Here is a 55,540-nt window from a genome sequence, read left to right on the forward strand (position 1 = left end):
GCACAGCGTCCACGGCGGCCCGACCGAGCAGGTCCCGGCCCACATCCCGGTCTACACCTGGAACCTGGCGGGCTACCGCGCGGGCCACGGCCCGTCGGGCACGGGCAACCGGCACACCTTCGGCGGCCTGACGGACTCGGCCTTCCGGATGGTGCCGCTGCTGGAGGCCGCCCGCGACGCCCGGTGGCCGTGGGAGGCGTGAACCGCCTCCGGCGCCGAACGTGGCCCGCGCCCGTACGGGGTGCGGGCCACACCCTTGTCCGCCCGCCTCCTGATATCTAACATTTCAGTTCGTGGACGCTCTACGACCCGTTCCCCGCACCCTCCTGCGCGACCGCGCCTACACGGCGATCAGGGACGCCATCGTGGCCGGAGAGATCGAGCCCGGCGCGGCGGTGCGCGACGCCGACCTCGCGCAGCGGCTGGGGCTGTCCCGGGCGCCCGTGCGCGAGGCGTTCGCGCGGCTCGTGGACGAGGGGCTGCTGGAGAGCAAGCCGCAGAGCTACACCCGGGTCACCCCGCTCGTCGCCGCCGACGTACGGGACGCGGCCGCCGTGGTCGGCGCCATGCACGAGCTGGCCACCCGGGTCGCCGTGCCCCGGCTGCGGGACGCGGACCTCGCCGCCATGCGCGCGGCCAACGAGCGGTTCGCCGCCGCCGTCCGCGCGGGGGACGTGGACGAGGCCCTGCGCGCGGACGACGCCCTGCACGACGTGCTGGTCCGGGCGGCCGGCAACCGCGCGGCCGCCGCCACCGCCGCCCGCTACACCCCGCTCATCCGCCGCCTGGAGCGGCAGCGCTTCGGCGAGGGCGGCTCCTGCCGCTCGGCCGGGCTGCACGAGCGGCTGATCGAGGCCTGCGCGGCCGGTGACGTGGCCGGCGCGGCCGACGTCACGGCGGAGATCTGGCGCACGCTCACGGCCCTGGCCGACCCCGACTGACCCTGGAGGCCCCGTGTCCCTGTCGTCGTACGACCGCTACCCGCTCCTGTTCGGCCCCTCCCCGGTGCACCCGCTGGAACGCCTGACCGCCCACCTCGGCGGTGCCGCCCTCTGGGCCAAGCGGGAGGACTGCAACTCGGGGATCGCCTACGGCGGGAACAAGACCCGCAAACTGGAGTACCTGGTGGCCGACGCGCTGGCCAAGGGCTGCGACACGCTGGTGTCGATCGGCGGGGTGCAGTCCAACCACACCCGCCAGGTCGCCGCCGTCGCCGCCCGTGCCGGACTGGGCTGCGTGCTGGTGCAGGAGAGCTGGGTGGACTGGCCGGACTCCGTGTACGACAAGGTCGGCAACATCCTGGTCAGCAGGCTGGCCGGGGCCGAGGTGCGGCTGGTGCGCGCCGGGTTCGGGATCGGGGTCAAGGAGAGCTGGGAGCAGGCGCTGCGGGACGTCGAGGCGGCGGGCGGGAAGCCGTACGCCATCCCGGCCGGTGCCTCCGACCATCCGCTCGGCGGGCTCGGTTTCGCCCGCTGGGCCCACGAAGTCGCCGCGCAGGAGGAGGAGTCGGGCGTCTTCTTCGACACGGTCGTCGTGTGCTCGGTGACCGGGTCCACGCAGGCGGGCATGGTCGCCGGGTTCCGGGCGCTGGAGGAAGCGGGCGGGCGGCCGCGCCGGGTCCTCGGCATCGACGCCTCCGCCGAACCGGCCCGCACCCGTGAGCAGATCACCCGCATCGCCCGTGCCACCGGGGAACTCGTCGGAGTGAAGGGCGAGTTGACGGTGGAGCTGGACGAGCGGTACCACGCGGGGACGTACGGCATCCCCGACGGGGCCACTCTGGAGGCGATGCGGCTGGCCGCGCGGACCGAGGGCATGGTCACCGACCCCGTGTACGAGGGCAAGTCGATGGCCGGGCTGGTGGACCTGGTCCGGCGCGGGGAGATCGGCGGGGACTCCACCGTGCTCTACGCCCACCTCGGCGGCCAGCCCGCGCTCAACGCCTACAGCGCCCTCTTCTAGCCGGGGCGGCGCCGAGGGCACGCACCGGGGGCGGGGCGACGAGGGGCGGGGCCATGATGGAGGTGTGCCCCGTCCTCCGACGCACGGACCGGCCGCCGTTTCCGGCCGCCTCGGCTCGGCCCCCACGCCCCGGACCGCCGTGGCGTGGCTGCCGCCGGCCGAGCTGTGGCCGGCCGTCCAGGCGATCCGCGTCGAGCACGACCCGCAGATCCGCCGCTGGCCGCCCCATGTGAACCTGGTCTTCGGCTTCGTGCCGGAGGAGGACTTCTCCCTGGCGCTCCCACTGCTGGCCGCGGCGGTCGCGGGACGCGAGCCCTTCGACGTCCGGCTCGGCGGGGTGCACGCCTTCCGCCACAGGGCCTACGCCACCGTGTGGCTGGATCCGGCGGCGGCCGGCGACGCGCCCTGGACGGAGCTTCGGCGCGTGCTGGCGGAGCCCTTCCCGAACTGCACCGACCGCTTCCCGCGGTTCACCCCGCATCTCTCGCTCGGGCGCACCCGGGCCCCGCGCGTCCTCGCGGCCGAGTGCGCCGCCCGCCTCGGCGTCCTCCACGCGCGCGTGTCCGAGGTCACCGTGCTCTCCCGCCGCGGCGACGGCCCCATGCACACCCGCGCCACGATCGCCCTGGGCACGGGGGCGATGAGCCACCACCTCGACCCGGAACCGGCGACGGGCGGCTACGAGCCACCGGCACGGGACTGACCGGGTGACCGGCGGCCGCCGGGTGCGGGTGGCCGGGGTGGGCGCTGAGCGGGGGGCCTGGGCGTCGGTAGGATTCGGAGGGGATCCCCGGTTCGCTGTCCCCGGTTCGCGAGGAGGGGCTGGATGCCGCAGGTCAGGCACATGCGCGCGGACGCCCGGCGCAACTACGAGCGATTGCTGCAGGTCGCGGCCGAGGCCTTCGCCGAGCACGGGGAGAACGCGTCGCTCGACGACATCGCCAAGCGCGCCGGTGTCGGCTCCGGCACCCTCTACCGGCACTTCCCGACCCGGCAGGATCTGCTGGAGGCCGCCTACGTGGACCGGATCAAGGCGATGGCGGCCCGGGCCGACGAGTTCGCCGCGGCGCTGCCGCCGGGCGAGGCGCTGGTGGAGTGGCTCAACGAGGTGTGCGTCGGGACGATCCAGGTGCGCGGCATGAAGGCCCTGCTGGGCTCGGCCGTCACCGACGGCAGCTCGGTCGCGGGCACGGCCTGCGGCACCTTCGTGCAGGACGCGGCGCGGCGGCTGGTCGAGGCCGCGCAACGGGCGGGCAGCCTGCGCGCGGACGTCGAGCCGATCGAGGTCCTGCGTCTCGCGCACGGCGTGGCGTCGGCGTCGGAGCTGGCGAACGGGCAGGGGACGCAGATCCGCCGCTATCTCTCCCTGCTGACGGAGGGGCTGCGGCCGGGAGCCGGGGCCTGAGGACCGGCGGCGGTCCCCGGATGAGGGGGCGCCGCCGGTCCGCCGTACGACCGCTTACAGGGCCCGGCCGCCGGGCTCGACCATGTTTCTGACCGTGCGAGCCTTCACGAACTCGCCCAGGGCCGTCATGTCCCACTCGCCGGAGAACTGGCGGACGAGCTTGGCCATCATCACGCCCGTCTGGGCTTCGGCGTGGGTGAGGTCGAAGCGGACCAGTTCCTCGCCGGTCGTGGCGTCGAGCAGGCGGCAGTAGGCCTTGGCGACCTCGGTGAACTTCTGCCCGGAGAAGGAGTTGACCGTGAAGACCAGGCCCGAGACCTCCTGGGGGAGGCGGCCCAGGTCGACGGTGATCGCCTCGTCGTCACCCGCGCCCTCGCCGGTGAGGTTGTCACCGGAGTGCTTGACCGAGCCGTTCAGGATCGTCAGCTTGCCGAAGTAGCAGCTGTCGATGTGGTTGCGCTGCGGGCCGTAGGCGATGACCGAGGCGTCCAGGTCGATGTCCTTGCCGCGGAAGGCGGGCTCCCAGCCGAGGCCCATCCGCACCAGGGAGAGCAGCGGGCGGCCGCCCTTCATCAGGGACACCGTCTGGTTCTTCTGCAGGCTGACCCGGCCCTTGTCCAGGTTGACCTTCCCGGCGCCCGGCGCGGGCGGCGCCGGGGGAGCGGGCACGGGCGGGGCCGGCGGGGTGACCGGCGGCTGCATCGCGGGCGGCGGCGGGGCGACCGGCTGCCGCGGGGGCGCGGGGGCCGCGGCCGGCTGCGGGGGCGCCGCGGGCGCGGCCGAGGGTTCCTCCACCGTCACGCCGAAGTCCGTCGCGATGCCGGCCAGCCCGTCGGCGTACCCCTGGCCGACGGCGCGGGCCTTCCACTGGCCGCCGCGCCGGTAGATCTCGACGACCACCAGCGCGGTCTCCGTGCCCAGCTGCGGGGGTGTGAACGTGGCGAGCACCGCGCCGCCGTCCGCGTCGCGGACGGTGGCGGTCGGCTCGATGCCCTGGAAGGTCTGGCCGGCCGCGTCCGGGCTGGCCGTGACCACGATCTTCTCGATGTCCGGCGGCACGGCGGCGGTGTCGACCGTGATCGCGTCGGGCGCGGCCCCGCCGCCGGACCGGTAGGTCACACCCGGTCCGGACGGCTGGTTGTAGAAGATGAAATCGGCGTCGGAACGCACCTTGCCGTCGGTGGTGAGCAGCAGGCTCGACACGTCGAGCCGCACGGGAGCGGCGACGTCCACCGTGACGCGCGCGGTGGAGAGAGGGATGTTCGAGCCAGGGGTCATAGCTGTCATGCCGGGTGAACGAACGAAGCTGCTTTACCGTTCCCTTACCCGCCGAACGGCCTACGGCACGACGACGATCTTCCGGCCGACCCCGGCGGCGAACTGCTCCAGTGCCTGCGGGTACCGCTCCAGCGGGATCCGGTCGCTGATGAACACCCGCGGATCCAGCACCCCGTTCGCGAACAGCTCCGCCGCCCGTTCGAAGCTGTGCAGCACCGCCATGGAGCCGGTGATGGTGATCTCCTGGTTGTAGACGCGGTACGGGTCGATCGTCACCCGGGTCGCGTAGTCGGCGACCCCGAACTGCAGGAACGTCCCCGCTTTCGCCACCCGGTCCAGGCCGTCCTGGATGGCGGCCGCGTTGCCGGTCGCGTCGACGACCACGTCCCAGCCCTGGGGACGGTCGAGTTCGTCGGCGCCTGCCGCCGCGGCCGAGACGCCGAGCAGCCGTGCCGTCTCCAGGCGGGCGGGGTTGACGTCGACCATGTCCACGCTCGCCGCGCCCGTGCGCTTGGCCAGCTCCAGCATCATCAGGCCCATGGTGCCGGAGCCGTAGATCAGCACGTGGGAGCCCAGCCGGGAGCGCAGGACGTCGTAGCCGCGCACCGCGCAGGACAGGGGCTCCACCAGGGCCGCGTCCTCGGTGCGCACGTGCTCGGGCAGCCTGACGCAGTTCGCGACGGGGGCGACCGCGTACTGGGCCGCGCCGCCCGCGGTCGTCACACCGATCGCGGCCCACCGCTCGCACAGGTTGTTGTGGCCGGTCCGGCAGTACCGGCACTCGTAGCAGTACAGGGAGGGGTCGACGGCCACCCGGTCGCCGACCGCGACCTCGGTGACCTGGGTGCCGACCCCGACCACCTCGCCCGCGAACTCGTGCCCGGGGACGATCGGCAGCTTGGGCGCGAACTCGCCCTGGAGGATGTGGAGGTCGGTGCCGCACAGGCCGCAGGCGGCCACCTGGACGACGACCTCGCGGGGCCCTGGCGTCGGGTCGGGGACCTCGGTGACGACGGCGCGGCCCACGGACTCGATGACGGCGGCCTTCATTTCACGGCTCCCAACGACAGGCCCTGGACCAGCTTGTCCTGGGCGGCGAACCCCGCGGCGAGCACCGGCAGGGAGATGACGAGCGACGCGGCGCACACCTTCGCCAGGAACAGGCCCTGGCTGGTGATGAAGCCGGTCAGGAAGACGGGGGCGGTCTCGGCGACCACACCCGTCAGCACCCGGGCGAACAACAGTTCGTTCCAGCTGAAGATGAAGCAGATCAACGCCGTCGCGGCGATCCCGGGCAGGGCGATCGGGGCGACGACGCGCGCGAGGACCGTCGGCAGCCGGGCGCCGTCCACCCGTGCCGCCTCGATGACCGCCACCGGGACCTCGGCGAGGAAGGACTGCATCATCCACACCGCGATCGGCAGGTTCATGGCGGTGTAGAGGATGACCAGCAGCCAGATGTCGTCCAGCATCCCGGCGTTCTTGGCGAACAGGTAGATCGGCAGCAGGCCCGCCACGGCCGGCAGCATCTTGGTGGACAGGAAGAAGAACAGCACGTCCGTCCACTTGCGCACCGGACGGATCGACAGCGCGTACGCCGCCGGGAGGGCGAGCAGCAGCACGCAGAGCGTCGAGACGACGGACGCCACCGTGGAGTTGATCAGGGCGGGCCAGGGGCTCGCCCCGCCGCCGGTGCCGAAGAACTCCCGGTAGCCGTCGAGGGTGAGGGAGGCGGTGAAGGACGGCGGGTTGGTCGCCGCGTCCTGCTCCGAGTGGAAGGACGTCAGCGCCATCCAGGCGATGGGCAGGAAGAAGACGATGCCGGCCAGCCAGGCCACGAGGCCCAGCCCGTTACGGCGTACCGCGTTCATGCGCGGGACACCTCCTCGCGGAACAGGGACGAGACCACGCGCAGGGCGAAGGTCGCGATGACGATGGAGCCGATGACGACCAGGACGCCCGCGGCCGAGGCCAGGCCGTTCTCGTGGGCCTGGTAGAAGCTCTGGTAGACGGTGTAGGGCAGGTTCGCCGTGCCCAGGCCGCCGGAGGTGATGGTGAAGACCGCGTCGAAGTTCTGCACGATGTAGATCGAACCCAGCAGGGCGCCCAGCTCCAGATAGCGGCGCAGGTGGGGCAGGGTCAGATGGCGGAAGATCTGCCAGTCGCCCGCGCCGTCGACCCGGGCGGCCTCGATCTGCTGCTGGTCCCGGCTCTGCAGTCCGGCGAGCAGGATCAGCATCATGAACGGCGTCCACTGCCACACCAGGGAGGCCTCGACCGCGAGCAGCGGGGTGTGCGAGATCCAGTCCGGCTGCGGGCCGCCCACATCGTGCAACAACCCGTTGAGCAGGCCGTATTCGGGGTTGTAGAGCACATGCTTCCAGAGCAGGGCCGCCGCCACCGGCACCACGAGGAAGGGCGCGATGAGCAGGGTGCGGACGATGCCCCGGCCGCGGAACCTGCGGTCGAGCAGCAGCGCCAGTGCCAGGCCGAGGACCAGGCTGGCCAGCACCACGGCCACCGTGAGCAGCACCGTCGTCCACACCGAGTGGCGCAGGTCCGGGTCGGTGAGCACCTGGCGGTAGTTGTCGAGGCCGGTGAAGCGGCGGGCCTTGGGATAGAGGGCGTTCCAGTCGAAGAAGGAGATCACCAGCGTGGCCACGAACGGCAGCTGGGTCACCGCGATCATGAACACGAGGGCCGGGAGGAGCGGGGCCCGGGTGGCCCAGGCGCGCAGCCGGGCCGGGGGCCGCTTCACCGCCCGTGCGGGGGTGGCCGCGTAGGAGGCCGTCGTCGTGGCTGTCATCGTCCCTCGTACTCCTTGGAGATCTTCTCGGCGAGCTGCTGGGACTTCCTCAGGGCCGCCTCCACGGACTGGCGTCCGGCGATGGCCGCGCTGATCTCCTGGGAGACCTTGGTGCCGAGGTCGGTGAACTCGGGGATGCCGACGAACTGGATGCCGGGCGCGGGCCGCGGCTGCACCCCGGGGTCGTCCGGCCGGGCGCTCTCGATGGCCTGCCGGGTCGTCTCCTGGAAGGCGGCGGCCGACCTGCGGTAGTCGGCGTTCGTGTACGTCGAGGCCCGCTTGCCCGCCGGGACGTCGGGCCAGCCGCTCGTCTCGCCGACCAGCCGCTCGTACTCCTTGCCCGACGCCCAGGAGACGAACTTCCAGGCCTTGTCGGGGTTGCGGGAGGCGTGCTGGATGCCCCAGGCCCAGGTGTAGAGCCAGCCCGACGACCTGGTCAGCTCGACGGGGGCGGGGGCGTAGCCGAGCCTGCCCTCGACCGGGGAGCCCTTGGCCTCCAGGGAGCCGGCCGCGGAGGTGGCGTCGTACCACATGGCGACCTTGCCCTGGGTCATGTCGTTGAGGCACTCGGCGAACCCGGACTGCGCGGCGCCGGACTCGCCGTGCGCACGGACGAGGTCGACATAGAACTTTGTCGCCTTCTCGAACTCGGGGGAGTCGAGGTGCGCCTCCCACCTCTTGTCGAACCAGGTGCCGCCGAAGGTGTTCACGACCGTCGTCAGCGGCGCCATCAGCTCACCCCAGCCGGGCAGTCCGCGCAGGCAGATGCCCCGCATCCCGGGCCTCGCGCCGTCCACCTTCGCGGCGAGGTCGGCCACCTGGCGCCAGGTGGGGTGCGCGGGCATCGTCAGGCCCTTCGCCGCGAACACGTCCTTGCGGTACATGAGGAAGGACGACTCGCCGTAGAAGGGCTGCCCGTAGAGCTTGCCGTCGTCGCCGGTGAGGGACTGGCGCATGGGCCGCAGCACGTCCTTCTCGTCGTACGAGGGGTCCTTGGCGACGTACGGGTCCATCGGCTGGAGCCAGCCGTTGCGGGCGTAGATCGGTATCTCGTAGTTGGAGAGGGTGGCGACGTCGTACTGGCCGGCCTGGTTGGCGAAGTCCTGGCTGATCTTGTCGCGGACGTCGTTCTCCGGCAGGACGGTGAAGTTCACCCTGATGCCGGTCTCCTTGGTGAAGTGCGTGGCGGTGAGCTTCTGCAGCTCCACCATCTGCGGGTTGTTGACCATCAGCACGTTGATCGAGTCGCCGCCGGATCCGGTCCCGCCCGCCCCGACCCAGCAGCCGGTCAGCAGCGGGGCGAGCAGCGTCCCTGCGGCGGCCGTGGCGAGCGTGGCTCGCGGCCTCCGTCGGCTCGGGGTGCGCATGGATCACTCCTGGGGATGATGAGGGCATTCAGGGCATTCAGGGCATTCACGGGCGTGAAATGCCCCTGGGGACAGGTGGGTTGCTGGGTCAGACCCGGATGACTTGAGGGCCCAGCAGGGCGTAGCGGTGGGCCTCGGCGGCCGGGAGCAGGGTGCTGGTCACGATCGCCTCCAGCGCGCCGATCTCCGCGAACCGGCAGAAGCCGACCGCGCCGAACTTCGTGTGGACGCCGGCGAACACGGTCCGCCGGGCGGCCCGGATCGCCTGTGCCTTGACCTCGGCGACCGCCGGGTCGGGCGTGGTCAGGCCGTGCTCGCGGGAGATGCCGTTGGCGCCGATGTAGGCGAGGTCGAGCACGAAGCCGGCCAGCATCTTCGTCGTCCAGTGGTCGACGGTGGCCAGGGTGCCGGCGCGGACCCGGCCGCCGAGGAGCAGGACCTGGACGTGACCGGCCTCGGCGAGGGCGCCGGCGACCGGGAGGGACGCGGTGACCACGGTCAGCGGCCGGTCCTCGGGGAGTGCCTCGGCGATGAGCTGGGGGGTGAAGCCCTCGTCGACGAAGACCGTCTCCGCGTCCCCGATCAGGTCGGCCGCGGCCGTGGCGATCCGGCGCTTCTCGGGCACCTGGCTGGTGGACCGGAAGGCCAGCGTGGTCTCGAAGGCGGCGCTCTCCACGGGGTAGGCCCCGCCGTGGGTGCGGCGGACGAGTCCGTGGTCCTCCAGGGCCCGCAGGTCGCGCCGGATGGTCTCCCTGGCCACGCCCAGTTCCACGGCGAGCGCGGCGACGTCGACCGAACCGGTGGCGCGGGCGGATCGCACGATCTCGCGGCGGCGTTCCTCCGCCGTCCTGGTGGCCATGTCGTCACCCGCTTCCCTGTGGAAGTGCCCGTTCGGGCCCATGGGGGAAGTTCTACCGCCGGTCCGCGACCCTGACCAGGCCTGTTGCGCATCCGATGCTGCCCGCTTGGGCCCGTTTGCCGAAGGTCGTGCCCGCCGCGGACCTGCGCGGCTGCCGGGCGCGGAGTGGAAACGGGCGGCTCCGGTGCCCGGATGCGGCGGCGGGCGGGCCCGTTCGGTGCCCGCCCGCGCGTGTGAGCGATCGTTTCCCGCCGCCCGCCGCCCGCCGCCCGCCGCCCGCCGCCCGCCGCCCGCCGCCCGGCGCCCGGCGTCCCCGGAGGGTCAGTACGGCCAGATCGGCGGGTCGTTCAAGAAGGGCCCGCCCAGGTGGCTGTGGGCCGGGTTCGCCGGGTCCAGCTCGCCCTGCTCGGCGATCAGCTTCGCGGCGAAGCGCTCGGAGTCGTCCTGCGGGTCGTACCCCAGCGCCCGCGCGCTGCCCAGGTCCCACCACAGCCGTGTGTTCGCGGAGGAGCCGTAGACGACCGTGTGGCCGACGTCCCGGGCGCTCAGGGCCGCGTGGAAGAGGCGGGCGCCGTCGGCCGGGCTCATCCACACCGAGAGCATGCGCACGCTGGTGGGCTCCGGGAAGCAGGCGCCGATGCGCACCGAGACGGTCTCCAGGCCGTGCTTGTCCCAGTAGAGCTGGGCCAGGTCCTCGCCGAAGGACTTCGACAGGCCGTAGAAGGTGTCCGGGCGGCGCGGGGTGTCCACGGGGATCGGCGCCTCGCCCGGGCGCGGGGCCGGGGTGAAGCCGACCGCGTGGTTGGAGGAGGCGAAGACGATCCGGGGCACGCCTTCCGCGCGCGCGGCCTCGTAGAGGTTGTAGGTGCCCTCGATGTTCGACCTGAGGATCTTCTTGAAGGGCGCCTCCAGGGAGATGCCCGCGAGGTGGAGGACCGCGTCGACGCCCCGCACGGCCTCGCGCAGCGCGTCCGTGTCGCCGAGGTCCGCGGTGATCGCGTCCGGCGCGTCCTCGACCGGGCGCACGTCGAACAGGCGCAGCGTGTGGCCGTACTCCGGCAGCAGGGAGCGCATCAGGGTGCCGAGCCCGCCGGCGGCGCCGGTGAGCAGCACGGTGCGGGGAGCGGGCATCCTTCGGTCTCCTCGATGTCAACGGTCGCATGTGTGGACAGAGTTCATATGCATGGACACGCTAGGGAGCGGTGATCCGCCTCGTCAAGTGTGCCGCGACAAGGGGCATTCCGCCGGGTGGATGCCCGTGCGGGCGCTTGACCGGCCCCCTTGCTGGCACTTAGCTTGAGATCGTTCAGGAATGTAGACGCTGATCAGAGACATGCACCAACGGGGAGAACCAGTGACGCCTGCCCCTCTCGCCGCCCGGCTCCGCGCGCCGGGCGGGCCGCTCTTCTTCCCCGTCACCGCCTACGGCCCCGACGGCTCGCTCGACCTCGACGTCTACCGCACCCATGTGAGCCGGGGCGTCGCGGCCGGGGCCGCCGCCGTGTTCGCCTGCTGCGGCACCGGGGAGTTCCACGCGCTGCTGCCGGAGGAGTTCGAGGCCTGCGTCCGGGTGGCCGTCGAGGCGGCCGAGGGCCGCGTCCCGGTCGTCGCGGGCACCGGCTACGGCACCGCACTGGCCGTCCGCCACGCCCGCCTCGCCGAGCGGGCGGGCGCCGACGGCCTCCTCGCCATGCCGCCCTACCTCGTGCTCGCCGGCCAGCAGGGCCTGCTGCGCCACTACCGGGAGCTCGCCGCCGCCACGGCCCTCCCGGTGATCGTCTACCAGCGCGACAACGCGGTCCTCACCCCGCCGACCGTGGTCGAACTCGCCCGCACCGACGGCGTCATCGGCCTCAAGGACGGCCTCGGCGACCTCGACCTCATGCAGCGGATCGTCAGCGCCGTGCGCACCGAGGCGCCGGGCGACTTCCTGTACTTCAACGGCCTGCCCACCGCCGAGCAGACCCAGCTCGCCTACCGCGCCCTCGGCATCACCCTGTACTCCTCGGCCGTCTTCTGTTTCGCGCCCGAGATCGCCCTCGCCCACCACCGGGCCCTGGCCGCGGACGACACGGACACCGTCCGGCGCCTCCTCGACGGTTTCTTCCGCCCCCTCGTGGAACTGCGCGCCCAGGGCCGCGGCTACGCCGTCTCCCTCGTCAAGGCCGGCGTACGGCTGCGCGGCCTGGACGTCGGCGAGGTTCGGCCCCCGCTGCACGAGCCGGCCGAGGACCATGTCGAACAGCTCGCCCGGCTGATCGAGCGCGGCTACGCGCTGCTGGAGGGTGAGGCGTGATCGAACGGTTCCGCGCTGTCGGAGGGGGACGCGTGATCGGCGACGGTTCCGCGCTTCCGGAGGGGGACGCGTGAAGGCCTCGGCGTTCGTCTATCCCTGGGACGTCAACGGGGACCCTCAAGCCCCCGAGCGCATCGCCGCACTCGGCGTCGAGCAGGTGACCCTCGCCGCCGCCTACCACTCCACCCGCGCCCTGACCCCCCGCCACCCCCGCCACCGCGTCGTCACCGCCGAGTACGCGGCCGTCCTCTACCCGGCGGGCGCCCGCTGGGCCGGCCGCGGCCTGCGCCCGTACCACGCCGGCCGCTGGGCCCCCGGCGACGCCCACGGCGAGGCCGCGCGGGCCCTCGCCGGCGCCGGTCTGGAGGTCCACACCTGGGTGGTCCTCGCCCACAACTCCCGGCTCGGCGCCGAACACCCGGACACCTCGGTCGTCAACGCCTACGGCGACCGCTACCCGTGGGCGCCCTGCATCGCCCAGCCCGCCACGCGCGCGTACCTGGTCGACCTGGCCGCCGAGGCCGCCGTACGCCCCGGCGCGCGGGGCACCGAACTGGAGTCCCTCGGCTGGTACGGGCTGGGGCACCTGCACGCCCACGACAAGATCTCCGGCGTCGGCCTCGGGGACGCCGGGCAGTACCTGATGTCGCTCTGCTTCTGCCCGTCCTGCCGCGCCGGGTACGGCACGCACGGCCTGGACGGGGACGCGCTGGCCGCCTCGGTGCGCACCGGGCTGGAGCCGTTGTGGCGGGGCGCGGCGGACGACCAGGGATGGCCGACGGTCGGGAAGCTGCTCGGCGAGGACACGGCGGCCGCCACGCGCGCGTGGCGCGACGGCACCGCCCGCACCCTCCAGGAGGAGGCCGTCGCCGCCGTCCGCGCCGCCGCGCCCGCCGGCTTCCAGGTCCTGCTGCACGCCGACCCCGTCTCCTACCACTGCGGCGCCAACGCGGGCGTCGACCCCGGCCACGTCCTCTCCGTCGCCGACGGCGTCGTGGTGCCCTGCACCGACGGTACGGCCCTGCTGGCGCCCTTCGCCGAGCGGGCGGGGGAGCGGACCGTCCTCGCGGCCAACCTCACCGTCGTCGCCGGGATGGGCGGCAGCCCCGGGACGCTCGCGGCGGACGCGGCACGCGCGCGTGCGGACGGCGCGACCGAACTGCGGCTGTATCACGCGGGGTTGGCGTCGGACGGGGACCTCGCCGCGGTGCGCTCGGCACTGGCGGGGCGCTGAGCGAGCGGGGCCGCCGTCACGAGCAGCGCCAAGCGGTAGCAGGACAAGCGAGCGGGGCCGCCGTCACGAGCAGCGCCAGGCCGTAGCAGGGCAGCAGCAGCCCGGGACCGGCGAGTTCGACCAGACCGGCCCCGACGGCGAGCCCCAGCACGTTCGGGGCGAAGAGCAGCGTGTTCGCACTGGCCGTCGCCCGGCCGAGCAGCGGGCCCGGGGTCTCCCGCTGGACGGCGGTGAGCGCGGCGATCAGCACGCACGGCAGCCCCAGCCCGCTCACCGCACCGGACACCAGGGCGGCCGCGTCCCACGGCACCGCCCGCGCCATCACCCCGATCCCCGTCAGCGCGATCCCGGCCGCCGCGAACCGGCGTCCGCCGAGCCCGCGCAGCAACGGTCCGGCGACCAGGCCGGCCGTCACCGAACCGACGCCCTGGACGGCGTACAGCAGGCCCGCGTACGCGGGGGAGTGGCCCAGGCGGCCGACGACGGCGTAGACCGCCGAGCCGCTCAGGGAGGCGAGGAACATCGTCGTACCGCCCGCCCGGACCAGGGGGCGCAGCGCGGGGTGCCCCCACACGTGCCGGATGCCCTCGGCGGTGCGTCCCCGACCGCGCCCGCGGCTCCGTGCGGGCCGCTCCTCGCGCACGCGCAGGAGGGCGCACAGCCCGGCGGCGAGGACGAAGGTGACCGCGTCCAGGCAGGCGACGGCCGGGCCGCCCCAGGCCGCGTAGAGGCCCGCCCCGGTCAGCGGGGCGACGAGCTTCATGCCCTCCGTGAGGCTCATGCGCAGTCCGTTGACGTCGCCGAGCACCTCCGGGCCGACGGCGGCGGCCACCAGCGCCGACTCGGCCGCGTCGTGCACCACTCCCTCGGCGCCGTACACGGCCAGCACCGCGAACAGCAGCCACAGGCGGGCAGGCGAGTCCACGGCGAACAGGGCGGGCAGCAGCGCGGCCGTCCCCAGGTTGCCCGCCACGAGCAGGGGCCTGCGGCGGACGCGGTCGGCGAGCGTGCCCAGGGCCGGACCCGCCAGAGTGGGCGCCCACATGGCGAACAGGCACAGGGCGGCCAGGCCGTCGGACCCGGTGAGGTCGTTGACCCACACACCCGACGCCAGCCACAGGGAGGAGGTGCCGAAGCCCGACACGAGCACGGCCGCCAGACACAGGGCCGCGTTGCGGTCGCGCAGCACGCGCGACACCGTCGAAGAGGTCGTCATGCCTGCTCATGGTGGGTCTGAGGAGGGCACCGGCGCATCGGTCGGGTGCCTCATACGCCGGGCCGGCGGAGCGGCGACAATCCGTCGGAACCTGTCAGGAATGCCCATGGGGCGCGCGGCGGCCCGGACCTACTGTCGGCCGCATGCGCTGCATCGCCCCGATCCTGATCGGGCTCCTCTACGTCCTCCTCATGTCCCTGATCCCCGAACCCCACCGGCGCCGCTTCAACGCGGTCATGGTCGCCGGCGCCGGCGCCGCCTACCTCAGCGGCGGGGGACTCGGCGGCTGGGAGTTCGTGTTCACCGCGGTGGCCACCTTCGTCGCCTACAAGGGCCTGGACTCCTGGGCCTGGATCGGCGCCGGCTGGCTGCTGCACACGGTCTGGGACGTCGTGCACCACCTCAAGGGCCACCCCATCATCCCGTTCGCCCACGACTCCTCGTTCGGCTGCGCGCTGTGCGACCCGGTGATCGCGGTGTGGTGCCTCGGGGGCGGGCGCTCGCCGTGGGAGTGGCTGCGGGGCCGCCGTGGGGCACCGATGAGTTCCGGCGCGCCGGGCGGTCAGCACTGCGTACGGGCAGCACAACCCCGAAGGAGCAGGGCATGACCATCGTCGACCTGGGCCCCCAGGCCCACATCGTGGCGCGGCTGGCCGAGACGGTCACCGACGAGCAGCTGACGGACCCGACACCGTGCCCCAAGTGCGCGGTGCGGAACCTGCTGGGCCACATCCAGACGCTGTCCGTCGCCTTCCGCGACGCGGCGCGCAAGAACCTCGGTGCCACGACCGACACCAGTCCGGCCGCCGCCGTCCCGGACATCGGCCCCGGCTGGCGCGAGGAACTGCCCAAGGCGCTGGACGAACTCGCCGACGCCTGGCGCGACCCGGCCGCGTGGACCGGCATGACCCGCGCGGGCGGTGTCGACCTGCCGGGTGAGCTGGCCGGCGCGGTCGTCGCCGATGAACTGGTGATCCACGGCTGGGACCTGGCCCGCGCTCTCGGGCGGCCCTACACCGCCGACCCCGCGGCCCTGGACTCGGCCCACGTCTTCCTCCTCGCGGCCGCGGAGGACCCCGACCGCGGCGGCGGCCTCTTCGGCCCGATCGTCCCGGTCCCCTCGGAGGCCCCCCTCCTGGACCGGGCGGTGGGCCTGAGCGGCCGGGACCCCGGGTGGAGCCCGACCCACTGAGACCGCGGGCGCGTACGGCGGCGGAACGGGCCGGGCCCGGGCGGCGGCTGTGCCGACCGTGCGGGTGTGCGCGGCGGGGTCCGGGGGACGGCTGGTGCGGCGACCGCGCGGGGCGTGCACGGCGAGGCGGCTCATTGCGCCCAGGCCGGCGTGGCGGGCGGTGTGCTGGGCGCGCGGACGGACGCCGGGGCCCGGCTGTATCCGGTCGCCCGGTCGGCCGCCGCGCACCGGTCGCCGGGCACGGCGTGGCCCGGCGGTACCCGGGGCTCCGGTTCCCCGAGTGGGCAGGGGAGTTGACCAAGTGACCGGGGTGGGGGCGCTCGCCGCCGTACTCTCCTCTTCATGCCGCTCACCCTGACCGTCCTCGGCACCGCCTCGCCGCACCCCGTCCCGGACCGGCCCTGTTCCGGTTACCTGCTGTCGGGCGGCGGCGCCGAGATATGGGTGGACGCCGGGCCCGGCACGTTCGCCGCCTTGCAACGGCACACCGATCCCGCGCGACTCACCGCGATCTGGATCTCCCATCTGCACGCCGACCACAGCGCCGACCTGCTGTCCGCCGCCTACGCCTTCGCCTTCGGCGGGATGACCCCGGCCGCGCCGGTCCCGGTGTACGCCCCGCAGGACTGCGCCCGCCGGCTGGCCGGCTTCTTCGGACGCGCGGACATCGACTTCCTCAAGGGCGTCTTCGACTTCCGCGCCCTGTACGACGGCCACGACGTCCGGCACTGGAACCTCCGCCTCACCGCCCGCGCCGTCGCCCACGACACCGAGGCGTACGGGCTGCGCGCCGAGTGCCAGGGCAGCGTGCTCGCGTACTCCGGGGACAGCGGCCCCTGCGCCGCCCTCGGTGAACTCGCCCTGCACGCCGACCTGTTCCTGTGCGAGGCCGACATCGACGCGCATCGCGGCGGTGAACAGGTGCACCTGACGCCGGAGGACGCCGGGCGGATCGCCCTCGGCGCCCGGGTGCGCGGACTGCTCGTCACCCACGTCGGCCCCACCCTCACCCGTGAGGAGGCCGCCGCCCGAGCCGCCGCGGCCTCGGGCCGGCCCACCCGCAGCGCGGTCGAGGGCGACGTCCACACCGCCTGAGAGACCCGCCTCCTTTCGTCGGAGGCATCGACGAGGGATGCGCCCCTGCCCGCCTGCGCCCGCGTCGTCCTTCGTACGCCCGGCGTCAGCGGCTCCCGCCCCACTGAGCCCGCAGGTCCTCGCAGCGGATGGTGATCGAGGCGTCGGTGAGCGCGATCTCGTGCACGCACCCGGCGCCCTCGAAGCCGTCCCCCGCGCGGTCCTCGTCCGGGAGGATCTCGTCGAGCAGCACGGTGTCGACCCGCAGCCAGTCGATCGCGTGGTGGTGGTCGACGGAGAAGTGCCGCACACCCGAGTAGGTGATGCGCAGCCCCGAGTGGTGCTTCCACCGGTTCGGCGCGAACTCCAGGACCAGCCGCCCGCTCTTGTCCGTCGCCAGATGTATTCCGGCCAACTCCAGGTCCTTGACGCACCGGTCGGCGCCGGGGACGTCGTAGTGCCCCGGGTCCGAGGCGAACTCCCAGGCGCCGGGCGGCAGTACGCCACGAAGCCGGGGCAGCTCGGCCAGATAGGCTCTGGGGTCGACAAAGAACCCGTGCTCGTCCCAGCGGGTCTCGACGAATCTCATGGCCACCATCCTCGCCGCCTCCCCACTTGATCCGGCACCGCCCCCGGTCCCCAGCACGCGCCGCCTTCACGCCGTGGCGAAAAAGTGCGTATCGATCGGGTAACAGCCCTCGCAGCGCCCGGGGTTATGCGCGTAGACAGTCCGTGACCTGGTGCATCACTCTCATCCATCAGATCCGGAGAATCCATGCGGAAGTCCCACAGAGTCGCCGCCGCCACCGCCGCCTGTGTCGTGGCCGGTGCCGCCCTGTACGGCGCGGGCGCGGCCACCGCCGGCCAGTCGACGGCGAACTCCACCCACGAGCCCTACAACATCGGGCTCCTGGTGCAGGACATCGACAAGTACTACGGCACCACCGCCGACAGCAACGGTGTCTACCAGGCGTCCCCGGACAGCCCGTACGCCAAGGACCTGGCGCGCATCGACGCCGACGCCAAGCGCTACATCGACCGGGCGGCCCGCACGGCCCGCCACCACGGCGAGAAGCCGGCCGTCATGTTCGACATCGACGACACGCTGCTGCTCAGCCTCGACTACGAGAAGCGCTACAACTACACGTACAACTCCACCACGTGGAACGACTACGTGAACAAGGCCGACCGTCCGGAGGTCTTCGGCAGCCCCGAGCTGGTGCGGTACGCCGCGTCCAAGGGCGTCGAGGTCTTCTACAACTCCGGTCTGACGGAGGCGCAGCGCGCCGCCGCGGTCACCAACCTGAAGAAGGTCGGCGCCGACGTCAACCTCGACGCCGACCACATGTTCCTCAAGGACAAGGCCAACCCGCCGGCCTACCTGAGCGACTGCGCCACCCCGGGCGCCTGGAACTGCACGACCGTGCAGTACAAGTCGGGCACCCGCAAGCACGTCGAGCACCTCGGTTACGAGATCATCGCCAACTTCGGCGACCAGTACTCGGACCTCGACGGCGGCTACGCGGACCGCACGTACAAGCTCCCGAACCCGACGTACTTCGTCTCCTGACGAACCGCCGCCCGGCATCGCGTCGCGAGCGGCAGCTCCCGATCGGCCCCCGTCACCGGCAGCACCCTGCCGGTGACGGGGGCCGACGCGCGACCGGAGTGCCGTGCGCACGCCCTGCGGATCCCCGATTTCCGTAACACGGGGAAAACCTGAAACGGGTCCGACAGGGGAACAATCCAGCCAGCACCCGCACACCGCTCGCCAGGCAACGAGGAGTTGGCCATGTCCGAGACGCAGACGGTGGACCAGCGGCCTGATGCCGCGCCACCAGCCCGCAACGGCGTCGACCGGTACTTCAGAATCTCCGAACGGGGATCCACGTTCGGCCGGGAGATACGCGGCGGCCTCGCCACGTTCTTCACCATGGCCTACATCCTTGTCCTGAATCCGATCATCCTGGGCAGTGCCAGGGACAAGTACCACCACGCCCTCGACACCGGCCAACTCGTCACCGCCACCGCCCTGGTGGCCTGTGTGATGACCGTCGTCATGGGCGTCGGCGGCAACCTCCCCCTCGCCATCGCCGCGGGCCTCGGCCTCAACGCCGTCGTCGCCTTCCAGCTGGCCCCGCTGATGAGCTGGTCCGACGCCATGGGCCTCGTCGTCCTCGAAGGCCTGGTCATCTGCCTGCTGGTCCTCACCGGGCTCCGTGAGGCGATCATGAACGCGATCCCGCAGCAGCTGAAGCAGGCCATCGGCGTCGGCATCGGCCTGTTCATCGCCTTCATCGGCTTCGTGGACGCCGGGTTCGTCAGCCGCATCCCGGACGCCGCGAACACCACCGTGCCCGTCCAGCTCGGCGCGGTCGGCCGGCTCACCGGCTGGCCCGTGCTGGTCTTCTGCCTCGGTGTGCTGCTCACCATCGCGCTGCTCGCCCGCAGGGTGAAGGGCGCGATCCTCATCAGCATCGTGTCCATGACCGTCGTCGCGATCGTCATCGACTCCGTGGCCGACATCAAGAGCTGGGGCCTGACCACGCCCAAGGTACCCGACAAGATCGTCGCCGCCCCGGACTTCGGGCTCATCGGTCACTTCAGCCTGTTCGGCGGCTTCGCCAAGGCCGGCGTCCTCACCGCCGTGCTGCTGGTCTTCACCCTCATCCTGTCCGACTTCTTCGACGCCATGGGCACCATCGTCGGCATCAGCGCCGAGGCCGGACTGCTCGACGACAAGGGGCAGGTGCCCGGCATCGGCCGCGTGCTGTTCATCGACGGCGCCGCCGCCGTGGCCGGCGGTCTCGGGTCCGCCTCCTCCAACACCGCCTACATCGAGTCCGCGGCCGGCGTCGGCGAGGGAGCCCGCACCGGCTTCGCCAACCTGGTCACCGGCGGCCTCTTCGGCCTCGCGCTCTTCCTCACCCCGCTGCTCACCATCGTGCCGCTCCAGGCGGCGGCACCCGCGCTGATCGCCGTGGGCTTCCTGATGATGACGCACGTCAAGCACATCGACTGGGACAGGTACGAGATCGCCGTCCCGGCGTTCCTCACCATCGCGGCGATGCCCTTCACCTACTCCATCACCGACGGCATCGGCGCGGGCTTCGTCTCCTACGTCCTGATCAAGACGGTCCTGGGCAGGGCGAGGGAGGTCAACTGGCTGCTGTGGGGGGTCTCGGCGCTGTTCCTGGTGTACTTCGCGATCGATCCGGTGGAGCAGTTGCTGGGCGTCAAGTAGCGCGGACGAGGGGGCGGTTGCGGGAAACCGCCCCCTCGGCCCTCACTTGAGCGCGGCCTCCATCATCGCCCTGGCCACCGGAGCGGCCAGTCCGTTGCCGCTCACCTCGGAGCGCGCCGCGTCCGACTGCTCGACCATCACCGCGACGGCGACCTCCTTGCCGCTGCTGTCGGACCGGCCGTAGGACGTGAACCAGGCGTACGGCGTCTTGCTGTTGTTCTCGCCGTGCTGGGCGGTACCGGTCTTGCCGCCCACGGTCACCCCGGGGATCAGGGCGTTGGTGCCGGTGCCGTCCTTCACCACGGTCTGCATGGCCGACTGCAGCTGCTCGGCGGTGGAGGAGCTGACGATCTGCCGGGTGTCCGCGTCGTCGTCGAAGTTCTGCAGCGCGTCACCGCCGCTGTCGGTGATCTGGGACACCATGTGCGGCGCGACCAGCTTGCCGCCGTTGGCGATGGCGGCCGACACCATGGCCATCTGCAGCGGGGTCGCGGTGACGTCGAACTGGCCGATGCCGGACAGGCCGGTCTGCGCCGGGTCCATGTGCGACGGGTACACGCTGGCGTAGGCCCGCACCGGCACGTCCTGCGACTGGTCGTCGAAGCCGAACTTCTCGGCCATGGCCCGCACCTTGTCCTGCCCGAGCTGGACCGCCATGTGACCGAAGACGTTGTTGCAGGAGTAGCGCAGGGCCTGGCGGATCGAGGCGTCCTTGCAGGGAGCCGACCTGTTCTCGTTCGACAGCACCCGCGTCGTGCCCGGCAGCGTGTACGGGTCGGGACTGTCGGTCGGGTCGTTCACGTTCTTGTACAGCCCGTTCTCCAGCGCGGCCGCCGCCACGACCAGCTTGAACGTCGAACCCGGCGGCAGCGGCTGGCGCAGCGCGCGGTTGGTGAGCGGCTTGTCCTGGTCCTTGGTGAGCTTCTCCCAGGCCGTCCCGGCCGTGTTCGCGTCGGTGAGCGAGTCCGGGTCGTACGACGGCGTCGACACCGCGGCGAGGATCCGCCCGGTCTTCGGGTCGATGGCGACGGCCCCGCCCTTCTTGTCGCCGAGGGCGCGGTAGGCCGCCTTCTGCACCGCCGGGTCGATGGTGGTGAGCACGTTGCCCGGGTCGGCGCGCTCGCCGGTGAGGGTGTCCATCACCGTGTTCAGCTGGGGATCGGTGCCGTTGAGCAGGTCCTTGTAGATGCCCTCCAGCTGCGTGGGCGCGTAGGCCTGCGACGCGTAGCCCGTCACCGCCGCGTACAGCTTGCCGTCCGTGTACGTGCGCTTGTAGGCGAGGTCGCTTCCCTTCGTCCGGGTCGAGCCGGTGATCGCGTTCCCGGCCACGATGATGTTCCCCAGCGGCCGCGAGTAGGTCTCTATCGCGTTGCGCCGGTTGTTGTTGTCGTCCGCGAGGGCCTTGCCGTCGTAGAACTGCACCCAGGTCGCCCTGCCCAGCAGAGCGAGCACGAGCAGCAGTGTGAAGACGGACGCCCGCCTGATCGTCGTGTTCATCCCGCACGCAAGACGAGTGGGAGCGGGGTGCTCGTTCCCGTTCGCCCGGATTTCTCATCCGGCGCTCATCGTGTGCTCAGGAACCCCGCCTCGTACGCGGCGATCACCGCCTGGGTGCGGTCCCGGGCGCCCGTCTTGGCCAGCACCGCCGCCACATGCGTCTTCACGGTGGCGGGACCGACCTCCAGGCGCCGGGCTATCTCGGCGTTGGTGAGCCCCGTGGCCATGTGCCGCAGCACCTCGCTCTCGCGGCCGGTGAGCCTGCCCACCCAGGCCGGGGGAGCGTCCGCCGTACGCGCGTGCTCGGCCGCGAGGGCCCGTACGGCCGACGGGAACAGCAGGCTGTCGGTGCGGGTGACCAGCCGTACCGCCTGGACGAGGGCGTCCGCGTCGGCCCGCTTGAGCAGGAAGCCCGCGGCCCCGGCGCGCAGCGCGTCGTACACGTAGGAGTCGTTCTCGAAGGTGGTCACGACGACGACCCGGGGCGGCTCCCGGAGGGTGGTGACGATCTGCTCGGTGGCCCGGATGCCGTCGACCTCGGGCATGCGGACGTCCATGAGCACGACGTCGGGCCGCAGTTCCCGGACCACGGACACGGCCTCGGCGCCGGTCGCCGCCTCGCCGACCACCTCCAGGCCGGGCTCGGCGGAGAGGATGGCGCGCAGGGCGGTGCGGACCATGCGCTCGTCGTCGGCGAGGACGATCCGGATGGCGGGCCGGTTCATGCGGTTCCCTTCAGGGGCAGTCGTACGCGCAGGTGCCAGGCGTTCCCGGACGGCCCCGCCTCCGCCGTGCCGCCCAGCAGGCGGACCCGGTCGGCGATGCCGCGCAGGCCGTGGCCGCCGCCGGGGCGGGGCGAGGCGCCGGGGCCCAGGGGGTTCTCGACGGTGATCTCCAGATGGCCGCCGGCGGTGGTGATCCGCACGGAGACCGGCTCGCCCGCGTGTCTGAGGGCGTTGCTCAGGCCCTCCTGCACGATCCGGTACGCCTCCCGGGAGACCAGCGGCGGCACTGCGGCGGGGTCGGTGCCGACGGTGGCCGTCACCGGCTGCCCGGCGGCCCGGGTACGGCTCAGCAGGCCGTCCAGGTCGGCCGCGAGCGTCGGCGCGGGCGCCGTGCCCGGACCGTCGCCGTCCCGCAGCACGCCCAGGGCGGCGTCGAGTTCGCCGACCGTGCGCCGGGTGGTGTCCTCGATGGCGGCGAGCGCCTCGCGGACGAACTCCGGGTCGCTGTCCAGGACCCGGCGGGCGGCGCTCGCCTGCAGGGTGACCGCGCTCAGGGCGTGGCCGACGGAGTCGTGCAGCTCGCGCGCGAGCCGGTTGCGGACCGCGAGGTCGGCGGCGCGGGCCTCGGCCGCGGCCAGCAGGTCCTGCGGGGTGGGCCCGAGCAGCGTGGGCGCCCAGCGGGCCAGCAGGGCCCCGCAGGCGGCGGCGCACGCGGCGAGCGCCAGCAGCAGGGCCAGGCCCGCGACCGGCGAGAGCGCCAGCGCCCAGCCGTGCTCCATGACGTGCGGCAGACCGGGCCGGGAGTCGCGCAGTGCGGCCAGCAGCGGCAGGACGAGCAGCATCACCGCGAACGGCGGCACGGCCAGCGACATCCCGGAGATGATGCCGCCGATGCCCAGATGGAGCGTGAACCAGGCGGCCGTGCGCGCCCGTTCGGCCCGGGTGCGCGCCGGGCCGTGCGCGAGGGCGTCCCCGTCGACCCCGCACAGCACACGGGCGGTGACCGACTCCAGCGGACGGGTCAACGGGAACAGGGAGGTGGCCGCGGCGATCGGCAACCCGACGCCGAAGGAGGCGAGTTGGAGCGGGAGGGAGCCGAAGACGTCGTTCGCGCCGGCGAGCGGCCCGACGATCACCGAGCCGACGAGGACGTACGGCATGGCGAGCGCGCCGCCCAGGATCAGATGGACCCAGCGAAAGCGCGCCCGCCGAGCGAACAGCAGGCTCAACGCCCCTGTCACCGCACGTCCTTGACGGACCGCAGCGCGAGGAGACGGACGCTGGGGGCCGCCACGAGGAAGCCGACGATCACCTGCCCAGCGTAGGCGAGGCCCGGCAGCGGCGTCGGCGGGGTGCGGCATGCCCCCACGCTCTCGTGCGGTCCCGGTCGGTCGCCTCCTGCCGGGCGACGATCCGCCTCCGCCGTGCGGGGGAGGCGCTCAGGCGTCCAGGACGAGCACGACCTCGTCGATCTCCTGGCCCCGCCCGTTGGCGAACCCCCGGGCCCGGACGGACTCGCGGAAGCCGCACTTGGCCAGGACCCGCAGCGAGGCGGCGTTGTCGGCCGCCGCCCGCGCGTACAGCGGCCGTTCGGGGACCTCGGCGAGCAGGGTCCGCAGGGCGGCCGTCGCCACGCCCCGGCCCCAGTAGGCGCGGTCGATCCAGTACGTGACCTCGCGCTCGCCCGGTTCGCCGTAGACCGCCGCGCTGCCAGCCACGCGCCCGTCGGCCAGCACCGTGCGCAGCACGTCCGAGGAGGCGCGGATGCGTTTCCAGTGGGCCGCGAAGGCGACCGGGTCGGCCGGGTCCTTCGGGCCGAATGCGGCCATCCGGACCGCCTCCGGGTCGGTCATCTGCCCGAAGAACACCGGCAGGTCCTCGTCCTCCACCGTCCGCAGCGCGATCTCCATGGCCACCGACCCTATGCCGAGGTGCCCCGGGGCGGCGACGAGGACACGGTCGCGGGCCCCGGGACCGCCCGGCGGCCGTGTGCTCAGAGCCTGCGGGTCGCCAGCGTCAGCCGGTCCCGGGCGTCGAACAGGGCGTCCTTGATCATCTGTTCGTGGGCGGGGGTCAGCCGGGCCACCGGGACCGAGCAGCTGATGGCGTCGCGGGCGGGGGTGCGGTAGGGGATCGCCACGCCGAAGCAGCGCAGCCCCAGCGTGTTCTCCTCGCGGTCGACCGCGAAGCCCTGCTCCCGCACCTGGTGCAGCTCCTCGATGAGCCGCTCCCGGTCGGTGAGGGTGTGCTCGGTGAGCGCGGGCAGGGTCTCCGGCAGCAGCTTGCGCACCTGCTCGTCGGTGAAGGTGGCGAGGATCGCCTTGCCGAGCGAGGTGGAGTGGGCCGGCAGCCGGCGCCCGACGCGGGTGAAGGGCCGCAGGTAGTGCTGGGACTGGCGGGTGGCCAGGTACACCACGTTGGTGCCGTCGAGCCGGGCCAGGTGGATGGTCTCCGTGGTGTCGTCGGAGAGCCGGTCCAGGGTCGGCCGGGCTGCGGCCACCACCTCGTCGCCGTCGATGTACGACGTGCCCACGAGCAGCGCCCGCACGCCGATGCCGTACCGCGTGCCGGTCGAGTCCGTCTCCACCCAGCCCAGCTCCACGAGCGTGCGCAGCAGCATGTACAGGCTGGACTTGGGGTAGCCCACGGCCTCCTGGACGGCCGCGAGGGAGTGCATACCGGGCCGGCCGGCGAAGTACTCGAGCAGCTCAACGGTCCGTACCGCGGACTTGACCTGCGCCCCGCCCACTGCTTCGACTGCCGTCATCGCCCTTGACCCCTTCGTTCGACGAGGACCTGAGATATATAGTCTCCGAGCAGCGTTCATCATCAGAGACGGTGTTCAGTATATCGAACGCGGTGCTGATGAGTGACCGAGATATCGAGTGATGTGCGGCCTTACTGGGAGGGACCCGCGGTGGCAGCAGCACCAGTCTGGAGTGTCGACCCGCGTACCGGGAAGCAGCGGGAACAGGTTGCGGTGGAGGCCACGGCCGAGGAGGTGGACGCGGTCGTCCGCGCCGCCCACGACGCGCGCGGCGCCCTCGCCGACCGCGCGATCCGCTCCGCCTTCCTGCGCTCGGCCGCCGCGGGCCTGGACGCGGCCAGGGACTGCCTGGTCGAGACCGCCGACGCCGAGTCCGCCCTCGGACCGGTCCGGCTGACCGGCGAACTCGCCCGCACCACCTACCAGTTGCGGGCCTTCGCGGACGTCGTCGACGAGGGCGCCTTCCTGGACGTCGTCATCGACCACCCCGACGACACCGCGACCCCGCCCGTCCCGGACCTGCGCCGCTACAAGGTGCCGCTCGGCGTCGTCGCCGTCTACTCCGCGTCCAACTTCCCCTTCGCCTTCTCCGTCGCGGGCGGCGACACCGCGAGCGCGCTGGCCGCGGGCTGCCCGGTCGTGGTCAAGGCCCACCCCGACCACCCGGCCCTGTCCGAGCTGGTCGCCAAGGTGCTGCGCCGGGCCGCCGCCGAGCACGGCATCCCCGAGGGCGTCGTCGGCCTCGTGCACGGCTTCGACGCGGGCGTCGAGCTGATCAGGCACCCGAAGGTCGCCGCCGCCGGTTTCACCGGGTCGGTGCGGGGTGGGCGCGCCCTGTTCGACGCGGCCGCGGCACGGCCGGTGCCGATCCCGTTCCACGGCGAGCTGGGCTCCCTCAACCCGGTCCTGGTGACCGAGGCGGCCGCGGCCGAGCGCGCGGAGGAGATCGGCTCCGGGCTCGCCGGGTCGATGACCCTCGGCGTCGGGCAGTTCTGCGTGAAGCCCGGCCTGGTCCTCGTGCCGTCCGGCGCGGCCGGCGACCGGCTGGTGAAGTCGCTGACGGACGCCGTCAGCGACACCGAGGCCGGGGTGCTGCTCGACCACCGCATGCGGGACGCCTTCGTCGCCGGGGTGCGCGAACGCGCCGGCCTCGCGGGCGTGGAGTCCCCGGTGACCCCCGGCGCGGGCGGTGCGCACACGGTCAGCGCGGGCTTCCTCACGGTGCCGGCGAGCGCGCTGGCCGCGGCGGGCGCGTACGACCTGCTCCTGGAGGAGTGCTTCGGGCCGGTGAGCGTGGTGGTCCGCTACGAGGACGACGGCGAGGCCGCGGCGGTGCTGTCGCGACTGCCGGGCAACCTCACGGCCACCGTCCAGCTGTCCGCGGACGAGGCGGCCGGCGCGGGCCGGGGCGCGGAGATCCTCGCCGAACTCACCCCGCTGGCCGGGCGGGTGCTGGTGAACGGATGGCCGACCGGCGTCGCGGTGGCGCCCGCGCAGCACCACGGGGGCCCGTACCCGGCGACCACCTCCACCTCCACCTCGGTGGGCGGCACGGCCGCCGAGCGGTGGCTGCGCCCGGTCGTCTACCAGAACGCGCCGGAGGCGCTGCTGCCCAAGGAGCTGCGCGACGACAATCCGCTGGGGCTGCCCCGGCGGTTCGACGGGGTGCTGGAGCGGTAGGGCCTGTCGGACAGGCCCTGGGCCGCAGGGGCGCGGCGCGTGGGCGGGCGCGGGAACCCCGTGGTCTCCCGCGCGGTGCCCCGCGCCCCCGGGCGGGCACGCTCCTGCGAGAATCGGCGGATGGACGTGGAACTCCCCGAACTGCCCTTCCCCCTGCGCACCTACGGCCCCGCCGGACACTGGTCCTACGAGGGCGGCGTGCTGACCGGTTGGGCCGGACCGCGGCAGGACCGGTTCGTCACGCCCACCGGGGAGGCCCTGGACCCCGCCTCCGACGCGCCCCGGCTGCTCGGGGCGCCCGAAGGGGACTTCCAGCTGATCGCCCGGGTCACCGTGGGGTTCCGGGCCGGCTTCGACGCGGGGGTGCTCTACGTCCACGTCGGCGAGCGGGCCTGGGCCAAGCTCTGCCTGGAGTACTCCCCGGACGTGCCCACCGTCTGCACGGTGGTCACCCGGGGCCACTCCGACGACGCCAACTCCTTCACGGTCCAGGGGAGTTCGGTGTGGCTGCGGGTCAGCAGGACCGGCCGGGCCTTCGCCTTCCACGCCTCCCGCGACGGCGGGCGCTGGACCTTCGTACGGCTCTTCACCCTCGGCGGCGAGAAGGAGACCGAAGCCGCCCTCATCGGCTTCATGACGCAGTCGCCGCTGGGGGAGGGCTGCGTGGTCACCTACGACCACATCGAGTTCAGGACCGCCTGGCCGAGCGACCTGCGGGACGGAAGCTGAGTCACGGACGCCGCCGCGAGCGGCGGCGCGCGGACGGCCGGGCGCAGCGGCGCGGAACCGGGCGGCCGGCGGCCGCGTCCTTCGTTGCATGATCAATGACCGTGTGACGGGAGCCCGGGTGATCCGCACCGCCCTGCCCGCCGAGGCGGACGCGATCGCCGCGCTGCACCACCGGGCCCGCTCGACGTACTACCCCGACGGTGTCCCGGAGCCCGAATTCGACTGGAGCGAGGCCTGGCGCGGGTCCATCGAGCGCCCCGACGGCCATGTGCTGTGCGTCGTCGAACAGGGCCGGATCGCCGGGATCGCCTCCTTCCGCACCCCGGACGGCGCGGCCGCCGACACGGTCAAGCTGTTCCAGTTCCACGTCGACCCCGACCGCTGGCGCTCCGGCGTCGGCACGGCCCTGCACGCGGCCTGCGTGGAGGAGTGGCGGGCCGACGGCAGGCGCACGGCCGTCCTCGACGTGCACGTGGACAACCGGCGGGCCCAGGCCTTCTACGCCCGCCTGGGCTGGGTCCCGGACCCGGAGAACCCGCCCGCCGAGGGGGACCACCATCTGTTCCTGCGGTACGCGGTGGGGCCGGGAATGAAACACGCTGCTTGAACGTTCACGTACCGGCGGCGGGGAGAGCCCCCGCGCCCGTACGAACTGGAGAAGAGCCGAGAGTATGCGCGTCGAGATCTGGACCGATATCGCCTGCCCCTGGTGCTACGTAGGCAAGGCCCGTTTCGACAAGGCGCTGGCGGCCTTCCCGCACCGCGACCAGGTCGAGGTGGTGCACCGCTCCTTCGAGCTGGACCCGGGCCGGGCCAAGGGCGACGTGCAGCCGGTGATCACCATGCTGACCGCGAAGTACGGCATGAGCGAGGCACAGGCCCAGGCCGGTGAGGACAACCTGGGCGCCCAGGCCGCCGCCGAGGGCCTGGACTACCGCACCCGGGGCCGCGACCACGGCAACACCTTCGACATGCACCGCCTGCTGCACCTCGCCAGGGAGCACGGCAGGCAGGACGAGCTGATCCAGATCCTGTACCGGGCCAACTTCGCCGAGGAGCGCTCCGTCTTCACCGAGGGGGACGACCGCCTGGCGGAGCTGGCCGTCGAGGCCGGACTGGAAGCGGCCGCCGTCCGCGCGGTGCTCGCCGACCCGGACGCGTACGCCGGGGAGGTCCGCGCCGACGAGCGCGAGGCCGCCGAGCTCGGGGCGAACGGGGTGCCCTTCTTCGTGCTCGACCGCACCTACGGCGTCTCGGGCGCCCAGCCCGCCGAGGTCTTCACCCAGGCGCTGACCCAGGCCTGGGGCGAGCGCTCCCCGCTGAGGACGGTCGGCCAGGGCAACGCCGAGGCCTGTGGCCCGGACGGGTGCGCGGTCCCGCAGCAGGACTGAAACCGCAGGTCGGCGCGGTCGTATAAGGCTTCCTGGGTGAAGCCACACGGAAATTCGCAATGGACGGGGAGATGCGTGGCCCGCACAGTGGGGTCATGGAGACCTTCGAGAGCCTCGTCCGCGCCGAGTTCAGCCCGAAGAACACCTACCTGAACACCGCGAGCAGCGGTCTGCTCCCGGCCCGTACCGCCGCCGGCCTGCACGAGGCGGTGGCGATCCGGGCCGAGGGCCGGCCCCTGGACCCGCTGTTCGAGGACGTCGAGGCCGCCCGGGCCGCCTTCGCCCGGCTGGCCGGGGTGCCGGTCACCCGGGTGGCCGTGGGCCCGTCCGTCGCCGCACAGACCGGTCTGATCGCTGCCGCCCTGCCGGCGGGCGCCGAAGTCCTCACCGCCGAGGACGACTTCACCTCCGTGGTGAACCCCTTCCATGTGCGCGGCGACCTCAAGGTGCGCGCCGTGCCGCTGGAACGGCTCGCCGAGTCCGTCCGCCCCGGCACCGCGCTGGTCGCGGTGAGCGCCGCGCAGTCGGCGGACGGCCGGGTCGCCGACCTGCCCGCCCTCGGCGACGCGGCCCGTGCGCACGGCGCGCGCACCTACGTCGACTACTCCCAGGCCGCCGGCTGGCTGCCGATGGACGCGGGCGCCCACGACTTCACGGTCGCCACCACCTTCAAGTGGCTGCTCGGCCCGCACGGGGCGGCCTTCCTCGTGGTCCCCGAGGACTTCGGCGGGCTGACCCCGCTGCTGGCGGGCTGGGTCGCGGCCGAGAATCCGTGGGACAGCTGCTACGGCCCGGTCGCCGAACTCGCCCACTCCGCCCGCCGGTTCGACGTCAGCCCGGCCCTGTTCACCTGTGCCGGGGTGCGCCGCTCGCTCGCGCTGATCGAGGAACTCGGCGTGGCCGCCGTGCACGCCCACGACCTGGCCCTCGCCGACCGCTTCCGGCAGGGACTCGCGGCCCTCGGGCACGAGCCGCTGCCGGCGCCCGGCTCGGCGATCGTCTCCGTGCCCGGACTCGGCGCCCGCCGGCCGGAGCTGAGCCGCGCCGGCATCGAGGTCGCCAACCGCGCGGGCAATCTGCGCGCGTCCTTCCACCTCTACAACACGGCCGCGGACGTGGACCGCCTGCTGGACGTGCTGTCCGGCTGACCGTCCCCTCCCGCACCGGGCCCAGGGCACACGGCAGGGGCCTCCGCCGAGGCGGAGGCCCCTGTGCCGGGCGCGGCTCACCGGACCGGGGTGAAGTCCCTCGCCCCGATGAACTCCGGCCGTCGTACCGGCGCCGCGAACGGCTCGACCGCCCTGTTCTCCACGCTGTTGAAGACGATGAAGACGTTGCTGCGCGGGTACGGCGTGATGTTGTCGCCGGAGCCGTGCATGCAGTTGCAGTCGAACCAGGTCGCCGAGCCCGCCGCGCCGGTGAACAGCTTGATGCCGTACTCGCTCGCCAGCCCGGTCAGCGCCTCGTCGGACGGGGTGCCCGCGTCCTGCATCTGCAGCGACTTCTTGTAGTTGTCCTCGGGCGTGGCGCCCGCGCAGCCCAGGAACGTCCGGTGCGAGCCCGGCATGATCATCAGGCCGCCGTTGGTGTCGAGGTTCTCGGTCAGCGCGATCGAGACGGACACCGTGCGCATGTTCGGCAGGCCGTCCTCGGCGTGCCAGGTCTCGAAGTCCGAGTGCCAGTAGAAGCCGCTCGCGCCGAAGCCCGGCTTGACGTTGATCCGGGACTGGTGGACGTACACGTCCGAGCCGAGGATCTGGCGGGCCCGGCCGACCACCCGCTCGTCGCGCACGAGGTTCGCGAACACCTGGCTGATTCTGTGCACCTCGAAGACCGAGCGGATCTCCTTGGACTTCGGCTCCACGATGGAGCGCGCGTCGGCGCGTATCGCCGGGTCGGCGACCAGCCGGTCCAGCTCACGCCGGTAGACCTCGACGTCGGCCGGGGTGATCAGCTGGTCGACGGCGAGGAAGCCGTCGCGCTCGAACGCCTGCAGGTCGGCCGTGGCGATCGGGCCGGGCGTGTCCGGGGAGCCCCAGACGACCGGGTCCTTGCGGGGGACGGCCACCTCGGTGGCGCCCCGGGTGGGGTACAGGTCGGTGACGGTGGCGGTGGTCATCGTCGGTCACACCTCCTCGGGCTCGGTGAGCAGCGGGTAGACGCCGTTCTCGTCGTGGTCCTCCCGTCCGGTGACGGGCGGGTTGAACACGCAGATGCAGTGGAAGTCCTCCTTGACGCGCAGCGTGTGCCGCTCGTGCCCGTTCAGGAGGTACATGGTGCCGGGCGTGATGGTGTAGGCCTGCCCGGTCTCCCGGTCGGTCAGTTCGGCCTCGCCCCTGGTGCAGACGACGGCCTCGATGTGGTTGGCGTACCACATGTCCGTCTCGGTGCCGGCGTACAGGATGGTCTCGTGCACGGAGAAGCCGACCCGCTCCTTGGCGAGGACGATGCGCTTGCTCTCCCAGGTGCCGGACTTCGACTTGACGTGCCGGTCGGTTCCCTCGATGTCCTTGAACGATCGAACGATCACGGTGGTGCGTCTCCTCCTTGTTGATCAGGATTGATCAGGTTGGTTCAGGCGCTCTCGCGGACGGCACGGGCGAGCATGCTCAGCCCCTCGTCCAGCTCTTCGGGGGTGATGGTGAGGGCGGGCAGCAGTTTGACGACCTCGCCCTCCGGGCCCGACGTCTCGATCAGCAGCCCGAGCTCGAAGGCCCGCCGGGCGACCCGGGAGGCGCGGTCCTTGTCGCGGAACTCCAGGCCCCACACCAGTCCGCGGCCGCGGTACTCCTTCACGTCGGCGAGGTTCTCCTCGGTGATGGAGATCAGCGCCTGCTCGACCTGCTCACCGCGGGTGCGGGTCTGCTTCTCCATGGCCGAGCCGTCGGTCCAGTACGTCTCCAGGGCCGCGGTGGCGGTGACGAACGCGGGGTTGTTGCCGCGGAAGGTGCCGTTGTGCTCGCCCGGCTCCCAGACGTCCAGCTCGGGCCGGAACAGGCACAGCGACATCGGCAGCCCGTAGCCGCTGATGGACTTGGACACGGTGACGATGTCCGGCGTGATCCCCGACTCCTCGAAGGAGAAGAAGGCGCCGGTGCGCCCGCAGCCCATCTGGATGTCGTCGACGATCAGCAGCATGTCCTGCCGCTCGCACAGCTCCTTGAGGGCGCGCAGCCATTCGGGCCGGGCCACGTTGATGCCGCCCTCGCCCTGCACCGTCTCCACGATCACGGCGGCGGGCTTGTTCAGGCCGGAGCCCTGGTCCTCCAGCAGCCGCTCGAACCACAGGAAGTCCGGGACCGTGCCGTCGAAGTAGTTGTCGAACGGCATCGGGGTGCCGTGCACCAGCGGGATGCCGGCGCCGGCCCGCTTGAAGGCGTTGCCGGTGACGGCGAGGGAACCGAGCGACATCCCGTGGAAGGCGTTCGTGAACGAGACGATCGCCTCCCGGCCCTTCACCTTCCGGGCCAGCTTCAGCGCCGACTCCACGGCGTTGGTGCCCGTCGGGCCCGGGAACATGACCTTGTACGGCAGGTCGCGCGGGCGCAGCACCAGGTCCTGGAAGGTCTGCAGGAAGGACCGTTTGGCCGTGGTCGACATGTCCAGGCCGTGGGTGACCCCGTCCCGGGACAGATAGTCGATCAACGCCCGTTTGAGCACGGGATTGTTGTGGCCGTAGTTGAGTGAGCCGGCACCGGCGAAGAAGTCGAGGTACGCATGACCGTCCTCGTCGAACATCCGGCTGCCCTGCGCACGGTCGAAGACGGCGGGCCAGCCGCGGCAGTAGCTGCGCACCTCGGACTCGAGGGTCTCGAAGACGCTGAGGTCGGGCTGGGTGATGGTCACGTGAATCGCTCCTCAGTGGGCGGTGGTCAGCGGGCCGATGCGGTACAGGACTTCCGGGTCGTGCTGGCCGTCCGGGAACAGGTCGGCCGGGAACAGCACCTCGCGGCCGAGGTTCGCTCCGTGCCGTTCGGCGAACGAGGTGAACAGGCGCTCGGAGGCGGTGTTGCCGGGCGTGATCGTGGTCTCCACCTCGGTGACACCGAGCTCGGCGGCGAGCCGTGCGGTCAGCCCGTCCAGCAGCGCGGCGGCGATGCCGTGGCCGCGGTGGGCGGAGTCGACGGCCACCTGCCAGACGAGCAGGGTGCCCGGGCGGTCGGGCCGCACGTACCCGGTGATGAATCCGACGGGTGTGCCGTCCGCACCACGCGCCACCGCCGAGGTGCCGGCGAAGTCCCGGCACCACAGCAGATAGCTGTAGGAGGAGTTCAGGTCGAGGGTTTTCGAGTCCTTGGCAAGACGCCAGAGCGCGGGTCCGTCGGCCGTCGCCGGTCGGTCGATGAGCAGGTCTGCGGGTGCGGCAGTCATGCGGCACGAATTTAGCGAGGCGAATTAAGAAATGCACGGGCGGGTCGAGCGTTACGACTGTCAGGATTGGTCGAATGTCGGGTTTGACCCAGGAAAAAACAGGACATAACGCAACTGTTGTGGAGTGTGTCACAACTCGAAAGCCCTGATGAAACCTTGTTGTTTAGCCTTCAGGAAAGCGGGCAGAAGAACACGGGAAGCTATCGTCCGGAGAATTGGCGGGAATTGTGAATCTAATTTGAATTCAAGTCCCGGAGGTTTCGTCTCCGCGCCGTGCAGGAAAAAAGCGGCATGCCCCTGACGCCAGGCATGCCGCTCGTCGTGCTGTCGGAAAGTCGCGCCCTACGGCTGCGGCCAGGACCGCGCCACGGCCCGCTCGGCCGCTGCCGTGTCCACCGGCAGCCCCTTCTCCGCCAGGGCCGCGCCCAGTGCCGTCAGGGAGCGCCGCACCGCGTCCGGGGTCGCGTCGGGGCCGTAGTGGTTGACGCGGACCATCTCCCCGGCCAGGGCGCCGCCGCCGGCCGCCAGCGGCAGCGCCGGGTCGCTCTCCAGGGCCCGGGCCACCAGCTCCGAGGCCACCACGCCGGAGGGCACCCGCAGCGTCGTCGCGACCGGCGCCGCGTCCCGCTCCTCGTACACGTAGGGCTCAAGGCCCGCGCCCAGCGCCGCCGCACCGGTCCGCGTGGCCAGCGCGGCCCCGCGGTGCCGTGCCGTCACCGCGTCCAGGCCGCAGGACTCGATCCGCTCCAGGCACGCCTCCAGCGCCAGCATCTCCAGCTGCGCCGGGGCGTGCGGCAGGGCCCTGCGGCCGGCGTCCAGCCAGCGGTCCTTCCAGTCCAGCAGCGACAGATAGGAGCGGCGCGGCGCGTTCGGGTTCGCCGCCATCCGGGCCCAGGCCCGCTCGCTCACCGAGATCGCCGACACGCCCGCGGGCCCGCCCATCGCCTTCTGTGCGCCGATCACGCAGAGGTCCACGCCCCAGGCGTCCGGCAGCACCGGCTCGGCGCCCACCGAGGCGACCGCGTCCAGGTAGAACAGGGCGCCCTGCTCCCGTACCGCCTCGCCGATCTCCGCGACCGGGTTGGTGTTGCCCGTCGCCGCCTCCGCGTGCACCAGCGACACGAAGTCGATCTCCGGGTGCTCGGCGAACGCCTCCCGGACCTGCGCGGCGGTCACCGCCGTGTGGAAGGGGACGGAGAGGTCGAACACCGTCGCGCCGGAGTCCCGCAGCCAGTTCCCGAAGGCCTGCCCGTACGGCCCGGTGATCACGTTGAGGGCCACCGTGCCCGGACCGGCCGCCGCGCGGATCGCGCCCTCGAGCGGCAGCAGCGCCTCGCCCTGGGTGATCAGCACGTCCTGCCGGGTGTCCAGCAGCCTGGCCACCCGGTCCTCGATGGCGGCGAAGCGCTCCGCGCTCAGCGGGGGCAGGTCGAGCAAGGGGTGCGTCACGGCGGTGCTCTCTTCGTTCTCGGGGCCGAAAGGGGAGGTCAGCTCCCTTGATCTTAGGTCGGACGGCTCCGTAGCCATCGGTTTGGTTTGAGGGACTCAAACTCTTCCTTATAATCGGAACCCACAGTTCCCCCACAGGAGATCCCCCATGAACTCGTTCCCCGGGCGCCGGACCCGCATCCTGGCCGCCACCACCCTGACGGCCGGCCTCGCACTGGTGGCCGGCTGCTCCTCGGGCAACGGGGGGAGCGGCGGCGCCACCGTCAAGGGGGTCCACGTCGTCAAGGCCGGTCAGCTGACCACCTGCACCCACCTGCCCTACCCGCCGTTCCAGTCGGAGATCAAGGGCAAGGTGCAGGGCTTCGACGTCTCGCTCATCGACCTCGTCGCCAAGAACCTGGGCGTGAAGCAGCAGATCGTCGACACCCCGTTCGAGAACTTCAAGACGGGCGCCTTCCTGAACTCCGGGCAGTGCGACCTGGCCGCCGCCGGCATGACCATCACGCCCGAGCGCAAGAAGAACGTCGACTTCTCCGACCCGTACTTCGAGGCCACCCAGGCCGTCCTCGTCGACAGGAGCAGCGGCATCAACTCGCTCGCCGACGTCAAGGCCAAGGGCAAGAAGCTCGGCGCCCAGGCGCAGACCACCGGCGAGGACTACGTCAAGGGCAAGGGCTACGACCCGATCTCCTTCGACTCCTCCGACGCCGTCCTCAACGGCCTGCGCACCGGCCAGGTCCAGGCCGTCGTCATCGACTACCCGGTCGTCCAGGGCTGGCTGAAGGACAAGGCCACCGCCGACAAGTTCAAGATCGTCGACAACCTCAAGACCGGCGAGCAGTACGGCTTCACGGTCAAGAAGGGCAACAAGGCCCTGCGCGAGGCGATCGACAAGGCCCTCAGGGACGCCAAGGCCGACGGCACCTACAAGAAGCTCTACGAGCAGTGGATCGGCCCGTACGACGCCTCCGTGTCCTCTCCCGCCGCCTCATGAGCGACCTCGACGTACGACACCGGCCGAAGCGGAAGGGACTGACCCGGCGCCAGAGGCGCCGGCTGTCCCGGGGCATCCAGTACGTCGTCTTCGTCGCCGCCGTGATCGCCGTGGCGGTCACGGCCGACTGGGGCCGGCTGCAGAACCAGTTCGCCCAGGGCGGCATCGCCCGGCAGATGTGGCCGGACGTCATCACCCTGGCGCTGAAGAACACCGTGCTGTACACGGTGTCCGGCTTCGTCGTCGGACTGGTGCTCGGCCTGGTCATCGCGCTGATGCGGCTGTCCTCCGTGGGGCCCTACCGCTGGCTGGCCGGCATCTACATCGAGATCTTCCGGGGCCTGCCCGCCCTGCTGATCTTCGTCTTCATCGCCGTGGCGGTACCGCTGGCCTTCCCGGGCACCGAGATCCCCGGCGGGACCTACGGCAAGGCCGCCCTCGGCCTCGGGCTCATCGGCGCCGCCTACATGGCGGAGACCTTCCGCGCCGGCATCCAGGCGGTGCCCAAGGGGCAGACGGAGGCGGCACGCTCGCTGGGCTTCTCGCCCGCCCGCGCGATGATCTCCATCGTCATCCCGCAGGCCTTCCGGATCATCCTGCCGCCGCTCACCAACGAGCTGATCATGCTCTTCAAGGACTCCTCCCTGGTGCTGCTGCTCGGTGTCACCCTGGAGGAGCGCGAACTGTCCAAGTTCGGCCGGGACCTGGCCAGCACGACCGCCAACTCCACGCCGATCCTGGTCGCGGGCCTGTGCTACCTGCTGGTCACCATCCCGCTCGGCTTCGTCGCCCGCCGCCTGGAGGCCAGGGCCCAGGAGGAGATCAAGTGAGCCGCCCCGAGATCAGCGTCCGGGACCTGCACAAGTCCTTCGGCGACAACCAGGTGCTGCGCGGCATCGACCTGGAGATCGGGCAGGGCGAGGTCGTCTGCGTCATCGGCCCCTCCGGCTCCGGCAAGTCGACACTGCTGCGCTGTGTGAACCTGCTGGAGGAGCCCACCAAGGGCCAGGTCTTCGTCGGCGGCACCGAGATCACCGACCCGGACGTCGACATCGACGCGGTGCGCCGCCGGATCGGCATGGTCTTCCAGCAGTTCAACCTCTTCCCGCACCTGAGCGTCACCGAGAACCTCACGCTGCCCCAGCGCCGGGTTCTCGGGCGGGACAAGGCGAAGGCCGCGGAGATCGCCGCCGAGAACCTGGCCCGCGTCGGCCTCTCGGAGAAGGCCGGGGCCTACCCGTCCTCCCTCTCCGGCGGCCAGCAGCAGCGCGTGGCCATCGCCCGCGCGCTCGCCATGGGCCCCGAGGTGATGCTCTTCGACGAGCCGACCTCCGCGCTCGACCCCGAGCTGGTCGGCGACGTCCTCGCCGTCATGCGCAGGCTCGCGCGGGAGGGCATGACGATGATGGTCGTCACCCACGAGATGACCTTCGCCCGCGAGGTCGCCGACCGGGTCGTCTTCATGGACGGCGGGGTGGTCGTCGAGGACGGCACCCCGGAGCGGGTCATCGGCGACCCGCAGCACGAGCGCACCCGCCACTTCCTCTCCCGCCTCCTCGACCCGGCGATGGCGGAGGTGGAGGAGGAGACCTCCGACCAGGTGGGGGAGGACCGTCCCTAGCCCTCTAAGGTGCCGTGTATGAGCGATCAGGCGGTGCTGCACGTGAGGGGCCGGGTCCTCGCCGGGCCCGAGGACGTCCGCGACGAGCTGTGGGTGGTCGGGGGCCGTGTCTCCTACGACCGCCCCGCCGGGGCCCGTGACGTGCGGACCGTCGAGGGCTGGGCGCTGCCGGGACTGGTCGACGCGCACTGCCATGTGGGCCTGGACGCGCACGGCCCGGTGGACGCGGAGATCGCGGAGAAGCAGGCGCTCACCGACCGGGAGGCCGGCACCCTGCTCATCCGGGACGCGGGCTCGCCCTCCGACACCCGCTGGATCGACGACCGGCACGACCTGCCGAAGATCATCCGGGCCGGCCGGCACATCGCCCGCACCCGCCGCTACATCCGCAACTACGCCTGGGAGATCGAGCCGGACGACCTCGTCGCCTACGTCGCCCAGGAGGCCGGGAGCGGCGACGGCTGGGTCAAGCTGGTCGGCGACTGGATCGACCGCGACCTCGGCGACCTGTCCCCCTGCTGGCCGCGCGGGGCGGTGGAGGCGGCCATCGCCGAGGCGCACCGGCTCGGTGCCCGGGTCACCGCGCACTGCTTCGCCGAGAGTTCCCTGCGCGATCTGGTCGAGGCGGGCATCGACTGCATCGAGCACGCCACGGGCCTGACGCAGGACCTGATCCCACTGTTCGCCGAGCGCGGCGTAGCGATCGTCCCGACCCTCGTCAACATCGCCACCTTCCCGCGGCTCGCGGCCGGCGGCGACAGCAAGTTCCCTCGCTGGTCGGCCCATATGCGGCGGCTGCACGAGCGGCGCTACGACACCGTGCGGGCCGCCTACGACGCGGGGATCCCGGTGTACGTCGGCACCGACGCCGGCGGCTCGCTGGCCCACGGTCTGGTCGCGGAGGAGGTCGCCGAGCTGGTCACCGCGGGCATCCCGCCGGTCGACGCCCTCGCGGCGACCAGCTGGGGCGCCCGTGCCTGGCTCGGCCGGCCCGGTCTGGAGGAGGGCGCACCGGCCGACCTGGTGGTGTACGAGAGCGATCCGCGGGCGGACGTACGGGTGCTGGCGGCGCCGCGGCGGGTGGTGCTCGACGGGGCCGTGGTCGAGTAGGGGAACGCGTGTGCCTGGTGATTCGAAGTGGCGTGCGAGTTATCCACGTTTGAGTGAAGTAACCCAGGATTGCTGACCGTTCACCCACAGTGCGTACAAGGTTGACGGGTCCCAAGCATGTTCCGTCTGGGGGTCCCACCGCCTTGAACAGCAACAACTTCCGCATGCCCGCACGCCGTCTCGCTACGGTCGCGACGGTCACCGCCCTGACCGCGGCTCCCGCGGTCCTGGGCGCGGGCGCCGCGCACGCGACCGGTGACCACGGTCGCGCCTCCGCCGTCGTCCTGCGCACCGGGCTCGACGTCTCCCTGCTCAACAAGAGCATCGACGTCCCGCTCTCGCTCACCCTGAACGAGGTCCAGGCGCCGCGCAGCGCCGAGAGAACGGCCCTGTCCGCCAGGCTGAACGGCGTGGCCGGCGGCCGGTCGTTCGCCGTGCTCGGCGCGGACGTCGCGTCGGCGCGGGCCACGGCGACCGCCGAGCGCGCCGAGGGCTCGGTCAAGCTCGTGAACGCCCGGCTGCACGTACCGGGCATGCCCCTGCTGTCCCTGATCGAGGTCCGTACGGTCACGGCCCGGGCGACCTGCGAGGCGGGAAGGGCGCCCGTCGCCTCGGCGAACGTCCTCGGCGCCGTCACCGTGCTCGGCCGGCGCGTCACGCTGACCGCCGGAGGGCCGACCGAGGTCAAGGTGCCCGGCGTCGGAGGGGTCCGCCTCGATCTCGCCGAGCGGCGCACCACGTCCCGTACGGCCGCCGCGACCGCCCTCGAACTCAAGCTCTCCGTCAACCCGTTGAGGCTCAACGTGGCGGACGTGGAGGGCACGGTCACCCTGGCCAAGGCGACCTGCGAGTCCCCGTCGGGGACGCCGGGCGGCCACTCGGTGCCGGGCCACGATCCGGTGCCGAGCCACGACCCGGCCGCGAGCACCAAGCCCGAGGGCGCCCCCGCGAAGGCCGACTCGGCCCCCGACGTCAAACCCCAGGGCGCCCCGGCCAAGTCCGACCTCGCGGAAACCGGAGGCAGTTCGGCGACCCCGTACGTCGCGGGCGGCGCCCTGGCCCTGCTGCTGGCCGGTGCGGGAGCGGTGACCCTGGCCCGCCGCCGCAGGGGCTGACACCCGGCCCCAGCGGGACACCCGCCCGAAGAGAGACGGCAGCCGAACCGCACCGGGCGCCGCACGACCGGCGCCCGTCGCCCTGTCCGGGGTTCGTCGGACCGGTGGGGGAAGGGGGAGGCGGTCGGTGCGTACCGGCCGCCTGGCCCGGGCGGGGTGCCTCAGCCGGGAGGGCGGGGGGTGAGGGCGGCGCGTAGGGACTGGAGGAAATCGGTCGTCGTGGCGCGGTCGCGCACCGCGAGCCTGATCCAGTCCTCGCCGAGCCCCGGGAACGTGTCCCCGCGCCGGACCGCATAGCCGAGCTCGCGCAAGCGGTGCCGTACCCCGGCCGCCCCCGCCACGCGGACCAGCACGAACGGTCCCTGGGCCGGCTCCACCACCCGCACCCCACGGTCCGCGAACGCGGCCAGCCCGGTGAGCAGGTGCGCCCGGTCCGCCGCGATCCGGTGGGCCGCGTGCGCCGCCTCGGCCAGCGCGCGCGGCGCCACGCACGCCCGCGCGGCGGCCAGCGCCGGCGTCGACACCGGCCACAGCGGCTGGGCCCGCTCCAGCGACGCGACGATCTCCGGAGCGGCCAGCACGTACCCGATGCGCAGCCCGGCCAGCCCCCACGTCTTGGTGAGACTGCGCAGCACGACGAGACCGGGTACGTCGGTCAGCCCGGCCAGCGACTCCCGTTCACCCGGCACCGCGTCCATGAACGCCTCGTCGACCACCAGCGTCCGCCCGGGACGGGCGAGCCGGCGGATCGACTCCGCGGGATGCAGCACCGACGTCGGATTGGTCGGGTTGCCGATCACCACCAGGTCGGCGTCCTCCGGCACGGCCGCCGGATCCAGCCGGAACCCGTCCTCCGCGCGCAGCAGCACCCGGTCCACCGTGTGACCGGCGTCCCGCAGCGCGGCCTCCGGCTCGGTGAACTGCGGGTGCACGACGACCGGTTGCCGCACCTTCAGGGCGCGGGCGAGCAGCACGAACGCCTCCGCGGCCCCCGCCGTCAGCAGCACCCGCGCCACGGGCAGCCCGTGCCGCGCCGCCACCGCCTCCCGCGCGGCCCGCCCGTCCGGGTACGCCGCGAGGGACGACAGCGAGCCGGCGATCTCCTCCCGCAGCCACGGCGGGGGCGTTCCGGCCCGGACGTTGACGGCGAGGTCGACCAGCGCGGCCCCGTCGTCCCGCACCTCCGCGTCCCCGTGGTGGCGCAGGTCCGGCCCTGTCTGCTCAGTGCGCATGGCTGTGCGAGTGCCCCCCGTGGTGGTGGCCGTGCCCGTGGTGGTGGCCGTCGTCGTCCGGGTGGAAGTGCGGCTGCTGCGGCAGCCCCACCTTGTCCTCGAAGCCCGGCAGCGCGATCCGGTACACGCACGAGTCGCAGTTCATGCGCAGATCGCCCTTGACGGCCTCCTCGTACCGCTCCATCACCAGGTCGAGCAGTTCCGGCTCGGGCCCGATGACGTCGGCCGACCGCACCTCGGTCTCCGGGTGCGCGGCCGCCCAGTCCTCGGTCTGCCGCCGCACCCGGTCCGGCAGGATGCCGGTGAACAGGAAGTAGGGCAGCACGACGATCCGCCGCGCCCCCAGCCGCACGCACCGGTCCAGGCCGCTCGGCACGTCCGGTGCCGCCAGCGACACGAACGCCGTCTCCACCCCGGCGTAGCCGCGGCCCTCCCACAGCAGGCGCGCCGCCTTGAACACCTCGGCGTTGGCGTCGGGATCCGTCGAGCCCCGGCCGACCAGGAGCACGGTCACCTCGGCCGGGTCCACACCGGTGCCCAGCGCCTCCTGCAGCCGCCGCTCCAGCACGCCGAGCAGCGCCGGGTGCGGGCCGAGCGGGCGGCCGTAGGTGTACGAGATGCCCGGGTGCCGTTCCTTCTCGCGGGCCAGCGCGGCCGGGATGTCGCCCTTGGCGTGCCCGGCGGACACCAGCATCAGCGGGACGGCGGCGAACCGGCGCACGCCCCGCTCCACCAGCTCGGCGACGGCGTCGCCCAGCGGCGGCGGGGACAGCTCGATGAAGCCGCCCGCGACGGGCAGTTCGGGGTGGCGGCGCCCCAGCTCCCGCACGAAGTCGCGGAACGCCTCGGCTCCGGCGTCGTCACGGGTGCCGTGGCCGGCGATGAGCAGGGCGGGCGGGGTGGTCACGAGGTCTCCTCAGGTGAAACGGGGTGGTACAGCAGGGCGTTGAGCGCGGCGGCGGCGACCGCCGAACCGCCCTTCTCGGACACGTTGCTCACGGCGGGCAGCCCGCTCTCGCGCAACGCGGCCTTGGACTCGGCCGCGCCGACGAAGCCGACGGGCAGGCCGATGACGAGCGCGGGGGAGGCGTCCAGCGTGAGCAGTTCCTCCAGGGCGGTCGGCGCACAGCCGATCACCCACAGGGCGCCGGGCCCGACCTGCTCGTACGCCAGCCGGACGGCGTGCGCGGAACGGGTCAGCCCGGGGCCGGCCGCGGCGTCCTTCAGCCGGCACACGGTCTCCCGCCGGGTGATGCCGGCCGCGACCATCTCGACGTCCACGACGACGGGCGCCCCGGCGTGCAGCGCCGTGTGCGCCCGGGCCAGGTCGCCCTCGTCCGTGACGAGGTCGTCCGCGTACTCCAGGTCGGCGGCCGAGTGGATGACCCGCTCCACCACCGCCCGGGTCAGCGGCGGGAAGTGGGAGGTGTCCAGCCGGGCCCGCAGCCGCCGGAAGGACTCCTGCTCGATGGGGTGGACCACACGGCTCACTGGGCGGCCTCCTGCCAGCGGTAGCCGCGCGGGGTCACCATGCGGCCCGCGACGGTGCGGGACGCGGTGTTGCCCACGGTCACGACCGTCATCATGTCGACCGTCGCCGGGTCCAGCTCGCCGAGCGTGGTGACCCGGCTCGCCTCGTCCGGCCGCGAGGCGTTGCGGACCACACCGACCGGAGTGCCCGGCGCCCGGTGCTCGCCGAGGATCGCCAGCGCCTTGGGCAGCTGCCAGTCCCGGCCCCGGGAACGGGGGTTGTAGAAGGTCACGACGATGTCCGCCTCGGCCGCCGCCCGCACCCGCCGCTCGATGACCTCCCACGGCGTGTGCAGGTCGGACAGGCTGACGGACACATGGTCGTGGCCCAGCGGCGCGCCCAGGATCGCGGCGGCGGCCAGCGCGGCCGTCACCCCGGGCACCCCGACCACGTCGATGTCGTCGGAGGCCTCCGCGAGCGCGGGGGAGGCCATCGCGTACACGCCGGCGTCCCCGCTGCCGATCAGCGCCACCGCGTGCCCGCGCCTGGCTTCCTCGACGGCCGTGCGGGCCCGCTCCTCCTCGGCGCCGAGCCCCGACTCCAGCACCCGGGTGCCGGGCCGCAGCAGATCGCGGATCTGATCGACGTACTGGTCGAGGCCGACCAGCACCGAGGCCCGCCGCAGCTCGTCCGCCGCGCGCGGGGTGAGCAGGTCCCGGGCGCCGGGCCCGAGCCCGACCACCGCGAGCCGCCCACGCCCCGGACGCCGTACGACCGCGCAGGTCGCCATCGCGGACTTCCGCTTGGGGACGAGGAGTTCACCGCCCCGCAGCAGGGCCGCGGCCTCGGCGACCGACGGGGTGCCGACGGCCGCGAGGGGCGCCTCGGAGGGGTTCGGCACCTCGACGGCGGCCAGTTCCCCTGCGGTGTACGTCACCACGGGCACGCCGAGGCGCGCGGCGGCGCCCAGGATGCCGGGCTCCTCCGACTTGGCGTCCACGGTGGCGAGTTCGGCGACGGAAGCCGCCGAGAGCCCCGCCTCCCGCAGCGCCCCCTCGACCAGCCCGAGGACCTCCTCCACCGGCGCGCCCCTGGACGCGCCGACCCCGACCACCAGCGTCGGCGGCCGCAACAGCACCTCGCGCTCGCCGGGTTCGACGGCCCGGTCGGTCACCCGGACGGTGTACGGCCCCTGCGGCGAGAGGGGCAGCGGCGGCAGCGGCCAGGGCACCTCCGTCGCCAGCGCGACCGGTTCGCCGTCCAGCAGGGCGCGCGAGACCGTCGCGACCGAACCCTCGCAGGGCAGCCCGAGCGTGTCGAGGCCGGGCAGCCCGACGGCGTCCGTCGCCGTCGTCACCACCGGCTCGGCGCCCAGCAACCGCCCGACCGCGCGGGCCAGTTCGTTGGCCCCGCCGCCGTGTCCACCGACCAGGGACACCGCGAAGCGGCCGCCCTCGTCCACGCACACCACACCCGGGTCGGCCGTCTTGTCGCCGAGCAGCGGCGCGAGCAGCCGTACCGTCGCGCCCGTCGCGAGGAAGCACACCAGCTGCTCGCACTCGGCGAACGCGGCGCGCACGGACTCCCCGACGGGCCCCTCGTACACCCGCGTACGGTCCGGCCAGGCCGCGGCCAGCCGGTCCCGTGCCGCCGCCCCCGCCGCGGTGGCGGAAATGAGGCCGATCACTGGTCAACTCCTTCGCTGGATGCCCCGGGCCTGACGCCCCAGAGCAGGAACACAGGATTGGTGGCCGCGAGCCGGGACACGTCCCCCGGCAGCGGCGCCAGCCGCGAGGACTGGAGCAGCACCCCGTCGCAGCCGAACCCGGCGGACGTGAGTGCCTCGCGCGCCGCCGGCACCCGGTCCAGGGCGGCCATGGCGACGACCACGGTCCGCCGGGCCCGTCGCGCGCACGCGGCGACGACCCCGGGTAGCTCGCGCCCCCCGCCGCCGACGAACACGGCGTCGGGATCGCCGGCCAGCCCGGACAGCGCCTCGGGCGCCGAGCCGTGGACCACGTCCACGTACACGCCGTGCGCCCGCGCGTTGGCGCGGATCCGCCCGGCCCCGTCCGCGGTCTTCTCGACGGCGACGACGGCCGCGCCGTGCCGGGCGCACTCCACCGCCACCGAGCCGGACCCGGCGCCCACGTCCCACACCAGGTCGCCCAGCCGCGGGCCGAGGCGGGCCAGGGCCAGCGCCCGCACCTCGAACTTGGTGATCATCGAGTCGCGGTGCGCGAACTCCGACTCCTCCAGCGCCCACCGGCCGGGCCGGGCGGGCACCCCGGCGAGCGTGCGCACCGGGCCGAGCTGACGGGACGGGTCCAGGCACAGCACCACGCTCACCGCCGTGCCCCAGTCGCGGGCCGCCGCCTCGGCGGGCGTCACCCGCTCCACCCGCTCCCGCTCCGGATCGCCGAGCGCGCTCGCCACGACCAGGACCCGGTCACCGGGGAGCGCGGCGCCCAGCTCGGCGGGCCCCGCGCCCGGCCCGGTGAGGACGGCCACCTTCGGCCGCGCCCGGCAGACGTTCACGGCCGTGCGCAGGTCCCGGCCGTGCGCGCTGACCACGACCGCGTCGTCCCAGGGCAGTCCGGTCCGGGCGAACGCCGCGGCGACCGAGGACACCCCCGGCCGCACGTCCAGCAGCCCCGCCCCGAACCGCTCGGCCAGCGCCCGCACGATCCCGAAGAACCCGGGATCGCCGGAGGCCAGCACGAGCACCGGCAGCTCCTTGCCGACGTACCCGGCGATCGTGTCCAGGGCGGGCGCCAGCGGCCCGAGCACCACGCGCTCGGCGCCGGCGGGCAGCCGTACGGCGTCCAGGTGCCGCCGCCCGCCGACGACCAGCGCGGCCCCGTCCGCCACGTCCCCGGGGAGCGGCGTCCCCGTCCCGGTGCCGACGACCGTGATCAACTGCTCGCCCCCCGCTCGCGCAGCGCCCGCCGCGCCTCGGGGTCGGCCTTGCGGTACCCGTGGAAGTGGCCCGGGTGGTACAGGTGCGAGCGGGTGCCCTGCGCGTCCAGCGCGGGGCCGACCAGGAAGAGCGTGTGCTTCCAGAGCTTGTGCTCCTTGACGGTCTCCTCCAGCGTGCCGATCGTGCACCGCACGACCAGTTCCTCCGGCCAGGTCGCCTGGTAGGCGACGACCACGGGGGTGGACGTGGGGTAACCGCCCTCCAGCAGCTCCCGCACCAGCTGCCCGCTGCGCGCCGCCGACAGGAAGACCGCCATGGTGGTGCCGTGCCGGGCGAACTCGCGCACCTCCTCGCCGGGCGGCATCGGCGTCTTGCCGCCGCCGAGCCGGGTGAGGACCACGGACTGCGCCACCTCGGGGATCGTCAGCTCGCGCCGCGCGATGGCGGCCACCGCCGAGAACGACGACACACCGGGGACGACCTCCGTCGCGATCCCGATCCGGGCGCACCGGTCCAGCTGCTCCTGGGTGCCGCCCCACAGTGCCGGGTCGCCGGAGTGGATCCGCGCCACCCTGAGCCCCTCGTCGTGGGCCCGGCGGTAGACGGCGACGACGTCCTCCAGGGACATGGCCGCCGAGTCCAGGATCTCCGCGTCCGCACGGGCGTGCTCGAGGACCTCCGACTGGACGAGGCTGGCCGCCCAGATCACCACGTCGGCCTCCGCGATCGCGCGCGCGGCGCGGAACGTCAGCAGGTCGGCGGCGCCGGGGCCGGCACCGACGAACGTCACCTTGCCGGTGGGGGCATCGGCCATGGGAAGGGTCCTCTCGTACAGAATCACGAATGAAAATTGGGGGAAATGTCAGGGTCTGTGGCGATGTGTGCGGCGCCGGATGTGCGCGAAGGCGCCTCCATCGGATAGCAAGGGCCTATGGCGGTCTTCGTCGCGCTCGGCGCGTTCCTGATGACGCTGGCCGGCGGCTGGACGGCGCAGCGTGTGACCGACCGGCGCCACCTCGTCCTGGGACTCGCCGGCGGCCTGATGCTGGGCGTGGTCGGCCTTGACCTGCTGCCGGAGGCGCTGCGCGCGGCCGACCGCCCGGTCTTCGGCGTACCCGCCGCCCTGCTGCTGTTCGTGGCCGGATTCCTGCTGGCCCACCTGGTGGAGCGCACGCTGGCAGCCCGGCAGGCCGCACACGGCGGCGCCGAGGGGCACGACCACCGGGCGCCCGAGGTGGGCCTCACGGCGGCCGCCGCGATGGTGGGCCACAGCTTCATGGACGGCGTGGCTATCGGCGCGGCCTTCCAGGTCGGCCGCGGCATGGCCACGGCCGTCGCGCTCGCCGTGATCGCCCACGACTTCGCCGACGGCTTCAACACCTTCACCATCACGAGCCTGTACGGCAACGCCCGCCGCCGGGCGATCGGAATGCTGGTCGCCGACGCCTGCGCACCCGTCCTGGGCGCCCTGTCGACCGCCTTCTTCCACATCCCCGAACCGGTGCTCGGCGGCTATCTCGGGCTCTTCGGCGGCGTGCTGCTCTATCTCGCCGCCGCCGAGATCCTCCCCGAGGCCCATCACGAGCACCCGGCCCGCTCCACCCTGCTGTGCACGGTGGCCGGGGCGGCGTTCATCTGGCTGGTGGTCGGCATCTCCGGCTGAGCGGACGGCCGGCCCCTCGGAGCTCACAGCTTCCCGCCCCGCCCGCCGTCCCGCCGCGGCGGCGCGATCAGCGTCGACAGGTACGGCAGCGGCTCCCCGTCCAGCTCGGCGGCCGGCCGCACCGACTCCTCCGGCAGACCCAGCGCCGACCCCCACACCGCGTCCCCGAGCCGCCCGGTCCGAGCGAGCGCCTCGGCGACCTCGGCGGCCTGCCGCCCGAACTTGTACGCCACGACCGTCCCCGGCCCGGCCAGCGCCTCCGCGAGCACGGCGGACCCCGCGGTCACCGGCACCAGCGTCAGCGGCTCGGTGCCCTCGGTCAGCACGGCGCCCGAGCGCGCCGCCAGGTCCTGCATGGCGGTGATCCCGGGCACGGTCTCCACGGCCACCCCGGGCACCAGCTCCGCGACGGTCTGCGCGAGATAGGTGAACGTCGAGTACACGTTCGGGTCGCCGATGGTGGCGAAGGCGACGGACCCGTGCTCCCGCAGCAGCCCGGCGACCCGCTCGCCGGCCGCGTCCCAGGCGGCCTCCCGGCGCGCCCGGTCGCTCCGCTCGTTCAGCGCGAACACCACCCGGACGACCTTCTCCGGCCGCACGTAGTGCAGCACGGTCGCCTCGGCCCGCCCCCGCTCCCCGGTGTCCATGACGGGTACGACGACGACCTCGGCGGCCCGCAGCGCGTTGACCCCCTTGACGGTGACCAGCTCCGGATCACCGGGACCGACCCCGACTCCGACCAGCCTGCTGCTCATGACGTCCGGCACCTCTCCACGAACCGACGGGCGACACCGGGCTCGGACGCCCAGTGCGTGTGCAGATAACTCGCGTGCACGCCCCCCTGCACAAAACCTTCGACGCGCCGCACCGGAGTCCGAACGCCCCAGGCGGGGGCGGCGCCGGCGCCCGGCTCGACGACCGTGCGGTGGAACTCGTGCCCCCGCATCCTGGTGCCGGCGGCGGCCAGCACACTGTCGCCGACGGCCACGGCGTCCCGGTAGCCGAGCGTCAGCCGGTCGGCCATCCGCGCGGTGGCGTCCAGCACCCCGCACATCGGCCGCCCGTCCAGCTCCCGGCAGAGATAGAGCAGCCCCGCGCACTCGGCGGCCACCGGGGCACCGCCGAGGGCCAGCCGGGCCACCGCCTCGCGCAGCGGCTCGTTGGCGGCCAGCTCACCGGCGTACACCTCGGGGAACCCGCCCCCGACGACCAGCCCGGCCGTGCCCTCGGGCAACCGCTCGTCCCGCAGCGGGTCGAAGGTGACCACCTCGGCACCGGCGGCGGCGAGCAGTTCGGTGTGCTCGGCGTAGGAGAACGTGAAGGCGGACCCGGCGGCGACGGCGACCACGGGCGCCCGCCCCTCGGCGGGCCGCGCCAGGTGGCCGGCGGGCGGGGCGGGGGTCCAGGGGGCGCAGCCCTCCGGGAAGGCGCCCGCGCTACGGGCGAGCGCCTCGAGGGCGTCCAGGTCGCAGCCTCCGGAGACCATCGCGGCCATCGCCTCGACCGCCTCGACCGCCGCGGAACGCCGCTCGGCGACCGGCACCAGCCCGAGGTGCCGGGACGGCGTCTCCACCCGGGCGGTCCGCCGCAGCACGCCCAGCACCGGCACCCCGGAGGCGTCCAGCGCCTCCCGCAGCAGCGACTCGTGCCGGTCGGACCCGACCTTGTTGAGGATCACGCCCCCGACCCGCACCCGCGGGTCCCAGGACGCGAACCCGTGCACCAGCGCCGCCACCGACCGCGACTGCGAGGAGGCGTCGACCACCAGCACCACCGGTGCCCGCAGCAGCTTGGCCACGTGGGCGGTGGACGCGAGTTCCCCCTCGCCCGCCGCCCCGTCGTACAGCCCCATCACGCCCTCGACGACGGCGATGTCGCACCCCCGCGCCCCGTGCAGGAAGAGCGGGGCGACCAGCTCGGGACCGCACAGGTACGCGTCGAGGTTGCGCCCGGTCCGCCCGGTCGCGAGTGCGTGGTACCCGGGGTCGATGTAGTCCGGTCCGACCTTGTGCGGGGACACGGCGAGCCCCCGCGCGGCGAACGCGGCCATCAGCCCCGTGGCGACGGTGGTCTTGCCGCTGCCCGAGGAGGGCGCGGCGACGACCAGCCGGGGGACGGACATCACCACTCGATGCCCTTCTGGCCCTTCTGCCCCACGTCCATGGGGTGCTTGACCTTGGACATGTCGGTGACGAGGTCGGCGAGGCCGACCAGTTTCTCCGGCGCGTTCCGCCCGGTGATCACCACGTGCTGGGTGCCGGGCCGGTCGCGCAGCACCTCCACGACCTCGTCGGTGTCCACCCAGCCCCAGTGCATCGGGTAGGCGAACTCGTCCAGCACGTACAGCCGGTACGTCTCGGCGGCAAGGTCCCGCTTGACCTGCTCCCAGCCCTCCCGGGCCTTCTCCTCGTTGTCCATCTGCGCGTCGCGCTGGACCCAGGACCAGCCCTCGCCCATCTTGTGCCAGTCGACGGTCCCGCCCTCGCCGGAGGCGCCCAGCACCCGCAGCGCGTTCTCCTCGCCGACCTTCCACTTCGCCGACTTGACGAACTGGAACACCCCGATGGGCCACCCCTGGTTCCAGGCGCGCAGCGCGAGCCCGAACGCGGCGGTGGACTTGCCCTTGCCGACGCCCGTGTGCACCACGACCAGCGGACGGTTGCGTCGCTGACGTGTCGTCAGGCCGTCGTCCGGTACGACACTCGGCTGTCCCTGCGGCACTACGCGGCCCTCCTCTGTACGTCCTTCACCAGCCCGGCGATGGAGTCGGCCCGCAACTCGTCGAGCGTCACCGCCGTACCGCCCAGCTCACCCGCGAGCTGCCCGGCGAGCCCGAGCCGCACCGGCCCCGACTCGCAGTCCACGACCACCGAGGCGGTCTGCGCGGCCGCGAACAGCCGGGCCGCCCGCCCCGCGAGCACCACCGGCTCCGGGCCTCCCGTCGCCCGCCCGTCGGTCACCACCACGACCAGCGCGCGTCGCGCCGGGTCCCGCAGCCGCTCCACCCGCAGCACCTCGTGCGCCCTGAGCAGCCCGGCGGCCAGCGGCGTACGGCCCCCGGTCGGCAGCGACTCCAGCCGTGCGGCGGCCGCGTCCACGGAGGACGTCGGCGGCAGCGCCACGTCCGCCGCGGACCCCCGGAAGGTCACCAGGCCCACCTTGTCCCGCCGCTGGTAGGCGTCGAGCAGCAGCGACAGCACCGCGCCCTTCACGGCGGCCATCCGCTGCCGCGCCGCCATCGACCCGGAGGCGTCCACCACGAACAGCACGAGGTTCCCCTCGCGCCCCTCCCGCGTCGCCTGCCGCAGATCGTCCCGGCGGATCACCAGGCCGGGACCGGACCGGCCGCGCGCCCGCTGGTGCGGGGCGGCGGCCTGCACGGTGGCCGCCAGGTGCAGCTTGGTCAGCGCGCCCCGGGGCCGCCGGGACCCGGTGGTGCGCCCGTGCTCGGTCCGTGCCCGCGAGCGCCGCCCGGCGGCACCCTCACCGATCCCGGGCACGCTCAGCACCTTCGTGCGGAAGGGCTCGGAGGCCCGCACCGCCGACTGCTCCCGCCCGCCGGACGCCTCGGGCTCACCGCCCTCACCGGCCTCGGGCCGCGCGGCGGTGTCCCCGCCGCCCTGGGGGCCGTCCTCGGGCGACGGCCGGCCGCCCCCGCCCCCGGGACCGTCCGGGTCGGGATCGTCCTCGCCGTCGCTCTCGCCCGAGAACTGCTCCAGCGTCTCGTCCAGCTTGTCCTCGTCCAGCCCCGGCGCGTCGAAGGGGTTGCGGCGCCTGCGGTGCGGCAGCGCGAGCAGCGCGGCCTGCCGCACGTCCTCGGCCAGCACGTCCGTCCGCCCGGCCCACGCGGCCAGCGCGGTCGCCGTACGGGCCATCACGATGTCGGCGCGCATGCCGTCCACCTCGAAGGCCGCGCACGTCGCCGCGATCTGCCGCAGCGCCCCGTCGCCCAGCCGCACCGCGGGCAGCAACTCCCGCGCCGCCACGATCCGCTGACGTACGGCGCGCTCCTCCTCGGCCCACCGCCCGGCGAAGCCGGCCGGATCGTCGTCGTACGCCAGCCTGCGCCGTACGACCTCCACCCGCTGGTCCGGCTCCCGGGAGGCCGCGACCTCCACGGTCAGCCCGAACCGGTCGAGGAGCTGCGGCCGCAGCTCGCCCTCCTCGGGGTTCATGGTGCCGACGAGCAGGAACCGGGCCGCGTGCCGCACGGACACGCCCTCGCGCTCCACGTAGGAGGCACCCATGGCCGCCGCGTCCAGCAGCAGGTCGACCAGGTGGTCGTGGAGCAGGTTGACCTCGTCGACGTAGAGGATGCCGCGGTGCGCGTCGGCCAGCAGACCCGGCTCGAACGCCTTCACGCCCTCGGCGAGCGCCCGCTCGATGTCCAGCGCGCCGACGAGCCGGTCCTCGGAGGCGCCGACCGGCAGTTCGACCATGCGCGCCGGACGGGTCTCGAAGGCGCCGGGCTCGTGCGGGCCGTCCGGGCAGGCCGGGTCGGGCGCGTCGGGGTCGCAGGAGAACCGGCATCCCGCGACGACGTCCACGGCCGGCAGCAGCGCCGAGAGGGCGCGCACCGCCGTCGACTTGGCCGTGCCCTTCTCGCCGCGCACCAGCACCCCGCCGACCGCCGGGGACACGGCGTTCAGCAGCAGCGCGAGCCGCAGGTCGTCCTGGCCGACAACGGCCGTAAAGGGGAACGGGGTGCTCACTGGTCGCCCTCCAAGTCGCCTTCCAGCTCCAGGTAGGTGGCGCGCAGCCGCTCCAGCGTCTCCGCGTCCGGCTCCGCCCACAGGCCCCGGTCGGCCGCCTCCAGCAGCCGCTCGGTGATGCCGCGCAGCGCCCACGGGTTGGACTTCTTCATGAAGTCCCGGTTCTCCGGGTCGAAGACGTACTCCGCGCTGAGCTTCTCGTACATCCAGTCGTCGACCACGCCCGCCGTGGCGTCGTAGCCGAACAGGTAGTCCACGGTGGCCGCCATCTCGAAGGCGCCCTTGTAGCCGTGCCGGCGCATGGCCGCCATCCAGCGCGGGTTGACCACCCGGGCCCGGAAGACCCGGTGGGTCTCCTCGCCGAGGGTGCGCGTCCTCACCTGGTCGGGCGTGGCCGAGTCGCCCACGTACGCCTCGGGGTTGGCACCGGTCAGATGGCGCACCATCGCGACCATGCCGCCGTGGTACTGGAAGTAGTCGTCGGCGTCGACCAGGTCGTGCTCGCGGGTGTCGACGTTCTTCGCGGCGACCGCGATCCGCCTGAACGCGGTCTCCATGTCCCCGCGCGCCGCCCGCCCGTCGAGCCCGCGCCCGTAGGCGTAGCCGCCCCACACCGCGTACACCTCGGCGAGGTCGGCGTCCGAGCGCCAGTTGCGGGCGTCGATCAGCGGCAGCAGACCGGCGCCGTACGCGCCGGGCTTCGAGCCGAAGACCCGGGCCGTCGCGCGCCGCCGGTCGCCGTGCGCGGCGGTGTCCTCGTCGGCGTGCGCCTTGACGTAGTTGCTCCCGGCGGGCTCGTCCAGCTCCGCCACCGCCCGCACCGCGTCGTCGATCAGCCCCACCACGTGCGGGAAGGCGTCCCGGAAGAAGCCGGAGATGCGGACCGTGACGTCGATGCGCGGGCGCCCCAGCTCCGCCAGGGGGACCACCTCGAAGCCGGTCACCCGGCGCGAGGCGTCGTCCCACACCGGACGGCAGCCCAGCAGCGCCAGGATCTCGGCGATGTCGTCGCCCTGGGTGCGCATCGCGGACGTGCCCCAGACCGTCAGGCCGACGGACTTCGGGTACTCGCCGGTGTCGCTCAGGTACCGGGCGACCAGCGAGTCGGCCAGCGACTGGCCGACCTCCCAACTCAGCCGGGAGGGAATGGCCTTGGGGTCCACCGAGTAGAAGTTCCGGCCGGTCGGCAGCACGTTCACCAGACCGCGGGTGGGAGAGCCCGACGGGCCGGCCGGCACGTAACCGCCGTCCAGCGCGCGCAGGATGTGCCCGATCTCGTCCGTCGTCCGCGCGAGCCGCGGCACGACCTCGTCACAGGCGAACTCCAGCACGCCGAGGGCGGAGGGGAGTTCGAAGCCGAGCGCGTCGCCGAGGACGGCGGGCGCGGCCGTGCGCTCCCAGCCCCGCTCCTCCATGCCCTCCGCGACCCCGCGGCACAGCTGCTCCAGCAGGTCGATCGCGTCGGAGGCGGTCCGGGAGGGCCCCTCCACCAGATCGGTCAGCTCCACCGGCACCTTCACCGGCGCGCCCGGCTCGCCCAGCAGCTCCTTCTCGTCCAGCCCGAAGTGGGCGGCGAGCGAGGCCCGCAGCCCCGGCAGCGCGTTCGCCTGCCCGCCCCACACCTGCGAGGCGCGCAGCACGGCCAGCACCAGGTTCACCCGGGGCTCGCCGACCGGGCCGCCGCCCAGGATGTGCAGGCCGTCCCTGATCTGCACGTCCTTGATCTCGCACAGATAGCCGTCGATGTGCATGACGAACTCGTCGAACGCTTCGTCGTCCGGCTGCTCGTCCACATGCAGGTCGTGGTGCAGCTCGGCGGCCTTGACGAGGGTCCAGATCTGGGCGCGGACGGCCGGGGCCTTCGCCGGGTCCAGGTCGGAGACGAGGGCGTACTCGTCCAGCAGCTGCTCCAGCTTGGCCAGGTCGCCGTAGCTGTCGGCGCGCGCCATCGGCGGCACCAGGTGGTCGACCACCGTGGCGTGCCCGCGCCGCTTGGCCTGGGTGCCCTCGCCGGGGTCGTTGACGATGAACGGGTAGATCAGCGGCAGTTCGCCGAGGACCGCGTCCGGGGCGCAGCCGGCGCTCAGCCCGAGGCCCTTGCCCGGCAGCCACTCCATCGTGCCGTGCTTGCCCATGTGCACGATCGCGTCCGCGCCGAAGCTGTTGTCCAGCCAGCGGTAGGCGGCCATGTAGTGGTGCGACGGGGGCATGTCGGGGTCGTGGTAGATCGCGATCGGGTTCTCGCCGAAGCCGCGCGGCGGCTGGATCATCACCACGACGTTCCCGAACTGCAGGGACGCCAGCACGATGTCGTCGCCGTCGACGTACAGACCGCCCGGCGGCTCTCCCCACGCCTCGGTCATCGCGTCCCGCAGCCGCGGGTCCAGCTTCTCGAACCACGCCCGGTAGTCGGCCAGCGGGACCCGCGCGGGCGCCGCCGCCAGCTGGTTCTCCGTCAGCCACTCCACGTCGTGGCCGCCGGCCTCGATCAGCCGGTGGATCAACTCGTCGCCCTCGGCGGGGTACTCGGTGAGCGAGTACCCGGCGTCCCGGAGGGCGTCGAGCACCCGTACCGCCGAGGCGGGCGTGTCCAGGCCGACCGCGTTGCCGACGCGGGAGTGCTTGGTCGGGTACGCGGTGAAGACCAGCGCGACCCGCTTCTCGGCGTTCGGCCGGTGCCTGAGCGCCGCGTGCCGTACGGAGATCCCGGCGACGCGGGCGGCCCGCTCGGGGTCGGCGACGTACACCGGGACCTCGTCCGGGCCCTGCTCCTTGAAGGAGAACGGCACGGTGATCAGACGGCCGTCGAACTCCGGGATCGCGACCTGCATCGCCGCGTCCATGGGGGACAGCGCCGCGTCCGACTCCTGCCACGCCTCCCGCGAGGAGGTGAGGCAGAGGCCCTGCAGGACGGGCACGTTCAGGTCGGCGAGGGCGCCGATGTCCCAGGCCTCCTCGTCACCGCCCGCCGACGCCTGCGAGGCGTGCGTGCCGCCCGCCGCGAGCACGGTGGCGACCAGCGCGTCGGCCCGCTCCAGCAGTTCGTACAGCCCGGCGTCCGCGCCGCGCAGCGAACCGCAGTACACCGGGAGGGCGTTGGCGCCCTTCGCCTCGATCGCCTCGCACAGGGTGTCCACGAAGGCGGTGTTGCCGCTCAGCTCGTGCGCCCGGTAGAAGAGCACGCCCACGGTCGGACGGCCGCCGTGGACCTCGTACGAGCCGTGGACGCCGTACTCCGGCATCCTGCGCGGCTCCTCGAAGCCCTCGCCGGTCAGCAGCACGGTGTCGGACAGGAACCGGGACAGCTCCAGCAGGTTCTCCGGACCGCCCTCGACCAGGTACCTCAGCGCCTCGGCCACCACACCGGCGGGCACGGTCGACTCGGCCATCAGCTCGGCGTCCGGCACGGTCTCGCCGCCCAGCAGCACCGCCGGGATCCCGGACGCCCGCAGCGCGGCCAGCCCGTCCTCCCAGGCGCGCTTGCCACCCAGCAGCCGTACGACGGCGAGGTCCGCCCCGTCGAGCAGCTCCGGCAGCTCCTGCGCGACGTCGACCCGGTTGGGGTTGCCGATGCGGTAGTCCGCGCCGGAGGCCCGGGCCGCCAGCAGATCCGTGTCGGCGGTCGACAACAACAACACTGTGCTCATGCGGGCGCTCCCGGTGGAATGAAAGGCAGTCCTTGCGGCGCGCCCGACTCGATGAGCCGCCACAGCGCGTCCGTGTCCGCGTGCTGTTCGATCAGGTCGCCGAGCCGGTCGAGCTGCTCCTCGCGCAGCGCGGCGAAGGAGGTGTCCGGCGCCGGCACGAAGCGGCGGCCCGCGGCGGCGGCCACCTCGCGCAGGAAGGCCCGCCGGAAGCCGTCCGACTCCAGCGAACCGTGCCAGTGGGTGCCCCAGGTCTGGCCGGCCCGGCATCCGTCGAGGAAGGTGTCCCCGCCCTCGACCGTGGCCACCCCGTGGTGGATCTCGTAGCCCTCGACCCGCTCGCCCAGGGCCTCGCCGACGGGCCGGGCGAGGGTCTTCTCACGGGCGAACCGCACCCGCACGGGCAGCACGCCGAGCCCGGGGACGGCGCCGGCGCGCGACTCGACCTCGTCCTCGATGTGCTCGCCGAGGATCTGGAAGCCGCCGCAGACGCCGAGGACCGGGCGCCCCTCGGCG

The 55,540-nt window shown here is 73.3% G+C and carries 55 protein-coding genes (2 of these 55 cut by a window edge); 23 read left to right on the top strand and 32 right to left on the bottom strand.

From position 1 onward, the window contains the following. The 5 genes from ACZ7FF_RS04395 to ACZ7FF_RS04415 all read left to right on the top strand — a co-directional run. On the top strand, positions 1 to 202 hold the end of the coding sequence (locus tag ACZ7FF_RS04395; protein ID WP_470809344.1) for a TROVE domain-containing protein. It extends 1,379 nt beyond the left edge of the window; the window shows 202 of its 1,581 coding nt (coding positions 1,380–1,581); its start codon lies off the left edge, out of view; the stop codon is at positions 200 to 202. Between the two features lie 91 nt (positions 203 to 293). Then, the gene (locus ACZ7FF_RS04400) at positions 294 to 941 is read left to right on the top strand and encodes a GntR family transcriptional regulator (RefSeq protein ID WP_470809346.1); all 648 of its coding nucleotides are present in this window, start codon (positions 294 to 296) and stop codon (positions 939 to 941) included. Positions 942 to 954: 13 nt separating this feature from the next. Continuing rightward, positions 955 to 1,962: a 1-aminocyclopropane-1-carboxylate deaminase gene (locus tag ACZ7FF_RS04405; protein WP_470809348.1), complete on the top strand. Its 1,008-nt coding sequence runs from the start codon at positions 955 to 957 to the stop codon at positions 1,960 to 1,962. A 64-nt stretch (positions 1,963 to 2,026) separates the two neighbouring features. Next, the gene (locus ACZ7FF_RS04410; protein ID WP_470809350.1) at positions 2,027 to 2,665 is read left to right on the top strand and encodes a 2'-5' RNA ligase family protein; all 639 of its coding nucleotides are present in this window, start codon (positions 2,027 to 2,029) and stop codon (positions 2,663 to 2,665) included. 123 nt (positions 2,666 to 2,788) lie between these two features. After that, positions 2,789 to 3,367: a TetR/AcrR family transcriptional regulator gene (locus ACZ7FF_RS04415; RefSeq protein WP_470809351.1), complete on the top strand. Its 579-nt coding sequence runs from the start codon at positions 2,789 to 2,791 to the stop codon at positions 3,365 to 3,367. Positions 3,368 to 3,421: 54 nt separating this feature from the next. On the opposite strand, the gene ACZ7FF_RS04420 is transcribed toward ACZ7FF_RS04415, so the two are convergent. The 7 genes from ACZ7FF_RS04420 to ACZ7FF_RS04450 form a co-directional block, all read right to left on the bottom strand. Further along, positions 3,422 to 4,645, bottom strand: coding sequence for a TerD family protein (locus ACZ7FF_RS04420; protein WP_470809353.1), 1,224 nt, complete (start codon positions 4,643 to 4,645; stop codon positions 3,422 to 3,424). A gap of 60 nt (positions 4,646 to 4,705) precedes the next feature. Next, the gene (locus tag ACZ7FF_RS04425) at positions 4,706 to 5,695 is read right to left on the bottom strand and encodes a zinc-dependent alcohol dehydrogenase family protein (RefSeq protein WP_470809355.1); all 990 of its coding nucleotides are present in this window, start codon (positions 5,693 to 5,695) and stop codon (positions 4,706 to 4,708) included. Beyond that, complete coding sequence (locus tag ACZ7FF_RS04430; protein WP_470809357.1) at positions 5,692 to 6,516, bottom strand: carbohydrate ABC transporter permease; 825 nt, start codon at positions 6,514 to 6,516, stop codon at positions 5,692 to 5,694. The genes ACZ7FF_RS04425 and ACZ7FF_RS04430 overlap by 4 nt, the downstream gene beginning before the upstream one ends. Beyond that, complete coding sequence (locus ACZ7FF_RS04435) at positions 6,513 to 7,451, bottom strand: carbohydrate ABC transporter permease (RefSeq protein ID WP_470809359.1); 939 nt, start codon at positions 7,449 to 7,451, stop codon at positions 6,513 to 6,515. The genes ACZ7FF_RS04430 and ACZ7FF_RS04435 overlap by 4 nt, the downstream gene beginning before the upstream one ends. Next, positions 7,448 to 8,818 carry an ABC transporter substrate-binding protein gene (locus tag ACZ7FF_RS04440; RefSeq protein ID WP_470809360.1) on the bottom strand — a complete coding sequence of 457 codons (1,371 nt, stop codon included), beginning with the start codon at positions 8,816 to 8,818 and terminating at the stop codon, positions 7,448 to 7,450. Before ACZ7FF_RS04440 ends, ACZ7FF_RS04435 begins: the two co-directional genes overlap by 4 nt. An 88-nt stretch (positions 8,819 to 8,906) precedes the next feature. Continuing rightward, entirely contained in the window at positions 8,907 to 9,677 is a 771-nt protein-coding gene (locus ACZ7FF_RS04445) for a DeoR/GlpR family DNA-binding transcription regulator (protein WP_470809362.1), read from the bottom strand. 321 nt (positions 9,678 to 9,998) lie between these two features. Then, positions 9,999 to 10,808 (bottom strand): NAD-dependent epimerase/dehydratase family protein, encoded by an 810-nt coding sequence (locus ACZ7FF_RS04450; RefSeq protein WP_470809364.1) that lies wholly within the window; start codon positions 10,806 to 10,808, stop codon positions 9,999 to 10,001. A gap of 223 nt (positions 10,809 to 11,031) precedes the next feature. On the opposite strand from ACZ7FF_RS04450, the gene ACZ7FF_RS04455 reads away from it, so the two are divergent. Next, positions 11,032 to 11,973, top strand: a complete 942-nt coding sequence (locus ACZ7FF_RS04455; protein ID WP_470809366.1) for a 5-dehydro-4-deoxyglucarate dehydratase — start codon at positions 11,032 to 11,034, stop codon at positions 11,971 to 11,973. Positions 11,974 to 12,043: 70 nt separating this feature from the next. Then, positions 12,044 to 13,207, top strand: a complete 1,164-nt coding sequence (locus ACZ7FF_RS04460; protein ID WP_470809367.1) for a hypothetical protein — start codon at positions 12,044 to 12,046, stop codon at positions 13,205 to 13,207. Between the two features lie 16 nt (positions 13,208 to 13,223). Here the strand turns inward: ACZ7FF_RS04460 and ACZ7FF_RS04465 are convergent, their stop codons facing one another. Next, a complete protein-coding gene (locus tag ACZ7FF_RS04465; protein WP_470809369.1) occupies positions 13,224 to 14,423 on the bottom strand; it encodes an MFS transporter in 1,200 nt (399 codons plus the stop codon). 143 nt (positions 14,424 to 14,566) lie between these two features. Between ACZ7FF_RS04465 and ACZ7FF_RS04470 the strand changes: the two genes are divergently transcribed. The 3 genes from ACZ7FF_RS04470 to ACZ7FF_RS04480 all read left to right on the top strand — a co-directional run bounded on the left by ACZ7FF_RS04470 (position 14,567) and on the right by ACZ7FF_RS04480 (position 16,710). Beyond that, positions 14,567 to 15,031 (top strand): DUF6010 family protein, encoded by a 465-nt coding sequence (locus ACZ7FF_RS04470; RefSeq protein ID WP_470809371.1) that lies wholly within the window; start codon positions 14,567 to 14,569, stop codon positions 15,029 to 15,031. Continuing rightward, positions 15,028 to 15,615 carry a TIGR03086 family metal-binding protein gene (locus ACZ7FF_RS04475; RefSeq protein WP_470809372.1) on the top strand — a complete coding sequence of 196 codons (588 nt, stop codon included), beginning with the start codon at positions 15,028 to 15,030 and terminating at the stop codon, positions 15,613 to 15,615. The genes ACZ7FF_RS04470 and ACZ7FF_RS04475 overlap by 4 nt, the downstream gene beginning before the upstream one ends. Positions 15,616 to 15,957: 342 nt before the next feature. Then, positions 15,958 to 16,710 carry an MBL fold metallo-hydrolase gene (locus ACZ7FF_RS04480; protein WP_470809374.1) on the top strand — a complete coding sequence of 251 codons (753 nt, stop codon included), beginning with the start codon at positions 15,958 to 15,960 and terminating at the stop codon, positions 16,708 to 16,710. Positions 16,711 to 16,795: 85 nt separating this feature from the next. Here ACZ7FF_RS04480 and ACZ7FF_RS04485 read toward each other — a convergent pair whose 3' ends face one another. After that, positions 16,796 to 17,278 (bottom strand): hypothetical protein, encoded by a 483-nt coding sequence (locus ACZ7FF_RS04485; protein WP_470809376.1) that lies wholly within the window; start codon positions 17,276 to 17,278, stop codon positions 16,796 to 16,798. A gap of 186 nt (positions 17,279 to 17,464) precedes the next feature. Here ACZ7FF_RS04485 and ACZ7FF_RS04490 point away from each other — a divergent pair, with 186 nt between their 5' ends. Further along, on the top strand, positions 17,465 to 18,259 hold the full coding sequence (locus ACZ7FF_RS04490; RefSeq protein ID WP_470809378.1) for an HAD family acid phosphatase: 795 nt from the start codon (positions 17,465 to 17,467) through the stop codon (positions 18,257 to 18,259). 222 nt (positions 18,260 to 18,481) lie between these two features. After that, on the top strand, positions 18,482 to 19,933 hold the full coding sequence (locus ACZ7FF_RS04495; RefSeq protein WP_470809379.1) for an NCS2 family permease: 1,452 nt from the start codon (positions 18,482 to 18,484) through the stop codon (positions 19,931 to 19,933). A 42-nt stretch (positions 19,934 to 19,975) separates the two neighbouring features. Here the strand turns inward: ACZ7FF_RS04495 and ACZ7FF_RS04500 are convergent, their stop codons facing one another. From ACZ7FF_RS04500 to ACZ7FF_RS04525, 6 genes are all read right to left on the bottom strand, one after another. Then, entirely contained in the window at positions 19,976 to 21,430 is a 1,455-nt protein-coding gene (locus ACZ7FF_RS04500; protein WP_470809380.1) for a peptidoglycan D,D-transpeptidase FtsI family protein, read from the bottom strand. A 65-nt stretch (positions 21,431 to 21,495) separates the two neighbouring features. Further along, positions 21,496 to 22,155 (bottom strand): response regulator transcription factor, encoded by a 660-nt coding sequence (locus ACZ7FF_RS04505; protein ID WP_470809381.1) that lies wholly within the window; start codon positions 22,153 to 22,155, stop codon positions 21,496 to 21,498. After that, complete coding sequence (locus ACZ7FF_RS04510) at positions 22,152 to 23,396, bottom strand: sensor histidine kinase (protein WP_470809383.1); 1,245 nt, start codon at positions 23,394 to 23,396, stop codon at positions 22,152 to 22,154. Before ACZ7FF_RS04510 ends, ACZ7FF_RS04505 begins: the two co-directional genes overlap by 4 nt. Continuing rightward, a complete protein-coding gene (locus tag ACZ7FF_RS04515; RefSeq protein ID WP_470809385.1) occupies positions 23,393 to 23,524 on the bottom strand; it encodes a hypothetical protein in 132 nt (43 codons plus the stop codon). The genes ACZ7FF_RS04510 and ACZ7FF_RS04515 overlap by 4 nt, the downstream gene beginning before the upstream one ends. A gap of 70 nt (positions 23,525 to 23,594) precedes the next feature. Continuing rightward, complete coding sequence (locus ACZ7FF_RS04520) at positions 23,595 to 24,065, bottom strand: GNAT family N-acetyltransferase (RefSeq protein WP_470809386.1); 471 nt, start codon at positions 24,063 to 24,065, stop codon at positions 23,595 to 23,597. An 83-nt stretch (positions 24,066 to 24,148) separates the two neighbouring features. Beyond that, positions 24,149 to 24,922 (bottom strand): IclR family transcriptional regulator, encoded by a 774-nt coding sequence (locus ACZ7FF_RS04525; RefSeq protein ID WP_470809387.1) that lies wholly within the window; start codon positions 24,920 to 24,922, stop codon positions 24,149 to 24,151. 150 nt (positions 24,923 to 25,072) lie between these two features. Between ACZ7FF_RS04525 and ACZ7FF_RS04530 the strand changes: the two genes are divergently transcribed. The 5 genes from ACZ7FF_RS04530 (at position 25,073) to ACZ7FF_RS04550 (ending at position 29,870) form a co-directional block, all read left to right on the top strand. Beyond that, positions 25,073 to 26,602, top strand: a complete 1,530-nt coding sequence (locus ACZ7FF_RS04530; protein WP_470809389.1) for an aldehyde dehydrogenase (NADP(+)) — start codon at positions 25,073 to 25,075, stop codon at positions 26,600 to 26,602. Between the two features lie 120 nt (positions 26,603 to 26,722). Then, complete coding sequence (locus ACZ7FF_RS04535) at positions 26,723 to 27,331, top strand: DUF1349 domain-containing protein (RefSeq protein WP_470809390.1); 609 nt, start codon at positions 26,723 to 26,725, stop codon at positions 27,329 to 27,331. Between the two features lie 88 nt (positions 27,332 to 27,419). Then, positions 27,420 to 27,938 (top strand): GNAT family N-acetyltransferase, encoded by a 519-nt coding sequence (locus ACZ7FF_RS04540; RefSeq protein WP_470809392.1) that lies wholly within the window; start codon positions 27,420 to 27,422, stop codon positions 27,936 to 27,938. A gap of 64 nt (positions 27,939 to 28,002) precedes the next feature. Continuing rightward, positions 28,003 to 28,722 carry a DsbA family oxidoreductase gene (locus tag ACZ7FF_RS04545; RefSeq protein ID WP_470809394.1) on the top strand — a complete coding sequence of 240 codons (720 nt, stop codon included), beginning with the start codon at positions 28,003 to 28,005 and terminating at the stop codon, positions 28,720 to 28,722. A 95-nt stretch (positions 28,723 to 28,817) separates the two neighbouring features. Further along, the gene (locus tag ACZ7FF_RS04550; protein ID WP_470809396.1) at positions 28,818 to 29,870 is read left to right on the top strand and encodes an aminotransferase class V-fold PLP-dependent enzyme; all 1,053 of its coding nucleotides are present in this window, start codon (positions 28,818 to 28,820) and stop codon (positions 29,868 to 29,870) included. Positions 29,871 to 29,947: 77 nt separating this feature from the next. Here ACZ7FF_RS04550 and thpD read toward each other — a convergent pair whose 3' ends face one another. The 5 genes from thpD to ACZ7FF_RS04575 all read right to left on the bottom strand — a co-directional run bounded on the left by thpD (position 29,948) and on the right by ACZ7FF_RS04575 (position 34,542). Continuing rightward, entirely contained in the window at positions 29,948 to 30,841 is an 894-nt protein-coding gene (gene thpD / locus ACZ7FF_RS04555) for an ectoine hydroxylase (protein ID WP_470809398.1), read from the bottom strand. A gap of 6 nt (positions 30,842 to 30,847) precedes the next feature. Further along, positions 30,848 to 31,252, bottom strand: a complete 405-nt coding sequence (locus ACZ7FF_RS04560) for an ectoine synthase (RefSeq protein ID WP_470809400.1) — start codon at positions 31,250 to 31,252, stop codon at positions 30,848 to 30,850. 44 nt (positions 31,253 to 31,296) lie between these two features. Beyond that, positions 31,297 to 32,568, bottom strand: a complete 1,272-nt coding sequence (ectB, locus tag ACZ7FF_RS04565; protein ID WP_470809402.1) for a diaminobutyrate--2-oxoglutarate transaminase — start codon at positions 32,566 to 32,568, stop codon at positions 31,297 to 31,299. 12 nt (positions 32,569 to 32,580) lie between these two features. After that, positions 32,581 to 33,093 carry a diaminobutyrate acetyltransferase gene (gene ectA / locus ACZ7FF_RS04570; RefSeq protein ID WP_470809403.1) on the bottom strand — a complete coding sequence of 171 codons (513 nt, stop codon included), beginning with the start codon at positions 33,091 to 33,093 and terminating at the stop codon, positions 32,581 to 32,583. 342 nt (positions 33,094 to 33,435) lie between these two features. Further along, positions 33,436 to 34,542: a pyridoxal-phosphate-dependent aminotransferase family protein gene (locus tag ACZ7FF_RS04575; RefSeq protein WP_470809404.1), complete on the bottom strand. Its 1,107-nt coding sequence runs from the start codon at positions 34,540 to 34,542 to the stop codon at positions 33,436 to 33,438. Between the two features lie 148 nt (positions 34,543 to 34,690). Here ACZ7FF_RS04575 and ACZ7FF_RS04580 point away from each other — a divergent pair, with 148 nt between their 5' ends. The 5 genes from ACZ7FF_RS04580 (at position 34,691) to ACZ7FF_RS04600 (ending at position 39,382) form a co-directional block, all read left to right on the top strand. Continuing rightward, positions 34,691 to 35,536: a transporter substrate-binding domain-containing protein gene (locus tag ACZ7FF_RS04580; RefSeq protein ID WP_470809406.1), complete on the top strand. Its 846-nt coding sequence runs from the start codon at positions 34,691 to 34,693 to the stop codon at positions 35,534 to 35,536. Beyond that, positions 35,533 to 36,366, top strand: a complete 834-nt coding sequence (locus ACZ7FF_RS04585) for an amino acid ABC transporter permease (RefSeq protein WP_470809407.1) — start codon at positions 35,533 to 35,535, stop codon at positions 36,364 to 36,366. The genes ACZ7FF_RS04580 and ACZ7FF_RS04585 overlap by 4 nt, the downstream gene beginning before the upstream one ends. Continuing rightward, entirely contained in the window at positions 36,363 to 37,157 is a 795-nt protein-coding gene (locus ACZ7FF_RS04590) for an amino acid ABC transporter ATP-binding protein (protein ID WP_470809408.1), read from the top strand. The genes ACZ7FF_RS04585 and ACZ7FF_RS04590 overlap by 4 nt, the downstream gene beginning before the upstream one ends. Positions 37,158 to 37,175: 18 nt before the next feature. Next, positions 37,176 to 38,267, top strand: a complete 1,092-nt coding sequence (locus ACZ7FF_RS04595; RefSeq protein WP_470809410.1) for an amidohydrolase family protein — start codon at positions 37,176 to 37,178, stop codon at positions 38,265 to 38,267. A 143-nt stretch (positions 38,268 to 38,410) separates the two neighbouring features. Next, a complete protein-coding gene (locus tag ACZ7FF_RS04600) occupies positions 38,411 to 39,382 on the top strand; it encodes an SCO1860 family LAETG-anchored protein (protein ID WP_470809412.1) in 972 nt (323 codons plus the stop codon). A gap of 161 nt (positions 39,383 to 39,543) precedes the next feature. Here ACZ7FF_RS04600 and cobC read toward each other — a convergent pair whose 3' ends face one another. Genes cobC through cobM form a run of 6 tightly spaced genes read right to left on the bottom strand, consistent with a single transcriptional unit; the run spans position 39,544 to position 45,819 of the window. Further along, a complete protein-coding gene (gene cobC / locus ACZ7FF_RS04605) occupies positions 39,544 to 40,614 on the bottom strand; it encodes an Rv2231c family pyridoxal phosphate-dependent protein CobC (protein ID WP_470809414.1) in 1,071 nt (356 codons plus the stop codon). Then, positions 40,604 to 41,521: a sirohydrochlorin chelatase gene (locus ACZ7FF_RS04610; protein ID WP_470809416.1), complete on the bottom strand. Its 918-nt coding sequence runs from the start codon at positions 41,519 to 41,521 to the stop codon at positions 40,604 to 40,606. The genes cobC and ACZ7FF_RS04610 overlap by 11 nt, the downstream gene beginning before the upstream one ends. After that, positions 41,518 to 42,105, bottom strand: coding sequence for a precorrin-8X methylmutase (locus ACZ7FF_RS04615; protein WP_470809417.1), 588 nt, complete (start codon positions 42,103 to 42,105; stop codon positions 41,518 to 41,520). Before ACZ7FF_RS04615 ends, ACZ7FF_RS04610 begins: the two co-directional genes overlap by 4 nt. After that, positions 42,102 to 43,772 (bottom strand): precorrin-3B C(17)-methyltransferase, encoded by a 1,671-nt coding sequence (gene cobJ, locus ACZ7FF_RS04620; RefSeq protein ID WP_470809419.1) that lies wholly within the window; start codon positions 43,770 to 43,772, stop codon positions 42,102 to 42,104. The genes ACZ7FF_RS04615 and cobJ overlap by 4 nt, the downstream gene beginning before the upstream one ends. Beyond that, positions 43,769 to 45,004 (bottom strand): precorrin-6y C5,15-methyltransferase (decarboxylating) subunit CbiE, encoded by a 1,236-nt coding sequence (cbiE, locus tag ACZ7FF_RS04625; RefSeq protein ID WP_470809421.1) that lies wholly within the window; start codon positions 45,002 to 45,004, stop codon positions 43,769 to 43,771. The genes cobJ and cbiE overlap by 4 nt, the downstream gene beginning before the upstream one ends. Then, complete coding sequence (gene cobM / locus ACZ7FF_RS04630; RefSeq protein ID WP_470809423.1) at positions 45,001 to 45,819, bottom strand: precorrin-4 C(11)-methyltransferase; 819 nt, start codon at positions 45,817 to 45,819, stop codon at positions 45,001 to 45,003. The genes cbiE and cobM overlap by 4 nt, the downstream gene beginning before the upstream one ends. 117 nt (positions 45,820 to 45,936) lie before the next feature. On the opposite strand from cobM, the gene ACZ7FF_RS04635 reads away from it, so the two are divergent. Beyond that, the gene (locus tag ACZ7FF_RS04635) at positions 45,937 to 46,668 is read left to right on the top strand and encodes a ZIP family metal transporter (protein ID WP_470809424.1); all 732 of its coding nucleotides are present in this window, start codon (positions 45,937 to 45,939) and stop codon (positions 46,666 to 46,668) included. Between the two features lie 23 nt (positions 46,669 to 46,691). Here ACZ7FF_RS04635 and cobI read toward each other — a convergent pair whose 3' ends face one another. The 6 genes in view from cobI to ACZ7FF_RS04665 are tightly spaced (each overlapping or abutting the next) and all read right to left on the bottom strand, a layout consistent with a single transcriptional unit that may run on beyond the window. After that, on the bottom strand, positions 46,692 to 47,423 hold the full coding sequence (gene cobI / locus ACZ7FF_RS04640) for a precorrin-2 C(20)-methyltransferase (RefSeq protein WP_470809426.1): 732 nt from the start codon (positions 47,421 to 47,423) through the stop codon (positions 46,692 to 46,694). Beyond that, positions 47,420 to 48,790, bottom strand: a complete 1,371-nt coding sequence (locus ACZ7FF_RS04645) for a cobyrinate a,c-diamide synthase (RefSeq protein ID WP_470809428.1) — start codon at positions 48,788 to 48,790, stop codon at positions 47,420 to 47,422. Before ACZ7FF_RS04645 ends, cobI begins: the two co-directional genes overlap by 4 nt. Further along, complete coding sequence (gene cobO / locus ACZ7FF_RS04650; protein ID WP_470809430.1) at positions 48,790 to 49,389, bottom strand: cob(I)yrinic acid a,c-diamide adenosyltransferase; 600 nt, start codon at positions 49,387 to 49,389, stop codon at positions 48,790 to 48,792. The genes ACZ7FF_RS04645 and cobO overlap by 1 nt, the downstream gene beginning before the upstream one ends. Then, a complete protein-coding gene (locus tag ACZ7FF_RS04655; protein WP_470809432.1) occupies positions 49,389 to 51,380 on the bottom strand; it encodes a putative cobaltochelatase in 1,992 nt (663 codons plus the stop codon). The genes cobO and ACZ7FF_RS04655 overlap by 1 nt, the downstream gene beginning before the upstream one ends. Continuing rightward, positions 51,377 to 55,027 (bottom strand): cobaltochelatase subunit CobN, encoded by a 3,651-nt coding sequence (gene cobN / locus ACZ7FF_RS04660; protein ID WP_470809433.1) that lies wholly within the window; start codon positions 55,025 to 55,027, stop codon positions 51,377 to 51,379. The genes ACZ7FF_RS04655 and cobN overlap by 4 nt, the downstream gene beginning before the upstream one ends. Further along, positions 55,024 to 55,540: the 3' portion of a cobyric acid synthase gene (locus tag ACZ7FF_RS04665; protein WP_470809434.1), read on the bottom strand. 992 nt of this gene lie beyond the right edge of the window; 517 of the gene's 1,509 nt are visible here — the last part of the coding sequence; the start codon falls outside the window, past its right edge; its stop codon occupies positions 55,024 to 55,026. The genes cobN and ACZ7FF_RS04665 overlap by 4 nt, the downstream gene beginning before the upstream one ends.

It is taken from the genome of Streptomyces sp. NPDC037126 (assembly GCF_055605965.1).

Bases quoted from the DNA above. Each gene is read 5' to 3' on its own strand.
- ACZ7FF_RS04525 (WP_470809387.1), bottom strand. From the start codon at position 24,922: ATGACGGCAGTCGAAGCAGTGGGCGGGGCGCAGGTCAAGTCCGCGGTA.
- ACZ7FF_RS04540 (WP_470809392.1), top strand. From the start codon at position 27,420: ATGATCAATGACCGTGTGACGGGAGCCCGGGTGATCCGCACCGCCCTG.
- ACZ7FF_RS04495 (WP_470809379.1), top strand. From the start codon at position 18,482: ATGTCCGAGACGCAGACGGTGGACCAGCGGCCTGATGCCGCGCCACCA.
- cobI (WP_470809426.1), bottom strand. From the start codon at position 47,423: ATGAGCAGCAGGCTGGTCGGAGTCGGGGTCGGTCCCGGTGATCCGGAG.
- ACZ7FF_RS04585 (WP_470809407.1), top strand. From the start codon at position 35,533: ATGAGCGACCTCGACGTACGACACCGGCCGAAGCGGAAGGGACTGACC.
- ACZ7FF_RS04430 (WP_470809357.1), bottom strand. From the start codon at position 6,516: ATGAACGCGGTACGCCGTAACGGGCTGGGCCTCGTGGCCTGGCTGGCC.
- ACZ7FF_RS04445 (WP_470809362.1), bottom strand. From the start codon at position 9,677: ATGGCCACCAGGACGGCGGAGGAACGCCGCCGCGAGATCGTGCGATCC.
- ACZ7FF_RS04645 (WP_470809428.1), bottom strand. From the start codon at position 48,790: ATGTCCGTCCCCCGGCTGGTCGTCGCCGCGCCCTCCTCGGGCAGCGGC.
- thpD (WP_470809398.1), bottom strand. From the start codon at position 30,841: ATGACCACCGCCACCGTCACCGACCTGTACCCCACCCGGGGCGCCACC.
- ACZ7FF_RS04490 (WP_470809378.1), top strand. From the start codon at position 17,465: ATGCGGAAGTCCCACAGAGTCGCCGCCGCCACCGCCGCCTGTGTCGTG.
- cobN (WP_470809433.1), bottom strand. From the start codon at position 55,027: ATGAGCACAGTGTTGTTGTTGTCGACCGCCGACACGGATCTGCTGGCG.
- ACZ7FF_RS04505 (WP_470809381.1), bottom strand. From the start codon at position 22,155: ATGAACCGGCCCGCCATCCGGATCGTCCTCGCCGACGACGAGCGCATG.
- ACZ7FF_RS04550 (WP_470809396.1), top strand. From the start codon at position 28,818: ATGGAGACCTTCGAGAGCCTCGTCCGCGCCGAGTTCAGCCCGAAGAAC.
- ectA (WP_470809403.1), bottom strand. From the start codon at position 33,093: ATGACTGCCGCACCCGCAGACCTGCTCATCGACCGACCGGCGACGGCC.
- ACZ7FF_RS04450 (WP_470809364.1), bottom strand. From the start codon at position 10,808: ATGCCCGCTCCCCGCACCGTGCTGCTCACCGGCGCCGCCGGCGGGCTC.
- cobM (WP_470809423.1), bottom strand. From the start codon at position 45,819: ATGGCCGATGCCCCCACCGGCAAGGTGACGTTCGTCGGTGCCGGCCCC.
- ACZ7FF_RS04635 (WP_470809424.1), top strand. From the start codon at position 45,937: ATGGCGGTCTTCGTCGCGCTCGGCGCGTTCCTGATGACGCTGGCCGGC.
- cobC (WP_470809414.1), bottom strand. From the start codon at position 40,614: ATGCGCACTGAGCAGACAGGGCCGGACCTGCGCCACCACGGGGACGCG.
- ACZ7FF_RS04545 (WP_470809394.1), top strand. From the start codon at position 28,003: ATGCGCGTCGAGATCTGGACCGATATCGCCTGCCCCTGGTGCTACGTA.
- ACZ7FF_RS04470 (WP_470809371.1), top strand. From the start codon at position 14,567: ATGCGCTGCATCGCCCCGATCCTGATCGGGCTCCTCTACGTCCTCCTC.
- ACZ7FF_RS04520 (WP_470809386.1), bottom strand. From the start codon at position 24,065: ATGGAGATCGCGCTGCGGACGGTGGAGGACGAGGACCTGCCGGTGTTC.
- ACZ7FF_RS04415 (WP_470809351.1), top strand. From the start codon at position 2,789: ATGCCGCAGGTCAGGCACATGCGCGCGGACGCCCGGCGCAACTACGAG.
- ACZ7FF_RS04500 (WP_470809380.1), bottom strand. From the start codon at position 21,430: ATGAACACGACGATCAGGCGGGCGTCCGTCTTCACACTGCTGCTCGTG.
- ACZ7FF_RS04425 (WP_470809355.1), bottom strand. From the start codon at position 5,695: ATGAAGGCCGCCGTCATCGAGTCCGTGGGCCGCGCCGTCGTCACCGAG.
- ACZ7FF_RS04465 (WP_470809369.1), bottom strand. From the start codon at position 14,423: ATGACGACCTCTTCGACGGTGTCGCGCGTGCTGCGCGACCGCAACGCG.
- ACZ7FF_RS04485 (WP_470809376.1), bottom strand. From the start codon at position 17,278: ATGAGATTCGTCGAGACCCGCTGGGACGAGCACGGGTTCTTTGTCGAC.
- ACZ7FF_RS04420 (WP_470809353.1), bottom strand. From the start codon at position 4,645: ATGACCCCTGGCTCGAACATCCCTCTCTCCACCGCGCGCGTCACGGTG.
- ACZ7FF_RS04440 (WP_470809360.1), bottom strand. From the start codon at position 8,818: ATGCGCACCCCGAGCCGACGGAGGCCGCGAGCCACGCTCGCCACGGCC.
- ACZ7FF_RS04580 (WP_470809406.1), top strand. From the start codon at position 34,691: ATGAACTCGTTCCCCGGGCGCCGGACCCGCATCCTGGCCGCCACCACC.
- ACZ7FF_RS04595 (WP_470809410.1), top strand. From the start codon at position 37,176: ATGAGCGATCAGGCGGTGCTGCACGTGAGGGGCCGGGTCCTCGCCGGG.
- ACZ7FF_RS04535 (WP_470809390.1), top strand. From the start codon at position 26,723: ATGGACGTGGAACTCCCCGAACTGCCCTTCCCCCTGCGCACCTACGGC.
- ACZ7FF_RS04480 (WP_470809374.1), top strand. From the start codon at position 15,958: ATGCCGCTCACCCTGACCGTCCTCGGCACCGCCTCGCCGCACCCCGTC.
- ACZ7FF_RS04435 (WP_470809359.1), bottom strand. From the start codon at position 7,451: ATGACAGCCACGACGACGGCCTCCTACGCGGCCACCCCCGCACGGGCG.
- ACZ7FF_RS04475 (WP_470809372.1), top strand. From the start codon at position 15,028: ATGACCATCGTCGACCTGGGCCCCCAGGCCCACATCGTGGCGCGGCTG.